Raw genomic sequence first — 57671 nt, 5'->3', positions numbered from 1 at the left:
AAACACGTCGAATATACAATGAGTTAGGACTTCAGCTCAGGAATAAACATCCGAAACGTCGTGTCAAGGCCAAGCTGCGTGAGGATCGTCAACAAGCGATCGGGCCGAATGATGTTTGGGCGATGGACTTTGTGCATGATCAGCTGGCAACAGGAAAGAAACTCCGGATTCTGACTATTGTCGATACGCATTCACGCTACTCGCCGGCAACCGATCCGCGCTTCAGTTATCGTGGTGAGGATGTCGTTCAGACACTTGAGAAAGTGTGTCGTCGTGCTGGTTATCCGAAGACAATAAGGGTTGATAATGGAAGTGAGTTTGTTTCGCGTGACCTCGATCTGTGGGCCTATGCCAACAAGGTCACACTGGACTTCTCCCGACCCGGAAAGCCGACGGATAACGGGTTCATCGAAGCCTTCAACAGTAAGCTTCGGGCCGAGTGCCTGAACGCACACTGGTTCTTAACGCTTGAAGATGCGCGCGAAAAGTTGGAGAATTGGCGTCGACACTATAATGAGGATCGTCCTCACTCGGCAATCGGATATAACGTGCCGATTGCCTTGCATAATCCCGATGGCGTCATCAGCCCGCCATTGGCATAAGAGCCGGAAAATTCTAATTCCCGGCGGTCCAATCTTGGGGCTCAGTGCAAGAGCCGGAAAATTCTAATTCCCGGCGGTCCAATCTTGGGGCTCAGTGCACCCGCACACATATGGCGCATGAATTGAGCAAGGCTTATGAATGCAACAATAATTTGAATACTCTACTCTGCTGATTGGCAAAATGACGTCGTCTTCTTAATCAGATGGGAGCGAACGGTTGCAGATTTCTAATGGGTGCGCCATCGATATGAATCACGAGATTACTTCATTGGAAACCGAAAACCTTAGACGTCGCGATCATCCACGTGCGCAAAGAAGCCCAATTAGCTCAATGACTCTGGTTGCCGACAGCGGCAAACTGCAGCGAACTTCCCAATAGTTCGTTTTCCACCCCAACACTGAAACGTGTAGTTTTGCCGCTATAAACATATCTGGAGCACCGCATGCGTGCTCTTTCGCTCTCGCCGATGAAACGTCCCCTATAGCAAAAATTCCTGCCCTTCTTTAACTCATGGTCCAGACTATCGAAGCGGCATCTATAACACTCGCCCGAACATCGCGTGGCAACAACGCGTCCCCGATGCACATCGATTCAATACCCTGGCAAAGGAGTTGATGCTGAAGCGAATTATCACTCACCATTCCGGTGATTGATACCACCGCATCAATGTCTTCTATCGGAGGTCTACATTCCCCGAATACACCGCTCAGTACGGCCTTCCGGTTCAGCAGTTTTCTCACATAAGCCCTGTCGATAATTTCGACACCTTTCTGCGCTAGAGTTCTTAACAGCGGATAAGCCGTCGTAAGCCCTTCACCTTCGCCTGGGTTCAGCGCGGATGTAACCAGAGTTACTTTATTCCAGGTTTCAGCAAGTCGCTCGGCTGTTAGCATCGCAGCCAGTTTTCCGATTTCATCTCGAACAAGCACATGCCCCCCAGAGAGCGGAACATCGTATACGCCAAACTGGTGAATGCTGGCATCGATGGTTTCAATCTTGGCCGCAACAGGCCTTGAACCCGTCGCAATTACGACCAAATCCGGCGACGATTTCCTAATCGCTTCAACTGTCGCTTCTCGCCCCACTTCGAGTGTAATACCGAGTCGGATAAGTTCACTATGCCACCATGCAATGATCTTTTGAAACTCGATACGTGACGGTGTTGCAGACCAGAGTAACAACTGCCCGCCAATATCCGCAGAACGCTCGATAATTTTTGTATTGAACCCGGCGAGTGTCAAACGCCGCGCCGCTTCCAAGCCAGCTGGACCTGCGCCAACAACGACCGCCCGTCCAAAGGTAGTTATCCTCTTATCAATCACATTTTTCGAAATCCCAATGTCAGGGTTGACCATACAGCGCAATGCCTTGTGATCAAGCAGAGCGTTGATGCAGACATTGGCGCCCACACATGGACGAACCCAATCTTGCCGTCCGCGCAAAGACTTCGGCAATATCTGTGGATCAGCCACGTTCGCACGAACCATGCCGACCAGATCGGCATCGCCAGAAGCGATAATCTCTTCGGCCAGTTCAATGGTCGTTACTCGACCGACAGTTGCTACCGGAATGTTTACCGCTTGCTTGATTGCCCTCGACAGATGGCGGAATGCTCCGAATGGCGCTGGTGTCGGAGGCCAATGGTCGGCGCGTGCTAGCTTTTTCGTGTTATTGCCAGCGGTAACGCTGATATAATCGATCAGTCCGGTTTCAGCCAAAATGACAGCAATGGGAACGGCATCGTCAATCCGCATCCCACCATCGACGAGCTCGTCCCCAGGCATGCGAATTCCAAGAATCCTGTCTTGTCCCAACGCCTCTCGGACCGCTTCCAAAACCATAATCGGAAAGCGCGTCTTTCCCTCAACGTCACCGCCAAATCGATCATCGCGTCGGTTCATCAAAGGCGACAAGAAGCTTGCCAGCAACATACCATGCGCCATACTGACTTCAACACCATCGAGACCGCCGTCACGGCAGCGTGCGGCTGAGGCTGCAAAAAGCTTTACGAGCCTTTCGATTTCTTCTTCCGTGATTTCCCTGGAGACCTGCTGCGTGAGCTCTGAATGTCCCCAGGATGCCGAAACAATGTGGTCTCCAGATGTTTCCATTGCTCCCACATGGGCAAGTTGTGCGAGCATCAGCCCACCTTCGCCTTGTACAGCCTGCGCCAAGCTTTTATATCCGGGGACAATGCGATCATCGACATTGATCAACGAAATTCCGTTGGCCCAGACCTCGGAATACAACACCGGTGTCGCGCCCGTGATTTGCATTCCCAAACCAGCTTCGGCTCGCTGGCGCTGGTATTCGATGTAACGATCTCCCGGCATACCACCATCTGCCAGCCCTGGCTGGTGGGCGGGTTGATATACGCGATTTCGCAGTATCTTTCCCCTGATGACAAGCGGTGTCGTTACATGAGGAAAAAGATCAGCTTGAATGTCACTCATGAGGATACCTGAGCATTGCACTTCTTCGAGTGTCTCCCCCTATGAAGGCGACCGCGAGAAAGTTAGACGGAACGGAGATAAAGGTTGAAAAGTCGTTCGGAGGCCGCACCGAAACCAGATGCCAATCCGTCATGGACAGCACTGGAAGCAATGCGGCCCTCGCTATTACTGCTCTTGAATATAGATCACATGCGTTTCGGTAAACTCGTAAAGTCCGTGCTTACCGTCTGCCCCTCCGATACCCGACTTTTTACGGCCAGCATGGAACCCCTGCATGGCTTCAAAATTCTCGCGATTGATGTAGGTTTCGCCGAACTTCAATTCACGCGACGCACGCAGCGCTGCGTTGATATTATTGGTGTAGATGGACGATGTAAGGCCATACTCGGTATCGTTCGCCAGGGCTATCGCGTCATCAAGATTCTTGACCGCCTGAACCGGCAAAACGGGACCGAATGTCTCTTTCCGCATAATATCCATTGCCGCCGTTGCACCTGTCAAAATTGTCGGTTCATAATGGTTGCCAGTTGGCAGCGAGGAAATTTTGCCGCCCGTAACGACCTGTACTCCATCAGAAACAGCCTTCTTGACGGCCGCGTCAACTTTCTCGAGCGCTGCGCGATTGATCAGCGGTCCCATATCAAGCTTGTCATCTTCCGACGGATCACCCCACCGCGTTGCTTCAAACAACGAGGCCAGTTTTGCGACGAATTCATCATGAACCGCCTCTTCAACATAAAGCCGCTCAGCGCAATTGCAGACCTGTCCCGTATTGATGACTCGTGACGCATGAATCGCTCTGGCAGCAAGGTCGAGATCGGCATCGGCGAGTACGATTGCCGGAGCCTTGCCACCCAGTTCAAGATTGACCCGCGTCAGATTTTCGGCCGCGATCTTCATGATGTTGCTACCGGTGGAGACACTCCCCGTGAAGGTAACGAGATCGACGTCGGGATGTTTAACCAATGCCGAACCACTCGTGGCGCCTTTCCCGCCGACGAGATTAAAGACACCAGCTGGGAGGGCAGTTTCAGCAACAAGTTCGGCAAAGATAAAGGCATTGATCGGCGTTTCTTCGCTGGGCTTGATGACAATCGTGTTGCCGGTCACAAGCGCAGGTGCCAGTTTGCGCGCAATCAGGAAGAACGGGAAATTCCAAGGCAGAATACCGGCAACGACACCAATTGGCTTACGCAGCAGCAACATCGTTTCCTTTGGCCGGTCGCTCGTCAGCACTTCCCCTTCGAGGCGCCGCGCCCATTCGGCCATGTAGTCGATGTAATCCGCGGTAAAATCAACTTCCACCTGGGCTAACCCGCGAACCTTGCCCTGCTCCCGGACGATAATATCGGCAAGCTCGATGCGATGTTGTCGGATTTTGGCCGAAATCGCTCTCAAATGGTTGGCCCGCTCAATAGCCGGGAGCTGTTCCCATGCCGGTTGCGCCGCTTTGGCGGCTTTCACCGCCGCATCTACCTCTGCAGCGCTGCTTTCAGGGATATGTCCCAGAACCTGGCCAGTCGCTGGATTGATCACCTCGATTTGGGAAGCGGACGCATCATCAAAACGCCCGTTGACAAAATTTCGATAGGCTTTTGGCTCCGTCGAAAACGTATTGGATACGAGCCGTTGAATTGTTTTAGACATGCTTTCCTCCTGAAGATGTACCAAATGGTTCAGCTTAATAGCGACCGGTTCCCGTAGAGACTGGTCTGACGAACACGGCAGTCCGCCTGTGCGCCTATTCTTTACCGGTGATCCTGTTGTAGAGCGCGAGCGTGGCAAACAGGTCCAGATGTGCTCCACCTATATTCTTGAAGACAGTGATCTGATCGTCAGACTGGCGACCGGAATGCTGCGCTCGCGCCAGTTCAAAGTGATCTGCCTGAATGTCTCCATACTGGATTATGCCCGCTTGTAAGGGTTGAATGATATCACCAGTACAATCGTATCCCTCACGCGTGTCCATGCAGATCACCGCCGCACGGCGCATAGTTTCATCGTCCGCTTCTCGCATCTCGGCCATATAGGAACCGACCAGGTCAACATGAGCCCCGGGCTTCAACCACGCGCCTTTGATCAAGGGCTCCGTGGCCATGGTGACCGAAGAGATAATATCTGCTTGTGGAATAGCATCATCGAGAGAAAGCGCCACATGCACCTTGATACCCTCATTCGCCAACTCCACAGCTACCCGTTCAGCCTTCTCCGGATTACGATTCCAAATCAGTATGTTATCAATTGTCGGTCGCACGGTCAGATGTGCCCTTATCATGTGCGGAGCAAGCCCACCAGCGCCCAGGACGAGGAGCGTCCGCGCATCTTTGCGCGCCAAATAATCTGCACCCAGCGCAGAATCGGCCGCCGTTTTGCGATTTGTGATTTCGGCACCATCACACGTCATCATTGGGCGTCCAGTAGAGCCATCGAGCAAAACCACAATCCCTTGTATGGACGGTTCGGGCTCTGGTCGATTGACATTGGCCGGGAACACACCGACGAGTTTGACGGCAATAGCACGGCCCGCGGCCCAAGCTGTCAGATTTACTAATCGGTCCACATTCGACGCAGTTATCCGCCGATCAAGCAGCGGCATATCGAAGTCAGCATGTGTCTGCCGCAATGAAGCGATCAGATAAGGATAATTCAATGTCTGACTGATACGATCTGCATCCACATGAAACAGAGTATTTGTGGTCATGCTACAGCCCCCTCATCAGTCGCGCTGCATCATACATAGCGGCGTGGATATTCCGGCTATAGACAGCATCGCCGATCCGATAGAGCTGATAGCTACCGGCCTGATTGTTGATGATTGTCTGCGGCTTGAGATCGATAAATGCCTGCTGGTCAGTTTCACCCATGTTGAGAGATTCCGGGCGAAGCTGGTGGTAAAGTTCGTCGGACGGCAAAACGCCATTTTCCGAAATAATCTGCGTGACTTCGCGCTCCTGATCTCTATCGCTATATGCCTCACGTAAAACAGCAATAAGCGCATTGCCTTCGACATAGACTGAACGAAGATAATATCCCGGCGTCATAATGACATCGCGCTCGTGGAGGCGTTTCATGAAGTTGATCCGCCCTGTACCGCCCATATGCGCGCCAATCATCTGATCAGGCGCAACAATCTCCACAAGCGAACCACGCTCCGAAAGATAGTCTGCGACTGTCAGTCCTTGGGTATCACCTGTCACATCGTAAATCAGGACGTTATCGCCCGGTTTTGTCGCCCCGGACAAAATATCCCAACCTGAAGTAATATATTCACGCCCGGAAATTTCTGGAATTGCTGGCGTTCCTCCGGTAGCGACGATCACCACATCCGGATTCTCACTTTGGATCAGTTCTGCTGTGGCGTAGGTCGACATGCGTATTTCCACGCCCAATTTGCGAACCTGTAATTCCAGCCAACGGCTGATACCGCTCATGTTTTCGCGCCAGCTCACAGCTTTTGCCAGCCGTAGCTGGCCGCCCAGCTGTGTTTCCTTCTCAAGTAAAACGACTTTATGACCGCGAAGTGCCGCCACACGTGCTGCCTCCAGACCGCCGGGTCCACCGCCGATGATAACAACTTTCTTTTGTGCGTTCGATAGGTTTACTTCGTGTGGAATTTGTCCTTCGCGGCCCGTCGAAACATTTTGAATACAGCTCGCCGGATGGCCGTCAGAAACGCGGTCGATGCAGTAGTTGGCACCCACGCACTGGCGAACATCGTCCTCGCGCCCTTCCATCATTTTCCGTACCAAATGCGGATCAGCAATATGCGCACGCGTCATGGCGATCATATCGACATGCCCCTCCGCAACGGCACGCGCAGCTGTAGCCAAGTCGCGGATGGCTGACGAGTGGAAAACCGGGATATCCACCTCCGACTTTACAGCCGAAGCTAGATAGAGAAAGGCCCCGGAATCATAAGACATATCCGGCAACATGCTTTGCAACCCACGAACCGTATCTCCATGTCCCTGATGCACGTTAATGTAATCGAGCATCCCGCTTGCGGCCAGCGCCTGTGTTATGCGCAGACACTCAATGGCATCCATACCGCCTTCCTGCAGTTCGTTGGCAACGAACTTCATTCCCAGAATGAAATCCTTCCCCACGACATTGCGGATTTCCTCGATGACTTCGATAACGAAGCGCAACCGGTTCTCACGCGATCCGCCATATTTGTCTGTGCGCTTGTTCACCACCGGCGAAAGAAACGCGTCCAGCAAGTGGTGTGCCGTGGCAATCAGTTCGCATCCGTCAAGACCGCCCCGTTGGACACGGCCCGCAGCTTCGGCAAAATGTCGCTTTACCCGACGGAAGTCAAAATCCTCCATCTCTTTGGCATAAGCGCCATGCATCTCTTCACGATTGGTACTCGGACCGATCAACGGAAGCCAATCCCGCGTATCCCACGCGCCGCGCCGCCCCAAATGCGTAATCTGGCACATGACGGCAGCGCCGTGTGCATGCACCCGCTCGGCAAACTGCTCAAAATATGGAATGACGCGGTCATCGCTCACATCGATCTGATTGAAGGGAAGTGGCGAATCCTTTGATACCGATGAAGATCCACCAAAGCTGGTGAGAGCAATACCGCCTTTCGCCTTTTCAGCATGGTAAAGCTGGTACTTGTCCTTCGGCATTCCATCTTCTGCATATCCGGGAGCATGCGATGTGGACATGATCCGGTTACGGAGTGTCAGATGTTTCAGCTTGAAAGGCTTGAGAAGAGCTAGAGTATCGGTCATGGTCTATCCGTCCAGCGATTTGGGTCACGCGGGTTGAAGTCTGAAATCGTTGTCTGAATAAACTCGGTCAAATTGGCACTGCGTTGAACTTCAGACCAGCCCAGCAAACGTGCAGCAATAAACGAAGCCTCTTCGACTTGCGCCAGACCGAGGTCCTCGCTCCAGCCCACCGCCAAACGGCGTCTCAGAATATCCTCGAGGGTTCGGGCCTGTTCATTTTCAATCGCCCACTTCACTGAAAGCTCGGAAACTTGATCCCCCTGAGGAATTAGTCTGGCGGAACTATCGAGTTTCTTTCTGGGACCAGACGGCTTTACTCGCTTCGAAACCGCTTTCGTGAGCCTGCGGCCTGCATCACGATGCGTCATCAACAAGCCACCGGTAAACACAAAGAAATTCCTGATGCCCTGATCGGTGAGGTCATGTTCCATAACCTCCATAGATCCCATCGCCTCGCCCTTTCGGGCGGTTCGCGGGCGCACGCCAGCCCAGCTATAGAGCACATCGTTCCGATCGAGAGGAATGCCTGGATAAACCTGGTTCATGATTTTAAGAATGGATTCAATCTCATGGTCTTTTGCGCGATAGCCAGCATGATCAGCTTCAGATGGCGTGTCCCACGGCCCGGCATAGTGGAGATCGCCCCAAGGTATGAGATAAAATGGCGCGCCTTCCGGCGTAATGGTCTCCATGCCTATACCGCGCATTCTGGCGGGCAATCTTACGACCACATTGGTGCCCTTGGCTCCAGCGTTCAACCGAGGAGCCGAGTTCGAACAAAGGCCTGTTATGTCGTCCACCCACGCGCCAGCAGCATTGACGATGGCCTTGGACTGAAATGTCTCGTTATCACCACTGGAACAACGAGCGGTCACGTTCCATTCGCCGTTCTTCAAACGATCAATCGAAACCACTTCCATATAATTACGGGCATCCAGTCCGATGTCGCGCCCTTTCATGACGGTATCGACCACGATGCGCTCGGGCCAGGCATATTGATATTCCGTGAAGGACAGCGCGCCGCGAACGTCTTCCAGATCGGCCATTCCCTCCAGGGCTGGATGGTTGCGCGCTTCTTGCGCCGTCATAACCTTCAGATCGAGCGGTACACCCCTGTCGAAGAGTGACATGACGCCAAATGCGAGCTTTGCCCTCGGGCCGGAAATAGCGCTACGCGCATTGAACGGCACCACAAAATCAAGTTTGCGGACACGTTCGGGAGACGTTTTGACAAACTCGCCGCGCTCGCGCATAGCGCGTTTGGCCAATTCTAGACACTCGGCAACATAGAATGGACGTCGAATAAAATTCCACAGCGAATGGTTCGCTGCCGAGAAATATGTCAGCCCGCAGTGCTGAAGGCGCGACGTACGGCTGCTGGTGGCGCCGCCATAATCGCCGCGTTCCAAAAGGAGCGTATTAAAGCCTTCAGCCGTCAGGTGTTGACCAGCACTGGCTCCAATAATCCCTCCACCAATAATGATGACATCATATTTCCGCGCATTCATTGCTTTTTACCTTCTATGACGCCGATTTCCTTCAGAAAGCTCACTATTTGCATCGCAGCCTCCTTTGGTGTCAGACCGACGAGCGCTTCGCTGCCGCCACGCGACTGGCCTGGCGTAATTTTTTTTGGCCGACGCCTTGCTGGCGACCGAGTCCATTGTGCTGATTCATCGTCTCTTTTTGCTTCAACGGGTATTTGTTCAAGTTTTCCAACCCTTGCTCGAGCAAATGCACGCATTCGGGGCAACGGAGCCAACTCGCTCACAGACAAAAGCACTGGGGTTTTTACCGCCAGCTTTCGTCGAGGGACGCCCTTATACCCTTGCACAACAATAATTTCGTCGCCTTCCAATGCTTCTATGGAGCAAACGCCAGCTATGTGTTTCATTTTAAGTTGCTGAGCGATCTGATAGGGAACCATACCGCTGGCTTCGCCTTTTTCAGTGCGGGAACCGGTGAGCACTATGTCAGGGGCAAGTTCCGACAATCTCTGGACCAGAGGAGGCACGATATCGTCGTGCGACTGTAAAGGGCCGAGTACCTCGATCTTGTCCACCCCAAGCCCAAGATAATCGCGTAGCGCGACATTCGAAATATCACCCGCATGAATGGCGGAATAAGTCAGTCCCAATCGCAAAGCCATTTCTGCCGCGCGTGCATCTTCCGGCGCCATGCGTGGTTTGCCGGACACTGGATGCATACCCGTAGACAGAAGGACCGCTATCTCCATATCAGCCATGACACTTTTCTCCGACCAGAAGTGCCAGCGCAGGCATCACGGCTTGCGCATCGGCGATTATGGCAAGATCAGCACGCTTGATCATCGCCGCATGTAAATCGGTGTTCACCGCAACCACATGACGGCAGCGCTGAACACCTTGCAGGTGCTGTGGGGCACCTGATATGCCGAAAGCCAGATAACAACGCGCCTCCACAATTGTGCCTGAAGCACCGACCTGGCGATGACGTGGGAGATGACCGGCATCACAGACCTGACGGCTGCCGGCTATCGTTCCACCAAGAGCAATCGCAACATCATGAAACCCGTGCCAATCCGTAACACCGTCACCAGCACTGACGAGGAATCTGGCCTCGCTTAGCGGAGCATCGAGCTGTGAAGTGGCGACCGATCCAAGATCGCGGATTGTTTCAACCTCCTCTTTCAGTTCCATTTCAATGACCCGAGCTTCTCGTAAGGGAACGTCTCCAACCGGATCAAACCGATCCGCCGAAAGCGTCAGGATTTTAGGCAGTGATCGCTTGACCTCAATTTGGTTACCCGCCTCCAGCATGATCGCGTCATCGCGCGTTAAAACCTGAAGCGCTGTCGCTGGGCGATCGCCCAGTAGAACGGCCAGACGCCGCGCAAGATCCGCATCATGGCCTGCCTCAGCGAAAACAATGTGAGCAGCGGCGAAAAGCGAAACAACGGATAGAAGTCGGCTGGCAACAACATCACAGTCGGCTGATATCGGTAGTTCAATGAGCCGATCAACACCTAGTGTCGCTGCATCTTGTGTCGTGTTATGCTCACCTATCCGGACGAGCAACACTCCGCCAGATAACTCGTCCGCCAGCCGACGCGCTGCGCCCAGAACCTGAAGCCCTGCATCCGCCCATGGCTCTTCTGAGAGGCTCACCGCGAGAACCCATGGTACGTCATTGGCCACCGAAATCGGACGGCGTTGAGGTAACGGCCCTTGCTCCCCTGAAACTAGCGTCCGAGACTGTCGCAACTCTCTACGTAACCGCTGACCCTTTTCTTTATGGGGATATCTTCGCAGTGAAGCGGCGGTAACACGCGCATCATCGGGAATATTATCGAATTCTCTGGGATCTATTCGACGTATAAGACCCGCAGGCAGCGCTGGCCGCTTCATTCTATGAATTCGGATCATGCCCGCACCTCCCCTGTCGACTGAAGCAACAGTTCGGCAATATCGATGATCTCAGCCCTTGGTTGCGAGACCCCCTCAAGCATTTGTGTGCAGTAGGGACATGCCGTGATGACTTTAGCCGCTTGAACTGCCTGGACATCCTCCATACGCATATCTGGGATGCGCCTATCACCAGCGATATCGGTCACTGGCGCCCCCCCACCGCCACCGCAGCACCGTGAACGCATTCCTGACCGCTCCATCTCAACAAAGTTGTTGGAAATAGCTGACAATAAAGACCGCGGCGCGTCTGTCTCACCGTTATAACGCGCCAGATAGCAAGGATCGTGATAGGTCACGCGACCCGTATCCATCTGAACAGGCGCTATTTTTCCGGCCGCCACCAACTCGTTCAACACCTGAGTATGGTGTTGAACCGGCAATGACAGCCCGAACCCGCAATACTCATTGCGTAGCGAATGAACAACGTGGGGATCGATCGTAACGATACGGTTGAAACTCAGCTTTTTGAGGATTTCTATATTTGCCAAAGCCAGTCTTTGGAAACCGGCCTCATCGCCAAGGCGGCGCGCAAGATCGCCGCAGTCAAGTTCCGTCTCAAGCACCGCGAAATCAACACCCGCCTGCCGCAACAATTTAACAAGCGCACGCAAAGTCCGCTGATTGCGGCGGTCAAAGGCAGTTTCCCCAAGCCAGAGGAGAACATCGACGGGCTTTTCCTCAACAACAACCGGCATTGAAAGGTCAACGGCCCAGTCCAACCTCTCGGACAGCGGCCTGCCGCTGACAGTGTCGGTCTTATCCAAGTTGTCCAGAATTTCGGCGCCTTTGCCAGGAACCGCTCCTTCTACAAGCGTCTGATGGCGCCGAATATCGATCACCGCATCAACATGCTCGATCATCATCGGACATTCTTGAACGCAAGCGCGGCAAGTCGTGCAAGCCCAGAGCGTATCCGGTGAGATTTCAGAGAAACCGACGCCGTTCTGGCCAATCAATGACGTCAAAGGACCGCCAGATAGAGATGGTAACTCAATATGTGGATGCGGACTGCCCGAGTAGGACAGAATACTTTGAGCCGGAGCCAGATTACTGGAGATATCCTGAATAAACCGCTTCGGATTGAGCGGCAAACCGGCAGCGAAGGCGGGGCATGCGGTTTCGCAACGACCACATTGTACGCAGGCGTCAAAACTCGCCAGGCTAGTCCACGTAAAGTCGCCGACTGTGCTTACACCAAGCCTGGATTCATCAAGATTGATCTTGCGTAGGCCTGCATCTGGACGGTTAGTACCAAACCGTGCCGGACGGGCATGAAACATCAAATGCACAACCCCGGCTACCGCGTGTCGCATCGGACCATCCGTGACTGTCCAGGCGAGCCAACCTGTACTAGCGATGCCTACGGCAGCGATCACGACGATAAAGGCGTCATATGAGGATGTAGCGATGCCCGATAGAACGCCAACCGCTAGCAAGAAAAACGAAAGAATGAGTCCCGCAAAAGTGAGGGTAAGCCGACCCCACTTACCACCCGAGAGATGAGAAGGGCGTTTCGACATCCGCCGCTTTGATTGCAGCCACACACCGTAGGTTGCAACTGCGCAGGACATCACCAAAAGCCAACCGGAAACAATACCTCCGATGGGGGTAATCAATACCAGGGCAAGCATCAACATCGAAAGCACGCCACCTGCAAGCGCGGCATGCATCCTCGCGTTTTCGGGGCGCCGTTCAACAACACTATGAACGTCTCGAAGATAACGGGCAGGAAGACTAAGGATACCCTCGACAATCCGAATCTCGGCTTGTCTGCCGACCCGCCACCGCCGAGCGAGCATGACAACCCTTATAAGGGCGATCAGTGTCCCTGACGCAAGTATGGAGATTATCGCGGTCTTCGGCTCGATCACTTTATTTCAAAGTCCTGCGGTTTTTGGGCACGCGCTTGTTAACGCGTGCCCGAGGCACGTTGCAGACAAGATAGTATTGCTAGGTCAGTCGAGACTATTCGATCAAACGGGCCGCGCCGGTATCTCCAGCAGATGCCTCAAGACCGTGCTTGACGAGGATTTCAGCAATCTTCCCGTTCTTGTGAAGCACCGCAATATTTTCATCGATAGCAGCACCTAGAGCCTTGTTCTTCTTGCTCATCGGGAATGCGCCCTGACCGGCTTCTTTGGAAGCTCTGATACGATCATCAGGCTCGATAACTTTCACCTGAATACCCGTCAAAGAACCAGACTTGAGAGCCGAGATGCCCGTGGAATATCCATCAAAGGCAGCATCCAGACGACCCGCCATCAGGTCCTGATGCATGGCAACGGCTGTGGGATAAAGCTTGAGATTCGATCCAAAAACCTTTTGCAGATCCGATACCCACAAGTTGCCTTGAACAGACCCCACCTGCTTGCCTTCCAGTTCAGGCAGCTTTGTTGTACCCGCCTTCGAGAACACAGCCATCTGGTCCAGATAGAGCGGGGCAGAGAGATCGACGACGCGGGTACGCTCCTTGGTACGATACCAAGCACCCGAGCTGACATCTGCACGCCCCGATACAATCGTCTGAATTCCAGCAGCGGCTTCAGTCGGGAGCGTCTTGAGCTTCAAGCACTCCATCTTGGCGATTTCAGTAAGAATATCGGCATCAATTCCCTGCACATTTCCATCCTTGTCTATGATAGAGAAAGGAGCAAAAGGAACAGCCCCCACTGTGATGAAGCCAGGCTCCACCGTGGTAACCTCATGTTTGGGCTTGCAATCCTCGGCGTGGGCCACGGCAATCGTCAGTGCCGAGGTTGCCAAAAAGATCGATGCAGTCAGTTTGTTCATTTTCATTGCTGTTTCTCCTCTGAAGATTATCGTTGCGAATAGACGCCTGCCCTTCGTTCCACCCACGAGACGAGGAAGGACGCTGGCATGCAGACAGCCACATAGAAAAGGCCCGCAACACCCAGAGCAGGAAAGTAAAAGAACTGCATGGAGCCTATATCGTAGGCTCGGCTGATCAACTCGGGCACCGCAATGGCAAAGCACAACGATGTGCCTTGAAAAACGATGATCGCAAATCCCATTAGCGCGGGTATTGCAACGCGAATACCCTGGGGCACAATGATGTAGCGCAGGCCATCGGCCGGGGTCATTCCCAACGCTATTACAGCCTCTTTCTGACCCGCTGGCACCGACTCCAGGCCCGCCCGGATAATCTCGCTGGTATATGCACCTGTATTCCAGCTCAACGCGATTGCTGCAGCCGCCATGGCTCCGACAGAGATGCCCGTGTTGGGCAGGCCGTAATAAACAAACTGTAGGAGGACAAGAGCCGGCGCGCCGCGACCGATTTCCACAAGCGCCAAACACAAATATCGGACGAGCTTGCTCTTTGCCTGAACTCCTAGTGCGAAAGCGAAGCCGAGCGGGATACCCAACCCCAGCGAAACTACGGTAATCTGAATGCTAATCAGAAAACCAGACCAGAAGGAGGGAAGCCAGCCAGCGACGTCTTCCCACGTCACTCCCATTAGCAATGCATCCATCAGCGTGAAACCTTTGCGCGAAGACGTCGCTCAGCTTCGCGAGACAATGCCGCGACCGGGAGACTAATGACGATGTACAGAAGACCGACGAAGGCGAAAATTGTCAGACCGCGATAAGTTTGCAGTGAAATCTGGTTTCCACGAAAAGCCAGATCCGCCACACCGATTGTAGAGGCGATGGCAGAATCTTTCATCAAACCGATCGCGTAAGTCGCAGCAGCGGGAATACAGACACGCACCATTTGGGGAATGATGACATCCGTATAAAGACGAAACCTGCTGAAGTTCAGGGCAGTCGCAGCTTCATACTGACCATGATGGATGGCAACTATTCCACCGCGATAGATTTCAGCCATATTGACCGCAGCTATCATGCTGAATGTTACAACTGCCGCCGCAAACGTGGTCAGCGTTAAAACGCCGGACCCAAGTCCGAAGAAAATCAAAAAGAGCCAGAGTATAGGCGGAACAGACCGCACCAAACTCACCAGTGCAACACTCATGTGGCGAAGTAGGAAGAACTTCGACTGGCTTGCCAGCATCAAGGGAAACCCGAAAATAGCTCCGAACAGCATGGCTAATCCTGTCAGAGCAATCGTCATCGGCAATCCGGCGAGAATATAGAGAGCGGATTCGAGCGTCATCTGTCGTTCACCGCACGGAGAAACCGCTTTGCACGTTCCGTCTGCGGCGCACGGATAACTTCGCGGCTTGGTCCGTATTCAACGATGTCACCATCGGCCATAATCATCACATGATCCGATACGTTTTCGGCAAAGCCCATTTCATGGGTGACCACGATCATTGTCATGCCGCTTTCAGCCAGCTGTCGCATAACGGCCAGCACCTCTAGCCCGAGTTCGGGATCAAGCGCCGAGGTTGGCTCATCAAAAAGCATCACTTTGGGATCAAGCGCCAGTGCGCGTGCGATCGCAATCCGTTGCTGTTGACCACCCGAACAGCGAATAGGGTACTGCTTCGCCTTATCAGCCAGACCGACGCGCTCAAGCAGTTGCATCGAAACCTCGTCCGCCTCCGCACGACTGCGCTTTAACACCCGCTCCTGTGGCAGACTAACGTTGCGCAGCACGCTAAGATGCGGAAACAGATTGAAAGATTGAAAAACCATTCCCAGATTACGTCGCAACTGGAAGAGCTGTTTATTGTCTGGCTCAATCCCACCGGTAAGTGTAAGCCCTCGTACCAACAAGGTACCGCTATCTGGCGCCTCAAGATAATTGATACATCTCAGCAACGTCGACTTTCCAGATCCGCTAGGACCGATTATTGCCAACACGTCGCCCGCAGGGACTTCCAGATTGATGTCTTTCAACACCGTGTGCTCGCCATAGCTCTTGCTTAGGCCGGTAATCTTAATCTCTGCAGATGTACTCATTCTGTCCTCCATGGAAATAATGGATGATCTTTTGGATCTACTACGCAGATTTTCTCCCGCGATGGTTGACACCCTCGAGATACATTTTATCGCCAAAGGTAAGACGAATGATTTCCATTGAATTAGGGCAGCCAAATTCTGACTGTTTGAGTGTGAACATTTTTCTTCCCCTGCGACGTTCTGCCGTCGCTTCTTTTTAATACTCAATATCTACCGATGAGTTTCGATTACCGTCAACGCTAATTCGAAACCGCTTGACATAACCTGTCGTTATGGGAGACTGGCCGCATAAGGGGAAAAAATGACAAAATTTCGCACCAGACTCCCTCCTTTTGCTGCGTTGGTGGCATTCGAGGCAGCAGCCAGGCTAAAAAGCTTTACCGATGCTGCTGACGAATTGGGCGTGAGCCAGCCAGCGGTAACACGACAAATTCGTGACTTTGAGAATGTGATTGGAGCGCCCCTTTTCGAGCGTCTCCATCGTTCCGTCGAACTGACGGAGCGAGGTAAGGATCTCGCGGAAACACTATCTAGAACATTGTCTGAGATTGCAGACTCTGTCGAAAGATTGCGGGTTAACCGCGCTCCTGTTGAGCTGAAAATTACATCCTACGTCTCGTTCTCCAGTCTTTGGCTCGTCCCAAGAATCACACGATTTGGAGCGCGATATCCCGAAGTTGGCATACAGGCCGTCAGTCAGCACCGTGGCGACGAATTGAAGATGGGATCCGCAGATATTGCCTTGCGGTATGGTATGGGAAACTGGAAAGATGGCGAAGTCCACTATCTTTTCCACGACCAGCTTTTTCCCGTTTGCAGCCCTGACTACCTTCAGGCCAACGGTGGTTCAATCCAACTGGAAGACCTATGGCAACACAAGATCATCGATTGTGACAACCATGGGGAATGGCCCGATTGGCCTGAATTCATGAATCATCATGGGATACACGGGAATCGATTGAAAGTCGCTCACCACTATACCTATTATACAGATGCTTTGATGGCTACCATTGCCGGCCAGGGAATACTCATGGGATGGCAGTCGCACATTTACGATTATCTGGCGAATGGTCAGCTCGTGCGTTTCTTACCTAACACGATGCAAAGCCCAAATGGGCACTACCTTGTCGTTAAAAACGAAAGGAAAGATATTGCTATTGTCTGCTCTTTGATCAGTTGGCTGAAAGAAGAAGCTGACAGAACTATGAAAAGTGGATCTTCTTCATGGCAAAAATTATAAGCAAAGATCAACTATAGGCTCACGTTTCAAGGGCTATAAAAGTTGTTACGTGCGGGATGTGGTTCTACGCGCTGAGGTCGTGCATTATCGGCGCGGATGCTGGGTGACACCGGACGGTAAAACAATCCTTGCGCCGCTACCTGCCGGAATTGTCGGTGGCTATGGCCCGAGCCTCAGACGGTTATGCCTGATGCTGCATGCACAAGGACAAGTCACGACGGAACGATTGTCGGCATTGCTCAATGACATTGGCATGGACATCTCCAAGCGCCAGGTCGTGCCCCTGATCTTCAAAGGGCTTGATGGGTTTGTCGCTGAGGATGCTGCCGTCCTGCATGCTGGCCTGGTGTCGGCTGCTTATGTAACGGTTGACGACACTGGTGCCCGTCATGCGCGTGATAATTCCTACACTACTCATATTGGCGGCCCGAACTTCACCGTTTTCCGCACCACGCCATCGAAGTCACGCCTCAACTTTCTGAGCCTGCTGCGCGGCAATTATCAGGACTACGTGCTGAACGACGCGGCCTTCGATTATCTGGATCAGCGATATGGCACCGACCCCACCATCGTGGCCGGGCTGCGAACTCGAACACCGCAGCACTTCTGCAATGAGGTCCCGTTCCTTCACTATTTGGCTAACAAGGGTATCGACATCTTCGACACGGAGAATATCCGCCCGCTCGCCGCAGCGGGCATCTGGGGTGCGATCCGCCATCATGGCCTGATCGGCAACGCGATCATCGTTTCCGACGATGCCGGCCAGTTCCGCGTCGGCACTCATGCGCTATGTTGGGTTCATTCCGAACGATTGCTGCAGAAATTGATGCCGACGACGCCTGGACAGAAAACAGGTCGAGACCATCCGGGACCTGATCTGGCGTTTCTATAAAGCGCTGAAGGCCTATCGGCAAAAGCCGGATGCGCGGCTCGCTGCCGGTCTCGAAGCGAGATTCGACCGCATTTTTGCGATCCGCACTGGCTATGACGATCTCGACAAGCTCCTGTTGCGGTTGTCGCGCCGCAAGGCCGAGCTGTTGCGGGTGCTGGACCGCCGGAAATCCCGCTCAACACCAACGCTTCGGAAAACGATCTGCGCAGCTTCGTCATCAAGCGGAAGATCTCTGGCGGCACAATGAGCCGTGACGGCCGCATTGCCCGCGATACGCTGCTTGGCCTGATGAAGACGTGCCAGAAGCTGGGTCTATCGTTCTGGCACTATCTGGGCGACCGGCTGGAGATCGGCAGTCCGGAGCCGATCCCGCCGCTCGCGACATTGATCGCGGCGCGGGCCTGAACACTTCCCTCCCCTTTCGAACCAGGAACGCTGACCGCTCGCAAGATCAGTACAGCAGCGCGCATCGGGTCTGCCGAGATTGCCTACGCGTTCGACACTGCCACGGAATTTGCCCCGCTTACCCCAAATTTCACGCTGAATATCACCCGCGCTTCATGGACTAACATATTCAATATACAGGATAAATAAGACAATACGAAACCGAAACTAGCTCTTGCTTTCGTTACCGTGACATGAACCATACGGGCTTATAACCTCCGATAAGTATCGCTTATCGAAGCTTATTGATTTAAAGCCGCAAATCAGCGAAAGTCAGGGCCAAAGCCGCGCCGCAGAAAGCCGCTTTCAGGCCAATCAAGGAGTTTGCCCGTGCCATCAGCGCCCGTTTCCGCCGTCGAACGGCGCGCCGAAACACTCGACACGATAGCTGCTGTCTTGCCGATGAACAGACGCGACATGCTGGCAGGCATTTTGACGGATGAGGATGTCGAGACGCTCCGCCATCTGGTCAATGAAGGCATGGGCGAAAACACCCTGCGCGCGCTAACCTCGGATCTGGCCTATCTTGAAGCCTGGTCAATGGCCGCAACCGGCAGCCCCCTCCCCTTTCCGGCGCCGGAAGCCCTGCTCCTGAAATTCGTCGCCCATCACTTATGGCGGCCGCAGCAACGTGAGATCGAACCTGATCACGGCATGCCAGCCGACGTGGAAGGGGAATTGCGCCGACAAGGCTTTCTGCGCGTGTCGGGACCGCATGCGCCAGCAACGGTGCGCCGGCGTCTCGCCAACTGGTCAACGCTGACCCGCTGGCGGGGGCTGGAAGGATCGTTTTCATCGCCTTCCGTCAAATCGGCTATCCGGCTTGCGGTGCGCGCTCTGAACAGGCCGCGCAGCCGCAAGAGTACCAATGCGATTACCGGCGATATTCTGGGCAAGCTGCTGGCAACCTGTTCCGGCGAGGATCTAACCGCTATCCGGGATCGGGCCATCCTGATGGTGGCCTTCGCCTCGGGCGGGCGCAGGCGCAGCGAAGTCGCCGGCTTGCGTGTAGAACAGCTCATCAAACACCCCCCGGTCACCGATGAGGACGGCTCTCCCCTCCCCTCGCTCGGCATTCATCTTGGTCGCACCAAAACCAGTGGTGCCGATCACGATGAAATCGTCTATCTGACCGGCCGACCCGTCGAAGCCCTCACCCGCTGGCTGGAAGCAGCCAGGATCGACAAGGGCAGCGTGTTTCGAAAAGTCGATCGCTGGGGCAATGTGTCCACGCGAGCGCTCGAACCCAGCGCCGTCAACCAGATTGTCAAACAGCGCGCGCAAATGGCAGGTCTCAATGCAAAAGAATTCTCAGCCCACGGCCTGCGCTCTGGCTATCTCACCGAAGCAGCCAATCGCGGCATTCCGCTCCCCGAAGCCATGGAACAATCGCGCCATCGCTCCGTGCAGCAGGCGTCCGACTATTACAACAATGCCAAACGGCGTAGCGGACGGGCGTCAAGGCTGCTATGATACTATTCACGGAGGGACCTCCAACTCTTCGACCGCACTAAGCATGAACTGGATCGCGCTTACTTATAAACTGCCACATGCAGCTTGTTAACAGCGGTCGTTCATCGTGATGACCGCTCGAGAACGTGCCTGATCAGCTACGCTGGCTTGAAAACAACAGCGTGGGGTTTAGTTCTTCAGTGCCGATATATGGATTGGCATGGATCGCAAGAATCCACAGGCTGATCGAAGCCGTTGCCGAATAAAGTAGCAAGGCATGCCTCCCAGCCCGCACCCGATCCGCATGGGTCGAGGCAATAGTGGCGATAGTCAGGAATGTCAGCGCCAGTACAAGATACCATTTATATTGGTCGATGGACGTATTAGCGATAGCGATGCGATCATTGCGCGCATTCTGAAGCTCGTTAAAATCATGAATGAGCTGGGATACGATCGGAGAGGGCGTGCCGTCGCTGGCCACCGTCTGGACAACGGAACGAATGGCAAGAAGCGACTTCTCCACCTTGGGCGAAGGCACGATATTGTCATCGGCTCCCCATTCATCTGACACCACCAGATTCCGATAGGTTTCCACTGCGTTCTTAAGTCTCTCATTGTTCAGGACCGTGGGATGAGCAGTCCCCAACATTCGAAATATCGCAGACCGTTCGTTGCTGGTCGCGAGATCCGCTCGAGAATTGAGTGTCCATGCATCTGCCGCGACGAAGCCGAGAGACAAAGCCCATGCGGTGGATATCGTGCCGACAAAGGCTCCAATGGGCACCGAAGTCGGATCTTTCAACGCCCGCAGGCCCCGCAGCTTCAGAAGGAGCCAGCCGCAGGCATATAAAAGCGCCCCGAAAAAGCAAAATGCCAAGAATGATACGTAAATCGACATCCCCAGTAATGTTGCCATGAACGCCCCCCCAAAAAATACGTTGGCGCAACTCATTATATAGAGGGCGTAAATAAACCGTGTTCTCTGGAAGGGAATTGGATATAGGTCCTCTGGTTTATCGCGGCGTTTATTCGAAGTTACACAGAGTGTGACGACCGATCTGAATGAAATAGATCAATGTTTTAAAATCTCTTTTCAGCACAAGTCTTCTCCGGAAACCGTTTTACCCTTTTCGGGGAGGCCTCTATGTAGAATTTTTGCAATTTCGGCTTTACTAATTGATTACGAAGAGCGGTGTATTGGACAATGGGGTATCATCGATTCTATTCTTTTGGGTTGGGGCAAAGAATTGAGACTGGAAGCAGAAGTCGACAGCGTTGAAACACAACGCTCAAGTGAAAAAAGTTCGCTCCTTTCCCTTGCCATCATAATTGCGACAGCGTCAATTTTCGGGCTCACTTACAGCCTGACGGCTCCGCTGGTGGCGCATATGCTTATCAAAAGCGGGCTGACGGAAACGCTTGTCGGTGCCAATGCCGCCATGCATGCGCTCGGCGTCCTGTGCATAGCCCCCTTCCTTTCGGGACTGGCTATCCGCTACAAGCCCAAATATCTCATCATGGCCGCGCTACTTTCATCAGCGTTGCTTCTGATCCTGTTTCCAATGGTGCCTAGTTTCTGGTTCTGGTTTCCGTTGCGTTTCCTGCTGGGAATTTCTGCCGAAATTCTGTTCGTATTGACGGAAACCTGGGCCAGCGAGCTGAGCGACAATAAAAATCGCGGACGCATCATGGCGACCTATACGGCGTCGCTCTCGCTGGGTTTTGCCGGCGGCCCGCTGATCCTGTCGTTTACGGGGTTTGAAGGGCTGGTGCCATTTGCAATCGGGGCGGTCGTCGCCCTCCTCGCCTTTGTCATCATAAGTCTGCCGGGACTTCGACAGATTGAAATGGCCCAGCAAAAACACTCAAATTTCTTGCGTATGATGCGACTGTCGCCCATTGCCATGGGAACAACGGCAATCAATTCGGCAGTTGAAACAGCCGGACTGTCTTTCCTTGCCATTTATGCCATGCGGCTCGGCTGGAACGAAACCGAAGGTGCACAACTGATCACGGTTCTCATGGTCGGTGCCATTGCGCTGCAGCTTCCCATCGGCTGGCTATCAGACAAGATGAACCGGGTTACACTGATGATCGCCCTAACGGCGGTTTCCGCAATAACGGCATTTCTCTGGCCCCTGCTTCTATCGGTGAGCTGGCTGGCCTACCCGGCATTGTTCATCTGGGGCGGAATTTTCGTTGGCATTTATACGACAATGCTCGCGATAATCGGCTCGCAGTTCCGTGGGGCGGACCTTATCAGCGTCTATGCGGCGATGGGGCTGTTCTGGGGCGGTGGCGCCTTGGTGGGACCGATGCTGGCAGGCGGTTTTCTGGACGTGATGCAGCACGGCCTACCGACCTTTGTGGGAATGGTCTGCGTCGTTTTCATGGTGTTCGCCCTGATCGTAAAGCGCACGCTTAAACCCAGTGGAGACCCCCAGGCATGATACGCATCGTTCTTATTCTCCTTGGTCGCGAAATTATCCAGCGGCACTGGAAAATATTGCTCATTACCGGCGGCGTCTGGCTTCTCCTCGGCACATTCATCGCTATAGATGCGCTGGACGGAAAGACGATCATTCCGTCGCGCTTTTTTGGCTATTTCCTGCTGCCGGAGGCGGCTGTCGGCCTCCTGGCTGCCGCGTTCAGTCAGGGAACGGCGAGACGAATGCGTGTCGTGCAGGGTATCGCGTTGTTCGCGGTCGCCTTGCTGATCCTCAGCGCCACCCCCGCCAGCCACTTCACGCTTGCGATGGTGCTGGGGTTCTGCTTCCTTGTGGATGGCAGTGTGCGCATTGGCAGTGCATGGGTTGTCCGCTATCCCCGCTGGCGGCTGGGGTTGATGGGCGGCATTGCGGAAGTTTGCATCGCCATTGCAACGCTTCAGCCATGGCCAACATGGTACGCCGGAACAGTTGCCTTCAATGTCGGCGCCGTCATGATCCTTACCAGCCTTGGCATATTGAACATTGCGACACGGGTGCGACGGCTGGAAGAAGGCGCATCGATCAGCAGTATCTTCAACAGAAATCCTTTATGGAACAAGCCGGATTCCAGCTCCCTCGCCCATTCTGCCAATCGCAGCGAGCTGATCGTCCATGTCTGGACTCCCACAGGTCAGGTCATGACCCCGCTTCATCAAAGGGCCATCAATCGATATATCGCAGCCGTCGATACAAACGGCGTCATTTCCACAGGCCATGCGGCTCTGGAAATGGCCCCACACGTCTATATCAGCCATTATCCGGCAGTCGAGATCGACCGATCGCCGGACGAATTCACCCGGACATTACGCGCCACCGCAGACAACAATGTGCCCGGACGTTTCCTGCCAAGCTATCAGGAAGAATCCGCCGAATGGTGCCAATCGACGGTGCAGGTGGTGATCAAGAATATCGACGCATCGCGATTGAATGCATTCTGGCAACATTACAGCGCAGACAACACCTATAATCTCACAAACCGCAATTGCTCAAGTGCAGTCGCTGATGCTCTGGATGCAGCGCTGGAAGGTGTTTATCGTGACCACAACTGGCCAATAATGACAGCGTTGCGCGCGATCATTTATCCTGAGCTATGGGCAGCGGGACTGATGCGCAAACGCGCAGAATCCATGGCGTGGACGCCCGGTCTGGTGCTGGATTATGCGCGCGCATTGTCGGCTCTGGTCGATCCGCCAAAATCGTTCTTGACGTTTCCCAAACTTCGCCTGCTAAAAAAATACGCAAACACGAAGCAGGACATAAACTAGGACACGTCTCGCATATATCCGGCCTAGCTAGAGCGGTTCCGGTTAATACGGAATCATCAGAACCGCTCTAACTATTTGTTTTACCGCATTGTCCTACGCAAAACCGCTTCGCACTTTTGCTGGAAATGCTCTAAGTACCGGCAGGCTGCCGGATGACCGTAGAAAACTGTTCGCGCTCCATTGAGCGAACCGGCGTCAGCAAGGCGCGCTGCTGGATTTCACTGAACGGCAGGTCGCTGTTCATGAGCAGCTCATTGTCATAGAGAAACTCCGGCAGATAGCCGGAGAGCAAAACCCTGTAATCAAATGGAAAACCTGGCTCCAGCAGGCGAACAAGGTCGAAAACGACCGTCGTGCAATTGGACGTAAGTGTATTGTAGAAGGCCGGGTTTCTGGCAAGATCGTTGGCCTTTTCGATATATTTGAGCAACATCGCCTGCATAAGCTCTTGATCAACATCGACCGGATATCGATAGACGCGCTCGTCGCGGGCATTGGTTCTCAAATAAACAATGTCCCGTTCTTCCGCCGCTATCATCGCCAATTCGAAACTTCTGAAAAAGCCACCCAGCGAAGAAAATTCCTGACCTTTTTTCTTGCGGATTTCGGCTGAGAACACCAGATGGCGACCATCTGCAAAGCCGAATGAAATCAATGTATGTGCAATGGCCGGATGCGTCCAGTAAGACAAGATGACATCCACCGAATTGAGTTCGCTCAACCTGTACGTCCCGGATTTCCACCTCGGCACAAATATCCGGCTGTCATTCCATGTGAAGTCACGAATGTTGTGAAATGTCACCTCGTCGCCCTGAACATCCGCTGTCACCGTGTGCTGGACATCTGCCGCCCAATCCCGCGTGAGCGAGGGCTTCATCGAAAACCAGGAGACCAGAAAGAGGGAACCGAGGCAGATGAATGCGACGTTACTGAAGCTTATCAACTGGCTGCTCGAACGCGGTGAAAACAGGACCGAGATATAAGCTGCAAGAACAAGCGCGGTCAGGGCCATGACACAGATTTTGATCGTCTGCCCCACCTGCAAATGAAACCAGAGCGCCATTGCCGCCCATAACACAATCATCGAGCATAGCGATGCCCAGGCAAACATAAAAAGCAGTTTGATCATGGTATATTCTGTGGCCTCGGATCGGCAGTCATAAATGGTAATATTGAGAGAACCGGGTTGGTGCTGGCGCTACAATGGCCCCGACGCCAGTGTTTCAGACGATGATAGATTTTGTTGGAGCATATTCGGGCTAACCGTTTTTTTGACGCCTGCATCGGACTGGACTTCGCGAATGGCGTTCTGGAGGACGGCGTTTCTTTTAAACGCCACGCGACCAGCGGCAATCACCTGATCCACCTGTTCTGTCGGAAGCACGAAGCGGGTTGGCACTTCATTGAAACTTGCAGCCATGCCAGCGGGAAGATCTTGTATCGACAGGCGTTGTACATGAAACCGGACATCGCGGCAGTTCCATCCTTTCAACGAGCCGCGATAGCGCGCTACCGTGGCTGCAGACAGGCCGCACCGATATGCAATGAGTTCGTCGCGCCATTGCGTTGTCGCCAGCTTCAGCGCATCGAACCCTTCCCTGACCGACGAGGAAATGGCAGTATCCGTAACCGCACCGAGGATTTCAGAAATCCCTGGCCCTTGCAGCTCCTTTACCCATGGATATTCCATCTCACGGCCAGCATCCACGACAATGTAAAGAAAAGTCTTCAGCTTCACTGCATCGGCAAGCGACAATGGCCCATAGGGCGTTTGCGCCGAGGCTCTGGCCATCGCAAATGGCGTAAGCCCCAGATTATCCGTCAGCGCGCCATCGAGCAATTTTATGAAATTCACATTGTTCGACCGGTAAGTGTGCAGTGCGCGCCCATAGGCCTTCAACCTATACGACGCCTCGGGATCGGCCATGACTCGGCTTAGCCAATCGGGCTGGCGATAGGTGCAGGCACCATGGTTGGATGCAACCGAAATGGGCTTGAAAACGACCGGAACCGCCGCGGACGCCGCGACTGCGTCAGCAATCCGCACATCCTTCAGATTGCTGCACAGTGCTGCAAAGGTTTCTACGCTGAAGTGAAATGGAACCCGGTTGTAGATATCCGATGCAGAGATCCAGATCGATGGCGCATTGGACCAGTCAAACTTTGAATAGGTCGCACCATGGAAAATATTGTCGTCGAGCCAACGGGCAAGCGAGGATCGGTCATTTGCGCCGCCATTCAGGACGCCAATGGCGACTGCTGGCGACAATGCATTGGTGCGCACGCGTTCTTCAGCGTTCCTGACCAGAAACGTTTCACGGAAATCCCGATAATCATCGCGCCCTTTCATGCCGAAATAGGCTGCAAGAACCGCGCCTCCAGACACGCCAGATATGATCCTGATATTATCGACCAGGCTTCGCTCATAGGGATATTCGTCCACGATCGTATCATCGAGCGCCCGCATGACTCCATAACCAAAAGCTGCCGCCCGCGTGCCGCCGCCAGAAAATGCCAGGCCAATGATCATTGCGCCATCATCCCCGTGATCCGGAACGAAATGATTGTTAAACGCGAATAATTGAGACGTTGAACGATTGATCGGCCCGACATCGGATACCGCGCAGCCCGTAACAAGAACGCTGACAACAAACCCTGTTATCAAGAAAAGAAACGATCGATTCTGTATCATGCCCCCACCCCAATTGAACGACAATTAACACTGCCATTGAAGCAAAAGCAAATGGCAGATCAAGGAACGTATCTCCCGCCACAATCTAAGGATTTAAAGTATCGTCGAGTTGACATTTTCTCCAATCGGTCGCACCCATTTTAGGAAAACAGTTCTTTTGAAGCCCTTCTCACGGCACTGTTCTCCGCAAGGGACGCCAAGTGTTCTTACCTTTCATTTTTTCGCCAAGGACGAGCTATCATACTACGGATTGCTCGGTGTCTACCGAGGCTCTCGGCTTATCTCTTTTCGCCGCCTACCGTGATCATTCCAGCTTATCCATCCCTCTCCCTGTTTATAGATTTGGACCTTTTAACTTAGGTAGGCCGCTGGCGCGCAACGGTTGTTTTGATGACGGTTTCCTCGTCTACCCATTAAGATCGCTTCTGATGGCGGTTTAATTGCATAGTAAAACTCGCTTGCAACTAACCATTTTCTCATGCATGCCTTATTTGAACAAAGCCGCTTCAAGCGCGGGAGAAACAGCCATGTCAAAACGTCAGGCCACCAGTGCGTTGCCCCGTCCCGCTCGCCTCATCGGTTACGCACGCGTCTCGACCGACGATCCGGTCCATGATGCACAGATGGACGAGTTGCGGGCAGCTGGCTGTGATCGCATCTTTCAGGAGCAGGGTTCCGGGACTTCACGCGCCCGCCCGGTCCTGACCCGGCTGCTTTCGGAACTCGTTGCCGGTGACGTTCTCGTCGTGGTCCGGCTGGACCGCCTCGCCCGCTCGGTCAGTCACCTTCTGCAGGTTATCGAAGATCTCGAACAACGCGGCATCCACTTTCGATCTATCCGTGATCCCATCGACACATCCACGCCGCAAGGCATGTTTTCTCTGCAGGTGCTGGACGCCGTTGCACAGCTCGAACGCGCGCTGATTGCAGAACGGACCAAAGCGGGGATCAAAGCTGCAAAGGCGCGCGGCAAGCTTCCGGGAAATCCCGGCTTGAGAGAGCGCAAGCCGGAAGCGATCCGGGCGGTATCTCAAGCGCGCAACAAACGCTATCTCGATGAACTGATCACCTCGGCACAGACCTGGTTGCCTCTGGTGCAACAAATGCGCCCGGTCCACAGCTGGGAGAATATCGTACAGGTGCTCAATAGGCGCGGACATGACTGGACGGTCGAGCGTCTGCGCCGCGCCGTGCATCGTCTCGTCCGCGAAAAAATCGCCGACAAGAAGCTTGTTGCCCGATCCCCTCGCCGCATCCCTTCTGATCACCTGATGAAACTGGTCGCCGCAATTGCGATTGCCGATCCCGGATTGTCGCTTCGCGATATCGCGGCCCAGCTCGATCAGATGGGAGAGCGGCCGACGCGCGGTGGGAGGAAATGGCAGCCTTCCTCCGTTCGTCACCTTTTAGATGAAGCCCACCGTTTTGGTCTCATTCGTCGCTAAGCGCCTGACCGGTCATTCGGCCGAGAGGCCGTCTTTCAATCAATGTGACAGACAATCCTCCGTCATTGGAACTTTCGATAATGCAACACAATATGCGTTACATGTGCCGCCCAACATCCATACGCCCGTGCAAAATACGCACAACAAGCAGCGTGTTCTCGTGCTCCCGGAAATAGATCACATGGGATCCGACGGCATATTTGAGATAACCTGGTCGGATGTCCGTCAACCGACCACGCTTGCTCCCTTCCGTTAACCCTTCAAAAGCATCCATGACGTCAGTGATATAGCTGTTTGCTTGCTCCAATGACCATTCGCGTAAGGTGTAAACCCAGATATCTTCGAGATCGGCCTCGGCAAGCGGTGTAAGCTGATACCCATCAAAGCGCATGCTTCGTCTTCATTCTCTGCAGGAAGCCCTCACGATCCAAGGGCTTCGACTGACCAGACTCTTCGCCCGCAATCAGCGCCTCCTGCAAGGACCTAACGCGCGTTTCATGTTCTTCTAAAAGGCGCAATCCTGCACGCACAACATCACTGGCAGAGCCATAGCGCCCTCCCCTCACCTGTGAATCGACGAAATTGGCGAAGTGATCACCGAGGGTAACTGATGTGTTTCGTGACATATATTCACTCCTTTACGCGATTGTACCAATAATTGGTACCAACGCAAGAGCGATTGCCCAGTTCGTATACGGCGCCAAACAAAACGGGTTCAACGCCAAGCTCAGTGAGCTTCTAGCTTCCGCTGAGCTACACTGAGGTACTGCAATTGGCAGTTATGAGGCCCAAAGCGAACGCTCGACCGACGACACCTAGTTGCTGTAGGGTCGAAAAGAAACACCCGGTGGAGGCAATGAATGCCCTATGGAGTCAGCTTGAAAAGCTGCAACGCTACCGCAGTTGAAATCCTGAAGCTTTGGGATGAGGCGAGCGTATTTGAACCGAAAGGCTCGATGCTGGAATTAGGATATCCGCCCCATCTGACACTTGCGGTGTTCGAGCAATGGCCAGGCGACGTTAGCGCAATCATGGCAGAGGTCTTTTCAGCACAGGGAAAACTTTTAATTACCTTCTACACAGTAAAATATTTTGACAATGAGACTATGATCCTCTGGACAGAGCCGCGTTCGAACCACGCTCTATCTGGCCTACACAGCAGATTACACGGCCACTTCGATCCCCTGAGCTGTCACGAACATTACCGCGTTGGTCGCTGGGTTCCTCACTGCTCCTTGGCAACTAACGTACCGCAGTCAGCCAGAGCGGCAGCTATCGGCTGGGCAGAAACCAGAAGACTCGCGTTCGCCGTCGAATTCGACTCGGCAGATTTCGTTCAATTCCCGCCGGTCGTGATACATGAAGAACTGCGATTACGCTGAATGACCGGTTTGGGCGCAGCGGTCTATTCTTCAGTTCGTTACCGCACCAACGATAGGAACGATTATTATGGCCACTTTCATTCTGATAGCCGGAGGCTGGCAGGGCGGTTGGGTCTACCAGAAAGTAGCGGATATCCTCGCAGGGCACGGGCACATAGTTGTGCCAATCACACTTTCGGGGCTCGGTGATACACCTGCCCCATCGGCCAATCTTGAAACTCATGTAAGCGAGGTCGTTGATGTCGTGAAGTCGCATAGTGACGACTTGATCCTTGTCGGGCAATCCTACGGAGGAATGATCGTGAGCGGCGTAGCGGACGCCGTTCCGTCGCGCATCCGTTCACTGGTCTATGTTGACGCTTATGTCCCAGAAACCGGCGACTCGGTCTGGTCGCTGACAACACCGCGCTTTCGAGACATGTTCATCGCAGGTGCAAAAGGTGACGGGCTGAATTGTGCCCCGCCTTCCAATCTGGACCCACGATGCCGCCCACAACCGATCGCGACATTTCTCCAGTCAATCACTTTAACCGGACGCTGGCGTGAAATACCTCGTAAGGTCTTCGTTGGCGCACATGGATGGGATGGAAGTCCATTCCTCGACCTTTACCAACGCTTGAGCGAGGAAACGGATTGGTCAACCTTTTCTCTCGATTGTGGCCACAACGTAGCTCGACTGGAACCAGAGGCATTGGCCCGAATAATGCTGACCCAGGCCCGACCAACCAGAGAAGCCTTCCCGTAGATGCATAATTATTGCTGCCGTCACTAGCGCCTACGTTCCACAACCGGCGTAAATGGGCATCTTCTCACAGACTACCCAATTTCAAACAAGGACTTCAACGTCAGCTCACCATTCATTTTAACACGACAACTGAATGGTTGTTCCATTTGCGCTGTCGGTAGAAATCGCGCTCGTGGTATTTCAGACCTCACGGATAACCGGTGCTGTCGTTCTCCTGGCAGCCACCATCTGGTATCTCGCATGCTTGACACGGTGGTCCACCAACGATGGCGTTTCCAGCACACCGAAGGCGTTCGCAAGGGCACTCGGCACCCTCGTCTTTGGGGCGCTAGGCTTTATGACGATAGTCGTTGTGGTCCCACTGGCGATCGTCCAACGTTGCGTACAGTACAGCTCGCCTAAAGCGCCGTTCGATCGCACAAGAAGTCGTTTTCCTTGTGAAGCACTTGGCCCGTTCACCGAATTCAATGACCTCGATCTACTTCACCAACTGGTTGCCTAACTCATTCCCACAGCGCAAGCGCGGGGATCGTCCGTGCTTTCACAGAACTTCTTCGCTGCGAAGCACCACGGGCCGAACTCCATTTGCTTCACGAGACTGGTGACGCTACGGTCCATATCCATTTACGCGACTGGGTCGCAAAATGTTGCCAAGTTTATCATGGTCATCTCTTTGCACGATATTCCCATTGGATCGCTATTGCGGGGATCAGGAAAAGGACGACGTTCAGACTCTTCCAGAACCCGATGATATTGGCCATGTACATGTGGGTTTGATCGACGCTAAAGCCAAAAAAGACGGACATCATACTCGTTGTAATGCCGCTGAGCGACATCAACCACGCAAAGATGATAAATAGCAGATTGATCAGGAAAGCTTTTAGCAGAACGTTTCTAACTCTAAGCGGCGTTTCCATCGAAATGCTCCCTTGTTAGTAATGCGCCTAGTCTACTTTGCTCAGCACAAACCTTCTCATTGTAACCCATCCGGCGCGATTTTCCGCGGTCTTTTCCGACAATTCCACAAACGCGACAATCACCCTTGTCAGTTATCGTCCTGATCACAATCTCTGATTATGAGGTTGAGCACGCACCTGAAAGCCACTTTCGCCTGTTGTTAAAGCTTATGGATCATCACCATCATCGTAGTCCTACCGATGTGATCACTTATCTTGTTCACTCTAGGAGAGCTTGACGTTGATCTCGGGCGGAGGCATCCACAAGACAGTCTCGGCAAATGAGTGCCACTCGCGACCCCGTCTCGGCGACGACTAGCCGTTCTTGACTATTCGACGAGAGCACAGGGTTGAAACAACAGGCCAAGGCAACTTCGGACCAGATTTTACCAGCATGTGAACAAGGCGACATACCAGCGATTACATTGATGTTGGCCATGGCCAACTTTTCTACGTTCGCTCGAAAGTCAGAGTTGGCCATGGCCAACTCTGGGTCTTTTTCTTCGTAAGCGATTGAAAATCATACGATTTGCCATGGTTTACGAATCGTGTAATTTTAGATACGGATTTTTCACATTTTCTGCTTATAAAGCGCATCGACAGGAGTTATTCGATGCTACAAGACAAAAGCGCTTTTGCGCAACTTTCGTCAGATGCGCGTATTCAGCGGCATGCCAAACAGCTTTCTAAGCAGCTACAATTGCTGCGGGAAAGATTGTTCCCGCCGACAGCAGAAAAGCTACTCAGGACTTTCACATCCGGAGAAGCAGCGCAGCTTGTCGGCGTATCAGATGGCTTTCTTCGCACATTATCAAATGAAGGACGAGGGCCAGCTCCTAACCAATCTGCTTCTGGACGCAGATCATACACGCTCGCGCAGGTAAATGAATTACGTGAGTATATGGCGAATGCCAAACCGAAGGACGCTTTGAATTATCTTCCTCGGCGACGACCGGGCGAGAAATTGCAAACGATAGCGGTTTCAAACTTCAAAGGCGGCAGCGCCAAGACCACAACTACCATTTACCTAGCACAGTATTTGGCTTTGCAGGGGTATCGCGTCTTGGCAGTCGATCTTGATCCTCAGGCTTCCCTCTCGACTATGCTCGGCATTCAGCCAGAATTTGATCTTGGGGAGGGTGATACACTTTATGGAGCGATCCGCTATGATGATCAAAAGCGTGCCATGAAGGATATCGTACGGAGAACGTATTTTACTGGCCTTGATCTAGTTCCAGGCAATCTTGAGCTTATGGAGTTTGAACACGAAACGCCGACTGCACTCCTTGAGCGAAAGACATCAAATGCAGATATCTTCTTCAAGCGCGTGGGTAACGCACTCAGCGAAGTGGAGGCAGATTACGACATCGTCGTTATCGATTGCCCCCCGCAACTTGGGTACCTAACCCTCGGAGCCGTTTGTGCCGCGACCAGCATCCTGATCACGGTGCATCCTCAAATGGTGGACGTGGCTTCCATGTCGCAGTTTCTATTAATGACTTCTGATCTGTTGTCGGTTGTACATAAGGCAGGTGGAGAACTGCAGCATGACATGATCAAATACGTTATTACGCGCCATGAACCGCATGATGGTCCCCAAGCACAAATCGTAGGTTTGTTAAGAAGCCTGTTTGGCGAAGAAGTCCTCGCAGCAACCGTTCTAAAATCGACGGCCATTTCAGACGCAGGTCTCAGCAAGCAGACGCTATACGAGATCGAGAAGGGCCAAGTTCGACGACAAACATATGACCGCGCTATCGAATCTTTGGACGCGGTGAATGGGGAAATTCTAGCCGGAATCAACAAAGCATGGGGGAGACCATGAGCCGCAAGAATATGCTCGCTGATATGATTGCCGCCACAGCACAAGAGGCATCTCAGGATGAAAGCGGAGACGAGTTGGCCATGGCCAACTCAGGCAACGCCCCCCAAACTGAAAAGCGCGTACTAGCAGGATCGGTTAGAACGATGGGGCTCGCCTTAGATCGTATAGAGAATGAGAGTAAGGCACTCCATGAAGCCTTGGCGTCCGGTGAAATCGTTATAGAGCTCGATCCTAATTTCATTGAAGGTTCGTTTATTCGAGATCGCTTAGACAACGAACTTAATGAGAATGACGAACTAGTGCAATCCATCCTGGCAAACGGGCAGGAAGTTCCTATTCTGGTTCGCCAACATCCTAATAAGCCTGACCGCTTCCAAGTTGCCTATGGCCATCGACGACTGGCCGCTCTTCGACTACTCAATAAGAAGGTGCGGGCGGTTGTTCGACCACTAAGTGATGAGCAGTTAGTAGTAGCACAAGGTGTCGAGAACACAGCGCGCAAAGATTTGAGTTACATCGAGAAGGCACTATTCGCATACGGCTTAGAGAACAAAGGATTTACGCGCGATATCATTGGCCAATCAGTTTCGTTGGATAAGGGAGAGCTTTCAAAGCTAATTTCGGTCGCCAAACGCGTCCCTGACGATTTGATTAGAACGATAGGGGCCGCTCCTGCCGCTGGCCGACGTCGTTGGCAAGACCTAGCCGACCTACTCGAAGATGCTCAAAAACTCAAAACGGCTTACGATGTGAGCTCCAATCAGCAGTTTCATCACCTTAACACAGATGACCGGTTCACCACTCTCCTCAGAGCATTAACGGCCCACCCTGAAAAGGAACCCATCCCTTCAAGATCGTGGAACTCTCAGGATAGAAAGGCGACATTCAACGTCACCCATAAGGCGAAGAAGGTTTCCATAGAGCTATCAAACCCGAGCGGAGTTGTGTTCGGAGAATGGTTGTCGGATCGTTTGGATTCTCTTTATGAGGAGTTCCAACACTCTAAAAGACTGAACAACGGAGATTAATACCAAAAGAAAAAGGCCCCCAAAACGTTGCCGTCGTGGAAGCCCCTCTCAGATTAGACACCTAGAGAATCGCATTTCCATGAATCAGTGTCAAGAGTCGTGAGCGTCTTTTTGGCGGGCGGATTTCTTTTGCCTTTTGAAAGGTGAGAGGGAATGCAAATTCTGAAGACCGACACGTCCGCATTGCGTGGGCGAATGAAGGCGTTTGCCCAAAATACAGACCGGCAAGAGAAGCCGAAGCAGGGGAGGGGTGTAAACAGATGGGCGCTCTACAAACAACTCTGCGTCGCTAAGGCAGAATTCGATCTAAACGATCGTTGCCTTGCCGTGCTGAGCTCGCTTCTGTCATTTCTGCCTGATGACGAATTGGCTGCGAAAAGCGGTCTTGTCGTTTTCCCATCCAACCGACAGCTTTCGCTGCGCGCCCATGGCATGCCGGAGTCTACGCTGCGCCGACATCTGGCCTCCCTGATTGAAGCCGGGATCATTGCGCGCAAAGATAGTCCAACGCGTAAGCGCTATGCTCATAAGGACAGGGAAGGCGGCGTCGAGCTTGCTTTCGGCTTTTCCTTTGCACCCTTGCTCGATCGCGCCTCTGAAATTGCTGCTATCGCGGATAAGATTCTCGCCGATCAGAAAGCGCTGAAGCGTCTTCGCGACGAAGTTTCCGTCATGCGCCGAGATATGGCGGCAGCTTTTGCGGATAGGGCCGAAGAAACAGGTGAGCTCAGTGAGTGTCTCGAAGCACTGTTCGTTCGCTTCCGCGCCATTGTCGACGCTATTCCTCGTCGTGCATCTCTTGATGAACTGTCCGCGATCAGCTTCAATTTAGAAACCATTCGTGGTGAATTGGCTATCGCTCTGAAAACAATAGAGATTGTTCCGGGAATGAGCGGCAGCGACGCCCAGTATGAGCGGCAGCATAATGAATCCCTGCCAGAATCCCTTTTTGAATCTCAAAATGGCAAAAAGATTGTTTTGAACGCATCTTCTGCGGAAACACCAGTTTCTGTGAAGCCTGAAGAAGGAACTTCTGGCGAGTTAACGCCATCCATTTCTCTCGACCAGGTGCTTCGATCCTGTCCAGATATTCGCGAATATGGTGCGAACGGAATTGGCACATGGCGTCAGCTTCTCGATGCTTCGCGTATCGTCTCAGGCTTTCTCGGCATCAGCCAATCAGCCTATCAGGAAGCGATCCGTTTCATGGGGCCAGAAACCGCTTCGACGGCCATTGCATGGATTCTGCAGAAACTATCGGCCATTAATTCGCCTGGCGGATATCTACGATCTCTGACACAGAAAGCGAGGGGAGGGACCTTTTCAATCCGCCAGCTTCTGTTTTCAGGAATGAAGGCAAGTGGGCATCTCGTCTCAATATGAGACTGCGTTGACCCGTTTGTTAAGGCACAGCCATGAGTTGGAAACGTCTATCGCGAATAAGCCAAATTCTGGGCTCCGGCCTGATCGCGGGATTGCTTTGTTGGCTGGTCTGGGCTGGTGCACGGGGCCTCGTTGACATCATACAAAACGGTAGGATCGTCAATCGACGAGGGCCGGACGTTTATGTGAGCGATAACCCCATCATATTTTGGGCTTTAACTGGATTTTTCGCGCTCGGTGTCATTCTCATGGCTGGTCTGGCGTTGATCTGCTTATCGCACTGGTTTTCCCTTTTTCGACGTTCGAACCGTTAGGCGAGCGGTTTTTGTATGGGTAAACGGTTCGCCGACGGCAACCAAAAAAGATGGGCGTCTCGGGTCCGGTTACCAGCAATGCGCGCATCGAATACCGCTGATTAAGGGAGATCGGAAATATAAGCGTAGGCCGCTCGTACGAAGACCATCGCCGCCAGATTGCAGCGATGGACCTGGCGACAAGTCTGCAGAATGCCGATTCAGATCGGTAGAACGTTTTCCGCTTTGGCTTTTCCTGTCTTTCGATCCTGACCGATTTCGTAGCTGACTTTCTGGCCCTCTCGGAGTGATCCGCCTGCTTGTAACAAGCCGGAGACATGCACAAAAACATCAACACCGCCATCTTCCGGCGTGATGAAGCCAAAACCTTTGTCAGAATTGAAAAATTTTACCGTGCCCGTTGCCATATGGATCCTCTTAAATGGAACGACGTTTGCTTTGCCGATGAGACTATTGAATGCGCAGTGGACGCGCAACCGCCGCGTATCGCGGCCACCCGATCGATTGATCATTGAACCAAGTTCCCGCTGGCCATATGACCAGTAGGAATTCTTGTGAGGAGGCGCAGACTTGAGTGTACTATTCCTGAACGGGTCAGGCAGTTTGATTTGTGACGGCGTTGATGCCGGCCAGATCGAATTTAGTATTGCGGATCCTTCGAACAGTCCGGATACGACCAGGCGTGGAAAACTCTGGGGGAATAAGCAGGCTATTGCTGCCGCGATGGATGCCCAGAAAGTGCAACTGAAACCTTCTGATGTTTATAATCTCTTATCCCTGGATGTCGAGGAGATTGACCGGCAGGGTGGCGTATCGTTCAGTGTCCTGTAGCAGGCCAAGCGAAGTGGCCTTTTTGGATCAGTCAAGCATTCCATTCGACGACACGTCTTCCGAAAGGAAGGCACGGTCAGTTGTACTTGATGCGAGGAGGATGTACGCGAGCGTCGTTACCACGACGAAAGCTATCAACATGACAATCACCGCCACCAGCAACCGGGCGTGTTGTCGGCGTTTGAAAGTTGATTGGCCAGTCCAATCGATCATTGAGGAAGGATAATTGTCGTTCATAAGTCGATATTGCGCATAAAAATGTAAACAAGACTCTGATTGAAAGCTGTGCTTACAAAATTTAACCGTGCTGTAGCGGCTGAAAACGCATGAACGCTCTCTACACTGCCATGGGCGATGATCTTTCGAAGAGGGTTGACGCTCTTTGGTGGCGTCAGCGGGCTTTAAGCGCTCAATCGCTTTTTAGCGCCAAACGCGGAGTTGGCCGAAGGAATTAAACCCCGGTGCTCTTCCCAAAGACACCGGGGCCGTTCAACGCAATCTGGTCACGTCTCCATCCGCTTTGAACGCCGAAAATCTAATCGCCTTGAATCCAGATTCCAACCCGCCGCTTATCTGAAAACATCGAAGACCCTTCAGTAGAATGCTGATCTCGGGTTAATCCGTTTTGGATCTTCAAACAATTTTAGTGTGCCATTTGCGGTGAGAGCGTAGCGAACGCCGCCGGCCGGAGGCACCCGCGCTCTCATATCGCGCTGTAGGGTTGCCGGAGGCCCATTAAGAGAGGCGAGATGGCTTTGGTTAATAGAACGGGTGAGTTTAATCCATGTTACTGAAAAGGTAATATTTGATTACCGGCTGGATGACTTATAAGGGAAATTATGGTCCTCAACTCCAAAGAAAATGGCATATACGGCGGACTTTTCAGGCAGAACGTCTGTTTATGGGTTGTCGGAATGAACCAAATCGGTAACATTCGTTGCCGTCGAATACCAAACTTTGAGGAGAATGTGACCGGGTAAAAAAGAAAAACCGCTCCCGAAAAAATCCGGAAGCGGGGTGCAAATTTCAAATATTCCGTAAAAATAAAGTCGCACTCCCAACTTCCAAAGTCAATACAAAACGCTTTTCGGCGAACGGGAAAGCTTTGCCTGGTCCCTAAGAGGAGACGAGGAGTATGGTGGAAGCCCTACAGCCTGTGCGGCGGGTCGGCCGCAAACAGACATCACAACGAACCGAGTTTCGGCGGCTGGCTCAGACTGCGGAAATTGGAACGGTGACACGCGGCCAACTGATCGGACTTGCGCAGTCACTCCCTTGCCTTGGCCTCATCAATGGCACAGAGGCGCACTTGCTTGTTGTACTGATCAATACGGCTCCAGCAGAGAGCTATGACAAAGGTGGCCGACCGATCGTGTTCAAATCCAACGCTGCGCTTGCGTTCGAAATCGGGCGATCCGAGGGACGTGTCAGCCGTGTGTTGTCCCGGCTGTTTGATGCCGGTGTTATTACCATGCAGGATAGCGGCAACTATAAACGCTATCCGGTGCGTGATGGGGACGACAGTATTGCCGACGCTTGCGGTATCGATCTGCGCATTCTCATTGCCCGCTTCGTGGAACTCAGTGGAATGGTACGGCAGGCAAAGGCCGAAAAGAAAGCACTCAATGCGAACCTGCGCCGCTATCGCGGTGCTGTTCGCAATCTGCGTTATGCGCTCGTCTCTTTGGAGGAACTGCCCGCGCGGCTGCGCGCCATGATCGAGCAGCGTTTCGCGCGTGTTCTTGATGCCGTAGGCATCGCGACCAAGGCATCCAGCAGCGTTCTCAGCCGCGCAACAGGCTTAATTGAATGGATCATCGAGAGGGTAATGCAGCTGCCTCACGGTGAGCAGCCTTCCGCGAGAAACGAAGATTCGACACGCCCATATGTCGAAAACGACATGCACAAACAGATTACAAACCCCTATTCCCTTGAATATTGTAAAGATGAAATGCGTTCGGCATACGCTGAACAACTCAGTTTCTCTAAAACCGGCTTCGCCGGTAGGAAAGCTCTCGAGAAAAGCCTGGGGCGCGATACGAGCCAAGTCAAACAACCGCACCACCCGCCACAAACGTTAGTTGCCCTGCAGGATCTTTTACGGGCACTACCGGCACTGACGACTTACGGAGTATCGCGCCCCCGCACCTGGGCTGAATTGGCCCGGCTCGCTCCGCAAATTTGCCGCATGGCGGGCATTTCCGAAGATGCACGCCGCCGCGCTGTCGATCAGATGGGAGAACAGGCCGCCGCTATTGCCATCGCGATCACGCTGCAGAAGTTCGACGAGAGGCAAGTGAAATCGCCGGGCGGCTATTTGCGCGCTATGACAGCGCGCGCGGCCGCCGGCGAACTGCATCTTGCGCGATCGGTTTTTGGGCTTGCTGCCCGTCATAGAATGGAAGGAATGCAATGATCTTTCGCTACGCTTTCGCCGCAGCGGTTGCCTTATGGCCGCAATCGACGCTTGCGAAAGGGAGGAGAGCGGCTTTTTGAGCGGAAAGACGTGGTCATGCAGCCTGGTTGCGCGCTGATCAGGCTGAAGCGATGTTGCGCTACTTGCCGGGAAACCACGGCATCAACATTGCCGAATACGGGTATGCCGAGAATGTGGCACGCGCGCGGTTGTTTCTAATCTGGGCGGAGGACGTAGAGAGCCCGCATCTCTATCGACGGGCCCATGCCTCCAGCTAAGTCCGCCCGTGCATAGCCATATTGGCATTGTATGATGATCAGCGTAGAGAACCGATACGGTTATCAAAAATTGCCAAGAATACATGAATCCTGTTGAAATTGTGCTGTATCCGGCTATCATGCGTGGCAATTTCGGTACTGTGTCAACGGTCCGTGCCGACGAGACGAATTGCCATATTGGCGCATAGAGCACGCCTCTAATTCGGTTGCTTTTGACGCTCGTTCGCACGTCGACGCGGTTGCCGCAAAGCGGGAAGCCTGAAAAATTTCCCCGCCTGCGGCTCCTCGCGCGACAAATTTTTCGGCCCTCGGCTTCCTCCGCTGCGCTCCGGCTCAAGGATGCAACACCGCTTACCGCCGTGCCCGTGAACGATCATCGCAACCACATAGAGGAGTGAATACCATGACCAACGAAATCACCAACTTCATCCAGTTCGATAGCGAAGACCTCGACACCGCTCCCGGCAAAGGCCGCATCTCGACCCTGACCGACGACATCGACATTGAGGTCGTGCCTTTCAATTCGGAAAACCCGGACGCTCCTACGCACCGCGTTTTCGCGAAATCCCCACGTGGCTTCAATATCGAGGTTGGCGGGATCTGGAAAAAAGAAAAGGCCGATGGCGAAGGCTTCAAACGCAATCTCTCGATCCGCCGCCTGAATTACAATGCCAACCTCGGGCGCTTCGGCGGACAGGACGACCCAAGCCTTCAGGCCGTTCTCGAATGGGAACCGCGCAATTGATAGCCCAACAGCGCCCGGCCAAGTGCCGGGCGCAACGCATTGAAAGTCGCGAAAATCCCTTTGTTTTCTGGATTTTGGTCGCCTTTTGTGCTAGTGTTAACTGCAACAGGAGTTTTGAAGATGAACGTTCATGCCCCCCGTCCGGATCGATCTCCAGAAGCTGTTGCCAGGCGCAAAAAAGCTACGGATCAGGCGCGCGCCGCAAATATGCGACAGGGCTATATCCACGATCCACTGTTGGAAGAGGCAACAGCGGCCTATGTCGCCGGCGATATCACGCGCGACGAATACAGAGATCGCGTCGTCCGCAAACCGCAGTAGTTCAACCTCAATATTTTTAGTTTGACGCCGCCTGCCTTGAGCAGGCGGCTTTTCATTGGTTTTCGCCATGGCTGAAACGGAATCCAACGGTTCCTATACATATCCGAACATATCGGGCGATCCGGACCGCAGGGATGTGCTGCGCAACAAACTTGGGATCCAGTCGCATAAGGAACTACGCGTCGAAGAATATCGCGCGGCAGCTTTCCGGATGACTGAAATTGCCGAAGGAGACGGCCCGAAAGGGATTTTCGACGCGCAACATCTGAAGGCCATTCATGGTCATATTTTCCAAGACATTTATGAATGGGCCGGTCATACCCGCGATGAAAGCCCGGTCGTTGACGGCCAGAGAGTGGAGCTGATTGGTAATCTGTCGAAAGGGGGAACCTCGTTCCTGCACGGTTCACGTATCGAGATGGGCTTGGACGAAGCCTTTAGACCCATCAGGAATCCCGAGATATTGCGTGGATCGTCGGGCGAACAGTTCGCCGAAATCGCTGGAAAAGTCTTGGCAGAGTTGAACTATGTGCACCCGTTTCGAGAAGGAAACGGACGGGCCCAGGAGGCACTGCTAGCATCCATCGGTCGCGAATATGGTCATGAGGTTGACTTCACGGTCATCACCAAACCGCGCATGATCGAAGCATCGATCGCGACGACCAACGAGCCCTCCAGTCCGGCGATGAAACATATCTTTGAAGACGCGATCGATCCTAACCGGCAGGAAGCCATAAAAGCTGCATTCGTCGATTTGGAAATGCGCGGTGAGAATGCTTTCGAGCACAACGTGCGCACCGCCAGGCCGGGCGAACAGATTTCAGGTCAGGTTCTCGGGCACGATATCCGTGTTGCCAGCCTTGTTACCGACCACGGGATTATCGCCGTCGATCGCGCCGACCTTCCAGAGCGGTTGCCCGATGACGATACCGAAATCACATTTACGGCTCGTTCTGACTTCTCCCGCTTGTCCCACCCGGATCAGGTCAGAAATGCAGATAATCCCGCCGTCGAGCGAGTGTCACCAGAGCAGAAAATAGCCGCGGACCCGTCCCGGCTTGCGGAGCTGTCGGCGCAAAAGCAGCCCGAGCGGAATTCCGACGACCGCGAACGATAAGAGGTACAATCCTCCGCGCCGAGAGCCGGTCCGTTCGCTTCGGTGAGTGACATTTAGGCCGCCACACTCGTTGGCTGATTGGCGGACAAGCTGCGATAGCCACTCGCCCATGCAACCGCTTCGCGGTCCTCCACACCTGTTGCGGCCCAAAGGGTGCATGGTCTCGTCTCGGCTATCCCCGTTTCTTGCCGTCAACCAACGAATGGAGACGGCCATGAACAACGTCAGCGACACCTATCAACGCATCACAGACCTCATCATCGAGCAACTGGAAGCCGGCACCAAGCCCTGGCTGCGGCCTTGGCGCGGAAATACCCGCCCGACCTCCGTCATCCCGCGCCGATCCAGCGGCGAAGCTTATCGCGGCATCAATGTTCTCATGCTCTGGATCGCATCGCAGATGAACGGCTACGAGGAGACCACCTGGATGACCTATCGACAGGCGAAGGATCTCGGCGGTCAAGTCCGGAAGGGCGAACGTGGATCGCTCGTCGTCAAATACGGCACATTTACGCCCAAGGATCAGGACGCCGATGACGACTGTTCGATCCCTTATCTCAAGAGCTACACGGTATTCAACGTCGAGCAGATCGAGAACCTGCCTATCGAATATTACAGCCCGGCCGAACCAATGCCGACGACGCCCGTGCCGCACAATGAAACCGTCGATAACTTTGTCCGCCAGACGGGTGCTGTCATTCACTACGGCAGCACGAAGGCTTGCTATCGTCCTGGACCTGACGACATTCTCATGCCCGATCGCGAGCGTTTTTTAAGCGACGTCCACCTTTACTCGTCGCTTCTGCACGAAATAGGTCATTGGTCAGGCGCAAAACATCGCCTTGATCGCGACCTGTCTGGCCGCTTCGGTACCGACGCTTACGCGGTCGAAGAGCTCGTCGCAGAACTGTCTGCAGCATTTCTCTGCGCTGACTTAGGCGTGTCCCATGATCCTCACGAAAACACAGCCGCCTACATCGAAAATTGGCTGGCCGTCCTGAAGGCTGATAAACGCGTCATTATCACCGCTGCAGCCAAAGCTCAGGCGGTTGCCGATTATCTGCATGGGCTCACATCGATACACAGACCGGAGGTCGCGTAAGCGACCTCGATGTCAAACAGGTCTTTTCTGCCGCATCGGATCTGACAGAAATGACAAGATTATGAGATACTACTGTGTTCTGGAGCGAGCGGTATTATAAACGTCGCCACGCTCACGTTTTCCAACGGCCACAACCAACACCGTCACAGTGTCGTCGTTGACGGAATAAACCAGCCGATAGCCCATTTGGCGAAGCTTGATCTTATAATGATCGGGCATACCATGAAGTGAAGCACTCACGACGCGGGGCGTTTCCAATCGTTCGCGTAGTTTCCTCTTCAATTGCTGCTGGATCGTCGCGCCGAGTTTATTCCATTCTTTGAGAGCCGATGGCAAGAATTCAAGCTTATAAGGCATCGATATCGACCGAAATTCCTTTTTCGTCGGCTCGTTTCCGGATAATCTCAGTGAGGCGAATATCGTCCAGCTGTTCGAGCATGGCTTCATAGACGCTAGCGGGAACCATATAAGCCATAATTCGATTATGATTAAGAACGGCCACAGCCTCGCCGTTAGCCTCGTCCATTACTGCGGACGGACTTTTTTTTAGGTCAGAAACGCTGACCGCTATATTTGCTTCCACACGTTGCATAACAAGTCCATATCAAATTAGGTATGATATTTAGTACCATATTAAGTAGGGAGGCACAATAGCCAACCCGATCCTCCACTCGGTGATTGGTTCTTAGATCGCGCATTTCGAGCAATTGTCGGCCATTCGCAATAGCCATTGCTGGCTACGACTATATAATTCACTCCGCGCTTTGCGGTTTGGCGTCGACTTGGCTTTGTAGGTCAGCCATTTTTTTAACCAACGATAGCAAGTCACGCGTAGTGCTGTGCGGGAGATCAGCCACCAATTTCGCAAGTTCGACGCGATCCTTGGCTTCCTCCTCACTTTTGCCCCACAAATGAGGTGCTGCCTCGTAAAGCATTTCGATGGGCATAATGTTCAGAACTTCACAAATATGCACCATGCGAGTGACATGCAGCTTTGAAAACGCGCGTTCATAGCGACCATAAACTGGCGTTGACAGTCCCATCAGTGGCGCGAAATCGGCTTGTTTCAAGCCAGCCTTATCGCGTGCTTCACGCAGGTATTTCGCAAGCCGTTGATCGATTTCTTCAAAGGTACTTATTCCGTCGAAGCCCGGACGCCTAAAGACTGGCTTATCGATCTCCGGATCATTGGTTTTTTCCAAAGAATGTTCATTAGCGAAATCCAATGCCTCACGATTCACGCGGAAACCCCTTTTGCCTGCCGTGCCACAACAGCGATCATTATCACATTTTCTGAAAATAGCAGCACTCCAGAGGTGGTGTTCGCTTGTTTCAACGCGCGTTTATATCAAAATGAAGCAGGAGAGCGATTTCGGCGTCTTGTGTTTGGGACTTCCAATGCCGACGTTGTCAGCATCGGTTATCTGGATTTCACCGCCACAAGGCGCCAATCATTGGCCGCCCTCTCGAAGACTGCTTCGATAAGTTTGGTCTCGTTCAGCCAGCTTAGCGATGTTGACAATTCGCATGCAGCGGTCTGCTCTTTGATTAGAATACAACGTCGCACTGACACTTTGGAAGAATGGCCGTATCCGGCGTAATTCCAGTTCGATAATCGAAATAGCTCTGTCTTGGCTGTTTCGTCATCAGGCCAGATGGTATCGTAGCTTTGCTTTGCCACGCTGGCGATTGTCGGTTCGTCATTGTGAAGATCTGGCTTGGTGTGTAGGGATGGAGCAATATAGATCCCAATGGCAATTCCGAGCGCTATCCCGACGAGAAAGCTTCGGCCATGCATGATCAGTATCCGTTATCTTTGAGATATTGATCAATTGCGTCGCGGAGTATGACGGTCATTTTGAGACCGTTGTCGTGTGCTGCTTTCTCAAGACGACGTTTCGTTTCATAATCAAGCGATACGTTGACGAAATGTTTGCTTTCACGTTCACGGGCTTTGCGAAGCTCGCGCAGTCGGTTACGGGAGTCTTCCCGACGGTTCGCATTTTCAATTGCACTTGCGCGGTGTTGTTCCGGCGTTGTCTCGAGGGGTTTATCCTGCTTTTTCTGACTTGCTGTCGCGGACGCCGATTCATTTCCAACTCTTGTCGCACCTTCGTCGTGCGCACGATAAATCGGCGGGGAAGAAGCAGTGGCCTTATCCAGATCGTCAGACCGTTTTCGACGTTCCGCGACAGGGAAATCAGAAAGAGAGATTTTTGCCTTAGCCATTGATACTCCCCGCTTCATTCGTCTTTTTAAGTTGCTCCAACTCCTCGACGAATGCATTCACCTCCGCTCTGGCCTTGAGAACCGGTTCACTCGGTTCCAGCATTTGTAGTGTGCCAAGACCGCTGCGGATTTCTCGATAGCAATTTCGTTCGATCAATTCCGTCTCGAGAAGTACGGAATTGTATCCGTGTTCGTTCAAATTTTGGACGAAAGGGCGAATGATCCGGTATTCTTCGAGGTGCCGATTGACGATGGTGATGCGCGTTCGCAGAACTGCTTGAGGGATACTACGGTCAAGAACGTCCGTTCGCGTCGCAATTGCCTCCGCCGCTTCACCAACTGCTTTAATCTCGTCTTGGGCGGGCTGAATGGGCGTGATGACGATATCTGAATGGTCGATTATCGTATCCATCACAACACTATCGACGCCAGGCGCGTCGATCAAAATGGCGTCATAGTTGTCCTCCTGTGACGCCATTAACTTCTCTATATTGTTTTGACGAAGTGCCGTCGCCAGTGAAATCGACGCCGGTACATTGTTCTTTGCCTCGCACCGCTTCCACCACTCGGCTAAGTTCTGTCGTGGATCGGCATCAATTAGCAATACTCGTCGATTTTTGAGTGCGAGTTCACCTGCAGTCAAAATGACTGCGGTCGTCTTCCCCGCTCCACCTTTACCGCTTACCGAAGATATTCGAAGTGTCACGCTGGCCCTCCAGTACCTAGATAATGCTGGTTATCCTTGTGTCGATTTATTGCCCGAAGCGTCGGCAAATGCTGCCCATACGGCGCAAGAATAGATGTCAAGATAAGGTAATTTCACACGATGTGACAAGACTCATTGAAGCATGTGACACACCATGTGTTCACATCAAATAATCACATCACTCAATGACTAGAGTTTGGGAACATGTTTCTCCCAATCGAGTGTGAACCCCGGAGCCGCGCAAGAGCCGTCTGTGCCGCTCGCACGCAGTCCGGCAAGGGCGAAGAGCGTAGCGTCCCTTGCTGGCGAGTACGAGGGGTACATAAAGGCGATTAAGGCGGTCTGGAGGTGAACCCTGGTGAGCGTAGTTCCTTTGAAACGCCGGGGCGTAGCCTCGGCGTAAGGGGCGAGCGGAGCGAGGCCATGTTAGACGAATATTAAACGGTTCTGCTCGTAATTGGATAGGCAGGATACGGAAAAATGTGCTACACTTTTCCTAATCAGTCGCGAAACACGTCCGCGATCATCGATTGCTGCGCTGAATTGGAGCTAACAACGCCTATGAATGAAGCAACTTCAGAGGCTATGAAGGTCGCAAAACCCAAGCCGCAAACCATTCATAGCCGTGTTTCGGCGGACGAATATGACGCGATCGACGACGCCGCGAAGGCAATTGACATGACGACGAGCGCATTTTTCAAGGCCGTTTTGCTGCAAGGGGCGGGGAAAAAGCCGATCTTCAACGACGACGACAGGGCCCTTTTGTCTCTCATGCTTGAGGATATGCGCATGATTGGCATCAATCTCAATCAGGTCGCTCGAGCGCTGAATGGCGGCAAGTCTGTTTCAGATAGCGAGGTCCGCATGGTGGTGGGTGACGTGCAAAAGATGCAGGTTGCGGTTCTCAGTGAACTGAGACGCGTCACCAAGCGGTCAGGTTACAGGTACCGCAGCAAGGACTAGCGACCATGGAATTCTTTCTCGGGGCCTTTGAGAGCGAATGGGAGCAGCGCCGTGCGGCGTTGCTGCATGAACTTTCACTTGGTTCGAGGGCAGCAAGTAGCGCCGAGGAAGAAATGCGCCGGAGGTTGCGCGAATTACAGATCGCAGGTGGTGCCGCTGCAGCAAGTGGCGGCTCAGTGCCAAAAATGCGCAGGCGATCCTCGAGAGCGCTGACAAGCGCAGGTAGTGCGTCAAACAAACAGGTTGCTATCGCCAGGCCGATGGAAACACGTTTGGCCGCAGTGGCAGCAGGTAGTCAACCGGCTGTAGTCAAGATGGCGTCGTATGGTGGCGGTGCGCGGTTCGGCGCGATGGTCAATTACGTTTCGCGCAGCGGGGAAATACGCGTCGAAAAGGAAAACGGTGAGCGCCTTCAAAGCCGCGGGGAACTGGCCCGGTTACGCGGAGAATGGGAGCCATTGTTTCAAAATCGGGCCGAGAGCAGGGATATTGGAACTTTCCGGGTGACGATCGAAGCTACCGGTTTCGCAACAGAAGAAGCGTTGCACCAGCTCGTACGCGATAGCCTGGCGAGCGCATTCGGTAATCGCAGCTTCGCTTATGCTGTTTCGCAGCCATCACATGGCGTCTTAGACGTTGATGGTGTGGTGGTGTTGCGCAACATGGAAGGGGAGCGGTTGACCGGCGACCCGAAGGCGGCGGACATTATTCAGAGGCGTTACAACGAAAGCACAGCGTCCGAGCAGGCGAGGGCGCGGTTCCGTTTTACCGGGTACGGAAATGGCGTTGAATATGGCGCCGCCAAGCTGAGAAATCTGGTCGAGGATTATAAGGGCGACGCTCGCGATGATAAGGGGCGTGTCGTCTCTGATGCGCGTTCCGCCGGCGACCTGGTGCAAAAGCAGTGGCGTCGGGAGTTGCATAGCCGTAAGGGCAGGGATGTGATGCATGTCATCATGTCTGCCAAAGCTGGAACCAATGTTCAGGCTTTCGAAGGCGCTGTTCGGGATTTTCTGGCCGCGCAGTTTGAAGGACACCGCTACATATTTGCGATGCATGATCCATTCAGCGACCCGAAGGAGATGGGGCAGGGCGGAAAGCGACCGCATATCCATGCCCATGCCATTATCGCTATGCGTTCGGATGCCGGTGATCGGGTAGAAACCTCGCCACAGGTTTTTCGCCAGTGGCGCGAGCTTATGGCTGAAAAGGCGCGTGAGCACGGTATCGCCATGGAAATGACGGACAGGCGCGAGTTTGCAAATGCTCCAGCCTACACGCGCAATCAGGTGCGGCCGGTTAATCGCGAGGGACGAACGGAACATGAGGGGACGAGTGCGGCAGCTCAATCGCGCTATGATGCCAAGCGATCGGGTCGGCGTAGCGTGGCGCGAAGTGAGCGCAGCTGTCAATATACTGTAAAGGTAACGCAGAGTTGGGAGAAAATCGCAATGGCAAGCGGCGATCGTCAGATTGCCTCATACGCCATGCAGCAAAGAGACATTGTTGTATCAACCAGTTCGCTTCAATCGGAAGATAAAACTTCTAACATCGTTCATGCAGATTTCGGGTCACATTATCGCACCAATTTGGTAAAGTTGAAGAACATCATTTTGGAGGGTGAAAAAGTGCGCGAAATGTCGAGAAGCGATTTTGAGGCTTATGAGAAAGAAGTTGAAACAGCCTTGTTCCGGCTTGGCCGCAATCTCGGACCTGAAGATAAAGCCGATCTGGATCAGGTAGCGCAGTATACGCGTGAGCACGTCAATCTAATGCGCGAGCATATGGAATTGACGGAACAGCGTGGAATGACCGCTGAAGCGCCGTCTCGTGAAAGCGAGCAGGATAGCCCGTCGATGCAGATAGCTCGCGAACCCGATTCAGAAATTGCAAAGCCAGCGCATGTTGTCGTGGAAGCCGAGCAGGTTTGGTCATCGGCTGATAATGTGAACGATCCTCATTCCAGTATTGATGACGAGGAGAAAGCGGCGGCAGAATCCTACCGGGCCGAAATGGATCGTACATTCCCGGATGGAATCACGAGCCGATACTACATACGGGAGGATCACGGCGGGACGCAGCGTGTATTTGCCGATTCAAAGGGTGAGCGCGAAGTTTTCCAGGACAATGGAGAGAAGCTACGCGCTAAATCGTTCGATGCTCAGGGCGTCCGGTTGATGATCGAAACAGCAGCGCATCGCGGCTGGACGAGCATCGAGATAACGGGGAGCAAGGAGTTCCGCCGTGAAACTTGGCTGGAGGGCCAGGCGCACGGAATTTCGGTCAAGGGCTATCAGCCGACCGAACTGGATTGGCAAGATCTGGCTCGCCGCGAGCAGTCCTATTTGCGTAATGAAATTGTTCCGATCGAGGGCAGGGCGCTGGATGCGGCTCACCGGGATCAGGAGCAATCTGCAGGTTCGGATCGGTCGAGCAAGGTCGATAGAGAGCCACAGAATGCAGATAATTCCGGAACGCCGCACACCAAAACCGTCGACTATAAGGAGGGCGTTCAGGGTATCCTCATCGAGACAGGCGAGAAGCCCTATCAGGATAATGAAAAGAACGAGCCATCGCCGTTCGTTGTCATTGAAACTGCCAATGGCAATCGCACGGTATGGGGTGTCGGATTATCGGATGCGTTGCATCGCGCGGGCGCTGATATTGGCGATGATATTCATTTGCGGTCCACTGGTACGGAGCGCGTCCTGAAAACCGTCATACAAGAGATCGACGGCCAGAAGCATCGCGTCGAACAAATGGTCGATCGCCGGGCATGGGAGGCGAACGTGCTTGAAGAGCGGGATCGGACAGATGAAAAAGTTGAAGGTTCCAAACAACTCGATAATCGGGTTAATATGGAAACAAAGGCGGTCGTGCGGGATGGAGAGACAGCCCGTACAGATCCTCCGCAACAACAGGTTCCGCGATTGCAGGAACTCGAGCAACAGCAGCAACAAAAGAAGGAACGCGACGAACACGAGCGTTAGAGGACGATGCGACACGATTATATCTATAATTCACCTCCCGATCCGAAGGTCGACGACGCTTTGGCAAAATTCTTTGCAATTTTGTTCTGGCTCGTCCTTGGTTTGGTTGCGATCGTGTACGTTGCTACTGTCGTGAGAGCCTGGTTCAACGCAGCAGTCGCGTGGGCAACGCATATAACCGCTTACGTTGCGAGCTTTTTGCCGTTTTGAAAGCAATACAAATTACATATCAGCTGGGCTCTTTTGCTACCCGGCTTTTTTGTGGTTAAAATTAGGTTTGTGCGGGGTTGCACAATTGTAGTTTTTAAACTACATAAATCCAATGATTGAGTTGAAGCAGACGGCCACCTTCGTTAAATGGGAAACCCGTTTGCGCGACAAACGAGCCAGGACCATTATCGCGGCGCGGTTGATGCGGCTCGCTGAGGGGTTGCCTGGAGACGTTGAGCCAGTGGGCGATGGCATCAGTGAACTGCGTATTCATTATGGCCCCGGCTATCGGATCTATTTTCAAAAGCGCGGGAATCTTCTGATTGTATTGCTATGCGGCGGTGACAAGGGCTCACAGAGCCGTGATATTGCTGCTGCCAAGAAGCTCGCTATTGAATGGAGTGAACAAGATGACTGAAAAACTGACCTCCTATGATCCAGCGGCTGCTCTGGTCGATGATGAGGAAATCGCAGCTTTTATGGCGGATGCTTTTGAAACGGGAGATGCGGCCTATGTAGCCAAGGCGCTTGGTGTTGTCGCCCGCGCCAAAGGCATGACTGAGATTTCACGCCAAACCGGACTATCCCGGGAACAGCTTTACCGCTCGTTCAGCGGACGCGGGAATCCAACTCTGAAGACAACATTGGCGGTTATGCGTGCGCTCGGCGTTGACATGACAGCGAAGGCTCATACTTCACAGTAAGGGCAATCGTTACTGAATAGTCTCCCTTGTGAGCGGCAGCCCGTTAAGGCTGTGATCAGTCTCTGAATTCGTGGATGACAACGAACTCCCCTCCTGTTGGACTGGCGTCCCCCAATTTGCCGTTCACGCTGTATGCCACGGACGGCCGACTCGGGGTCGATGGCCGACTGTCCACTGCTAGGACATCCAACACCGAAAGCGGACGTCACAGTTTTTGCCGCCAAGGTCTGGGATCGGCCCGAAGCGGACATGACAACATTGGTGTTATGTTCTCCCCCAATACCACTATCAACGAGCGGACTTCACAAAACACCTTATAGTTGAATAAACTCAAATCATAAGCTAATGGTCTCCTCCACCCGGGGGAAAGAAATGCGAATATCATCGATTGAAATCAGCAATTTTAAAGCAATTGCGACCGCTAAATTGGAGCTATCTGACTTCAACGTCATAGTGGGCGCGAACGGCTCCGGTAAGAGTTCCGTACTTCAGTCAATGCATTGGATGTTCCAGTCTGGACGTCATCCCATTGTATATGCCCGGTCTAAGTCCACCGACGGAGTGACGCTATCTGAGAAGAACGCAAACTATATGCCGTCCCCTGATTATAAAAATGCTGGAAATGCGGCTGAGTACGGAAATAAGACTGGCTCTCCCCAGCTAGACATGGTCGTCGCGGCGAAAATGGACGATGATAGCGATGTAAGGGCAGAGCTATGGATAAAGTCGGCGCGTAACGAGGGCTTGCTGGTACATATACCAAGCAACAACAGTTTTGTTGCCCGATTGCGCGACCAAAGCAGAGAGTTTAGCGCTTACATCCCTGGGCTCGCAGGAATTCCGCTCAGCGAGGAAAAGCGGAGCCAAGCGATTGTGCATCGCCTCGCCGCAGGCGGTGATGCCAACACAGTCCTTAGGAACGTCCTCCTGCTTCTCAAGAGCCGTGAGATTAATGGTAAAAATGGCCTCAACCTTTTAGAAGACTACGTTGAGAAGGTAATCGGAAAAATTTCACTGGATGTGTCTTTTCACGACGAATATGACTCGACGATTACGGCACGCTTCCAAACTGCTGACATGCTAGCGGGTGAGAAGCGCTGGAAAGCTCTTGAACTTGCTGGGATAGGTTATCTGCAGGTCATTCAGATATTTGCCTACCTTATCTATTTTCGGCCAGCGATGCTGTTTGTAGATGAGCCGGACGCTCACCTCCATCCGACGACGCAGGAGCGCCTCGTCCCAGTGCTCGTGGCCGCATCGAAGGATACAGACACTCAAGTTGTCTTGACCACTCATAGCCCATCAGTTGTTCGAGCTTTACCCGGTAATGCGAACGTAATCTGGATGAAGGACGGCAAAGTCCAGAAAAACGGAAACTCCGAAGGCCGCCAGATGATGGGTTGGGGTTTGCTCGATAGAAAAATCCTAATGTTGACGGAAGACAAGGATTCCGGAATGATCCGGTCTCTTCTTGCGCAATGGCCTCATCTGGACCGAGCTGTCGCAGTTTGGCCGTTACGAGGATCAGGAAAGTTACCGGAACCTGAGGTTATTAGAGACTTTATTGACCTAACTGCGGGCAGCATGAAGGTCGTGATACATAGGGACCGCGATTTTCTTATGCCGCAGGAAGTATCGCTTCTTTCAGAGCCTTACGAAAAGTTGGGACACGTATTTTGGGTTACTAAACATTCGGACATGGAAGCTTATTGGGCGAATCCAAAGGCTATAGCGGGCCATTTCGGGATTTCTGAAGAGAATGGGGCGCAGGTTCTGGCAGAAGCGCTTGCCTCCGCATCCGCAGAAAACGCGGCGCTTATGACGCGACGTCGCAAGCGGAATGACGCCGCAAATAAGTTCAATAAGAAGGGAAACTTGCCAAATTTCAGCGATGCAGAGGTCGAGAGGGAAGCCGCCATCCATGGCGAACAGTATGCAGTTTTGGGAAAAGACCTTCGAGGTGCAATTAGAGCTGCCGCGCAGCGGCACAAATTGGCGGGCAGTGCAAGTTTCTCGGATATAGTGCCGCAGGAACTCGCGGGACAAATGGCCGATGAACTTCGCAACCTCCTTGATGATCTGCTCAGGGCGTAAAGTATAACTTTAATAGGTTCCAGTAAATCTATGACGTCCGCTTCTGGCGCAATCCGGTCGCCCAGCCGTGCTTCTGGCGACGTCTGCTTTCGCGCAGCGGCCAAGCTGGTCTGTACGGCCGACATTACGCGCAAAGCTGCCGAAATTCGAGGGCAAATTCAGTGGCAGCTTTTTCATCTCGAGCGGTCAGAAGCGTCGAGGCGAGTGCCCCAGTTTTGCCCCTGAGCTCGGCGCGATTGCTGAGTTTCACTCAACTTCTCGCCTACACGCTGCGGTTACTTTCACAACGTGACATTGGTCATCAGTTCGAGATCTTCGGGATCTGGCACTGTAGCGTTGAATATGTCGAGATAACTTTTCCGCTTTCGAGGCGATGCACCAGAGGCTTCGACTTTCTCGTTAACGGCCTTCAATAATCGCTCTGCACTCGGTTTTAGATGCGCTTCGACCTCCTCAATCCGGTCATTGATCTCGTCTGGTGAAATTGCAGTCTTCGTGTCTTTGCCTGTTGATGGCAATTTGACGCTCAGATTGACCGTTCTGTTATTTGCTTGCTGCGTGACACCAGCTGCAGGAATCGATGGGGAGTTAGTTTCAACTGCTTGATGCGGAGCTTCCTCATGCTTTTGAGATCGAGAGGGCAGGGGCGTAATTGTCTGCTCAATGGCCGCCTGTTGCCCGTCACTCGCGTATTCGCTTGTCAGTGCTGGAACTGGCCTATGAGGTAGATATTCAATCGTCGGCACATCAGGAACGTGCGATTGCGAATAAGCTTCAGCGGATTTAAAGGGTTGGGTGTTGAAAAATCGCAGCTTGTCGCCATAGATCGGTCGTTGTCCTTCAACGAGCAAGATCATCTTGCTTTCTGGCATTTGCCGCACTTCTTGCGGCATCATCAAATCGCGTTCTCGGATTTGCTCAACTTTTGTGCGCCGAGGTAAACCAAGAATCTCGATGGTGCGGGATTCCGACTTGTAGCGGATGGTTCTTTTTCCGAGTGCACGGGATGCATATTCCGCCGTGGCCTGATCGTTGGCACCTAGCACCAGCTGATAACCACAGTTGCCGAGAAGGGAGTGACGGGAAGTCTCGCCATAAATCTCGTCGAGATTCTTGAGATCCTGAATAATGATAGCTAGCTTGATATTATAACCAGCCACATACGGAAGCTTCGTCATAATCTCATCCATCTTTTTAAGCTGTCGAAATTCATCCAGCAAAAAATAGACGGGAAGGGAATTGGGATCGTGTTCCAGAGTCAGAATGTTCATGACCTGCTGCACGAACAATGTGAGAAGTGGGCGCAGGATCGTAATATCGGTGATATTGGGTGCGAGATAAATCGAGATAGGCCGTCGTTTCATGGCGGCGATATCCATGTCGGTTACTTCTGTCGCGGCTACAATACGTTCATTTCGGAATGGTCTAAGCGCGTTCTGGATATCGAGGAGTGCGGATGCTGCCGCCCGCTCTGACAATGCAAGAAATGCGTTAAAGCTTTCGACCGTATATTTTGAAAGGTTCGGCTCTTTTTCCTTGATGAACTTGATCTGCGCCTGAAGATCAACACCACTGTTCACGAAAGAAACGACTTCGCCCAGGTTACGCCGTCCGTGATAATAGGGGCTCTCCAGAACATAGCTGATAATTCCGGCTACGACTTGTTGTGCCAAGCCCTGCCAAACTGAGTTTTCAGAGCCTAGATTCTCAGGGACGAGAATGCTGGCGATGTTCTGAATATCCGTAGTGCGATTGCCGCGCTCGGGGCGCACAAAATCGAGAGGATTATATCGATTTGTCCTCTCAGAGCCGGGGGCGAAGAGGAAGACCTGGCTACCGTTCTTCTTGCGATACCCTGCTGTCGCTTTGAAAATTTCGCCCTTCAAGTCGGATACGATCATTGACCCTTCATGCATGAGAGCGTTTGGAATGACATAACCCGCTCCCTTTCCCGATCGTGTAGGGCCGATTATCAGATGATGGCGACTGTCGGCTGCTCGCAGCACATTTCGGCCGAACCGACCGAATATGTGCCCTTTCTTGCGGAACCACTTGCCGCGACGAAGGCCCATGACGTCCTGGAAAGCTGCATCGCCCAAGGGGTTTTCGTAGCTTCTGAGACCAAGATAGCCCGCAAAGACCGCGGCTGCGATGGCAGGCAATAGGGCCCCGATGGCAACGCGCTGCAGAGTTGAGTTGGACGCATAGGCCCAGACTTGCTGAAGCGGAGCAAAAGGATTCTCGGTGATGGTAATATTCAAAATTCGGCTGTCTTTATAAATGACTCCGAGTACGACTCCATAAGCCAAGGTCCAGACCAAAAATGCGATGCCAGCACAGAATATTAGATAAACCGCTTTGTATCCCTTGCTCATGGCTCCTCGTTTCGTGCAAAAAATATCTCCGATACGCCTCGTTTTCCGCCGTCTCGGCGTAACTGGATGACAATGGGGATGACCATTCGAATATATGACATGAGGTCATGCTTCGAATATCCGCCCGATAGCCCGGCTTGTTGCATCATCATGGCGAGCTGTTCATAGGCCCCTTGCGGAGTATCTGCATGAACAGTCGACATAGAACCTGGATGACCGGTGTTAATGGCACGAAGAAATGAAAACGCTTCGGCGCCGCGGATCTCACCAACGAACAGACGGTCAGGACGCATACGAAGGGACGATTCAAGCAAGTGCTGAATTGTAACGTCAGCCGTGCCCTGTCCGCCTTTCGAGGCTAACAGATGAACGCGGTTCTCCTGGGGCGGTAACAGTTCGCGGGTGTCTTCCAGCGTGATTATCCGTTCCTTTGGATGGACAGAATTCAGGCAGGCATTCAGAAAGGTTGTCTTTCCCGATGATGTACCGCCGCTAATCAGGATCGAAACACGTTGCGTGATTGCTGTGTTGAGAAAATCGAAAATTCTGTTTTGCTTCAGATGCTCGATCAGCAGTCGGTCAATATCACTAAGCCCACCAACAGCCACGGAAACCTTGTCCAGCGAACCGCTATCCCTGTATTCTTCCAAGCTGAAATTGCTAACGACCTGCTTGCGGATCGATATCGAGCCGCCATCCGGTGCAGCAGGTGGAAGAACCACCTGAATGCGCTCGCCAGTCGGAAGCGCTGCGCTCAGGATTGGCGCGGATTTACTGATAAACTGATCAGTCGCACCCGCAACGCGCTCACCGATATTCTGAATCTCCGCCGATGAAAGCGCATGAACCTCGTGGAACTCCATGTGATCGGCACCAAGTCGCTCGATATAGACGTGACCTGGTTTGTTGACGGCTATTTCCACGACCTTTGGATCGTTGAGAAATGGCCGCAGTGGCTCAAGTGCTCGATCTAAAAAGTAATATCTGCTTTGTGTGGCTGCTGCCGCACTATTTGCCCCTGCGTTCACGTTGAATTTCCTTCATCGCTTCTGTTACGGGATCGTCGTACATGGCCGAAAAATCGAGGTCCTGACGCACGAATATGAAGATACGTTCGCCTTGATGGACGCTGATTGTTGGTTTGATACGCAAGTTCTCGCTCAGAGCGGTATTAGCCATTTGAGAGAATGTTTCGGCGATTGTTTCGCGGGCTAGTTCTTCACCCCGTTTCGCATCATCGTTGTTACGACCGAAGGCTTCACCGCTGCCAAAACCTGTCAGATAGCTTGCGCCGGCACCGACCACGGATAACATGATGGAAGCCCCGAACCGTTCACGCCATTTTTTATCGACGATACCGGTCAAACCGGAACGGCCGAGGCTGTCAGTTCCTACGGAATTCAGGCGCACGCTTACACCATCATCTCGGAGCAATCGTGTCCAGACTACGAAAACGCGGGTCTGGCCTGTCATGACGTCACTTTGATATTCACCAATGAGGCGGGTGCCGGTCGGAATCAGAATGCGACGACCATCAAAACTGTAGACGTCTTCTGACGTGATGGCGCGAACCTGGCCTGGCAGATCGCTTACAATCGAGGTTTCGAGAATACCGGGTATCATCGTTCCTTCCGGCACAACCGCGTCGATGCGCTTGATTTTCGTAGCCTTGGCATTACGGTCGGCCATTGCCGAGGCCGTCGCCAGAAACTTGCTGTTTCTGTTTTCGCCAGCAACAATCGGTGTTCCTTCGCCACTATCGCCACCAAGACCGCCATTTGCTCCGCCTGATCGCGCTTTATCCATCTGAATCAGCTTCGATTTGAACCTGTCTGGAAACTCTTCAACGATCTCCGGCGTGGGTGCCTGATCGGGTTCCTTCACCGCTACTGTCGGCGGAGGCGGGGGAGGGACGTTAAATGTCGTGGTGTCGACTTTCTCCGGCTCCGGTGGCGGTGGAGGCGGCGGGATATTGATGATGTTGGGCTCGATTGCTGTAGGAGGCTGATCCTGGTCGCGCACGAAAGACGGCGGTCTGAACGATGTGGTGCTGAACTCCTCGTCACCGCGCACGAGATCGCGCGGTTTCTCCGAAGGTTGTTTGAGGACAAAATAAGCCATAGCTACACCTGCAAGCAGAAATACCGCCATCGCAGCCGTCTGATTCCGCTTTGCATTCTTGTTGCTGACTCCGGTGTCATCGGCAGACGCCAGTGCTTCCAGTTCGGGAGACTGATTCATCAGTTGCCGCTCCTTCTCCGCTTGGTTGCCACTTGATCAGGCGCAGGACCCATGATGTCGGGATCGGGTGCGCCAAAATCCGGCTTTCTAAGGTTGAAGATGCAGATCCACTGATCACCGTCGCGCAGCGTGTATTGAGTTGCCGTTCCATCCACGACCAGATATTCGCCTTCCTTGCGGAAGTTACGTAATGTTTCGGAAAAATCGCTGTTTACTGCAAAGATTGCTGGCGTCCGACCAGTGAATTTGAAGAAGGTTTTCTTGCCATCATCGAAAACCATTGACGGCTTCAGTTTTGTATCTCCCGTAAACGAATAGTCGATATTGACGTTAGCCTTGTCGATTTTAGAGATATTCGGGTTGGCAGCGCGATATTCAGCCTCTTTGCGCATCGCTGCATTCAAATCCTTCTCGGGGTAAATGAAACGGACGCCAAAGACTTGTCTGCCCGCATCGGGCGCATAATCGTGCAGTTCCAAGAAATAGATACGCTTGGTCGTGACAACGTTCATGTTTGTAACGACGTTCTTAGCCGTCGGCTTCACAAACAGAATGTTGCCTTTTTCGGTTGGAGCAACCTGCCAGCTCTCTGTATCGCCGAGTGAAATCGTCTCAAACTTTTCATCTTCATCGAAGATGATCATTGTCGATATGCCATACGTC

51 protein-coding genes and 1 pseudogene (2 of these 52 cut by a window edge) are annotated in these 57671 nt (G+C 53.0%); 23 read left to right on the top strand and 29 right to left on the bottom strand.

Annotated features, from left to right (window positions below; all coding sequences use genetic code 11):
* Positions 1 to 602, top strand: a protein-coding gene (locus tag ABWW11_RS21485) for an IS3 family transposase (RefSeq protein ID WP_109988023.1); it begins 504 nt to the left of the window's first position. Within the gene, positions 1 to 602 belong to an annotated coding region that runs on past the window's edge; the region does not span the whole gene.
* A 504-nt stretch (positions 603 to 1106) separates the two neighbouring features.
* On the opposite strand, the gene ABWW11_RS21480 is transcribed toward ABWW11_RS21485, so the two are convergent.
* The 12 genes from ABWW11_RS21480 to ABWW11_RS21425 all read right to left on the bottom strand — a co-directional run bounded on the left by ABWW11_RS21480 (position 1107) and on the right by ABWW11_RS21425 (position 16146).
* Complete coding sequence (locus ABWW11_RS21480; protein WP_319081008.1) at positions 1107 to 3056, bottom strand: FAD-dependent oxidoreductase; 1950 nt, start codon at positions 3054 to 3056, stop codon at positions 1107 to 1109.
* A 165-nt stretch (positions 3057 to 3221) separates the two neighbouring features.
* Entirely contained in the window at positions 3222 to 4727 is a 1506-nt protein-coding gene (gene aldA / locus ABWW11_RS21475) for an aldehyde dehydrogenase (protein WP_319081007.1), read from the bottom strand.
* Positions 4728 to 4797: 70 nt separating this feature from the next.
* Entirely contained in the window at positions 4798 to 5757 is a 960-nt protein-coding gene (locus ABWW11_RS21470; protein WP_319081005.1) for an ornithine cyclodeaminase, read from the bottom strand.
* A gap of 1 nt (position 5758) precedes the next feature.
* Positions 5759 to 7798, bottom strand: coding sequence for an NADH:flavin oxidoreductase (locus tag ABWW11_RS21465; protein WP_151654259.1), 2040 nt, complete (start codon positions 7796 to 7798; stop codon positions 5759 to 5761).
* Positions 7795 to 9306, bottom strand: a complete 1512-nt coding sequence (locus ABWW11_RS21460; protein WP_319081004.1) for an FAD-dependent oxidoreductase — start codon at positions 9304 to 9306, stop codon at positions 7795 to 7797. Before ABWW11_RS21460 ends, ABWW11_RS21465 begins: the two co-directional genes overlap by 4 nt.
* Positions 9303 to 10043, bottom strand: coding sequence for an adenine nucleotide alpha hydrolase family protein (locus ABWW11_RS21455; RefSeq protein WP_319081003.1), 741 nt, complete (start codon positions 10041 to 10043; stop codon positions 9303 to 9305). The genes ABWW11_RS21460 and ABWW11_RS21455 overlap by 4 nt, the downstream gene beginning before the upstream one ends.
* Positions 10036 to 10944, bottom strand: a complete 909-nt coding sequence (locus tag ABWW11_RS21450; protein WP_192800943.1) for an electron transfer flavoprotein subunit alpha/FixB family protein — start codon at positions 10942 to 10944, stop codon at positions 10036 to 10038. The genes ABWW11_RS21455 and ABWW11_RS21450 overlap by 8 nt, the downstream gene beginning before the upstream one ends.
* Before the next feature lie 254 nt (positions 10945 to 11198).
* Positions 11199 to 13115, bottom strand: a complete 1917-nt coding sequence (locus ABWW11_RS21445; protein ID WP_268878417.1) for a DUF3483 domain-containing protein — start codon at positions 13113 to 13115, stop codon at positions 11199 to 11201.
* 94 nt (positions 13116 to 13209) lie between these two features.
* Positions 13210 to 14040 (bottom strand): substrate-binding periplasmic protein, encoded by an 831-nt coding sequence (locus tag ABWW11_RS21440; protein ID WP_319080999.1) that lies wholly within the window; start codon positions 14038 to 14040, stop codon positions 13210 to 13212.
* Between the two features lie 20 nt (positions 14041 to 14060).
* Positions 14061 to 14738 carry an amino acid ABC transporter permease gene (locus tag ABWW11_RS21435; RefSeq protein ID WP_319080997.1) on the bottom strand — a complete coding sequence of 226 codons (678 nt, stop codon included), beginning with the start codon at positions 14736 to 14738 and terminating at the stop codon, positions 14061 to 14063.
* Entirely contained in the window at positions 14738 to 15382 is a 645-nt protein-coding gene (locus ABWW11_RS21430) for an amino acid ABC transporter permease (protein WP_151654247.1), read from the bottom strand. Before ABWW11_RS21430 ends, ABWW11_RS21435 begins: the two co-directional genes overlap by 1 nt.
* A complete protein-coding gene (locus ABWW11_RS21425) occupies positions 15379 to 16146 on the bottom strand; it encodes an amino acid ABC transporter ATP-binding protein (RefSeq protein ID WP_151654245.1) in 768 nt (255 codons plus the stop codon). Before ABWW11_RS21425 ends, ABWW11_RS21430 begins: the two co-directional genes overlap by 4 nt.
* A 289-nt stretch (positions 16147 to 16435) precedes the next feature.
* Between ABWW11_RS21425 and ABWW11_RS21420 the strand changes: the two genes are divergently transcribed.
* The 3 genes and pseudogenes from ABWW11_RS21420 to ABWW11_RS21405 all read left to right on the top strand — a co-directional run bounded on the left by ABWW11_RS21420 (position 16436) and on the right by ABWW11_RS21405 (position 20183).
* Complete coding sequence (locus tag ABWW11_RS21420; RefSeq protein WP_151654243.1) at positions 16436 to 17374, top strand: LysR substrate-binding domain-containing protein; 939 nt, start codon at positions 16436 to 16438, stop codon at positions 17372 to 17374.
* Between the two features lie 16 nt (positions 17375 to 17390).
* Positions 17391 to 18671: pseudogene (locus ABWW11_RS25290) on the top strand (IS66 family transposase); the annotation flags it as partial.
* A 441-nt stretch (positions 18672 to 19112) separates the two neighbouring features.
* Positions 19113 to 20183: a site-specific integrase gene (locus tag ABWW11_RS21405; protein WP_502904885.1), complete on the top strand. Its 1071-nt coding sequence runs from the start codon at positions 19113 to 19115 to the stop codon at positions 20181 to 20183.
* Positions 20184 to 20316: 133 nt separating this feature from the next.
* On the opposite strand, the gene ABWW11_RS21400 is transcribed toward ABWW11_RS21405, so the two are convergent.
* Complete coding sequence (locus ABWW11_RS21400) at positions 20317 to 21078, bottom strand: bestrophin-like domain (protein ID WP_109366593.1); 762 nt, start codon at positions 21076 to 21078, stop codon at positions 20317 to 20319.
* 130 nt (positions 21079 to 21208) lie between these two features.
* Here ABWW11_RS21400 and ABWW11_RS21395 point away from each other — a divergent pair, with 130 nt between their 5' ends.
* Positions 21209 to 22612: an MFS transporter gene (locus ABWW11_RS21395; RefSeq protein ID WP_319081281.1), complete on the top strand. Its 1404-nt coding sequence runs from the start codon at positions 21209 to 21211 to the stop codon at positions 22610 to 22612.
* Entirely contained in the window at positions 22609 to 23916 is a 1308-nt protein-coding gene (locus ABWW11_RS21390; protein WP_191192606.1) for an HdeD family acid-resistance protein, read from the top strand. The genes ABWW11_RS21395 and ABWW11_RS21390 overlap by 4 nt, the downstream gene beginning before the upstream one ends.
* 130 nt (positions 23917 to 24046) lie before the next feature.
* Here ABWW11_RS21390 and ABWW11_RS21385 read toward each other — a convergent pair whose 3' ends face one another.
* Together ABWW11_RS21385 and ABWW11_RS21380 are read right to left on the bottom strand one after the other, a co-directional pair.
* Positions 24047 to 25045, bottom strand: coding sequence for an Lnb N-terminal periplasmic domain-containing protein (locus ABWW11_RS21385; protein ID WP_191192605.1), 999 nt, complete (start codon positions 25043 to 25045; stop codon positions 24047 to 24049).
* 69 nt (positions 25046 to 25114) lie between these two features.
* Entirely contained in the window at positions 25115 to 26608 is a 1494-nt protein-coding gene (locus ABWW11_RS21380; RefSeq protein WP_319080623.1) for a patatin-like phospholipase family protein, read from the bottom strand.
* A 527-nt stretch (positions 26609 to 27135) separates the two neighbouring features.
* On the opposite strand from ABWW11_RS21380, the gene ABWW11_RS21375 reads away from it, so the two are divergent.
* Positions 27136 to 28053, top strand: a complete 918-nt coding sequence (locus ABWW11_RS21375) for a recombinase family protein (protein WP_109989470.1) — start codon at positions 27136 to 27138, stop codon at positions 28051 to 28053.
* Between the two features lie 97 nt (positions 28054 to 28150).
* On the opposite strand, the gene ABWW11_RS21370 is transcribed toward ABWW11_RS21375, so the two are convergent.
* Both ABWW11_RS21370 and ABWW11_RS21365 read right to left on the bottom strand, forming a co-directional pair.
* On the bottom strand, positions 28151 to 28444 hold the full coding sequence (locus ABWW11_RS21370) for a type II toxin-antitoxin system RelE/ParE family toxin (RefSeq protein ID WP_138787158.1): 294 nt from the start codon (positions 28442 to 28444) through the stop codon (positions 28151 to 28153).
* Complete coding sequence (locus ABWW11_RS21365) at positions 28434 to 28679, bottom strand: type II toxin-antitoxin system ParD family antitoxin (RefSeq protein ID WP_109366597.1); 246 nt, start codon at positions 28677 to 28679, stop codon at positions 28434 to 28436. The genes ABWW11_RS21370 and ABWW11_RS21365 overlap by 11 nt, the downstream gene beginning before the upstream one ends.
* Before the next feature lie 234 nt (positions 28680 to 28913).
* Between ABWW11_RS21365 and ABWW11_RS21360 the strand changes: the two genes are divergently transcribed.
* Together ABWW11_RS21360 and ABWW11_RS21355 are read left to right on the top strand one after the other, a co-directional pair.
* Positions 28914 to 29435: a 2'-5' RNA ligase family protein gene (locus ABWW11_RS21360; protein ID WP_319080622.1), complete on the top strand. Its 522-nt coding sequence runs from the start codon at positions 28914 to 28916 to the stop codon at positions 29433 to 29435.
* Between the two features lie 67 nt (positions 29436 to 29502).
* Entirely contained in the window at positions 29503 to 30180 is a 678-nt protein-coding gene (locus ABWW11_RS21355) for an alpha/beta fold hydrolase (RefSeq protein ID WP_240579133.1), read from the top strand.
* A 665-nt stretch (positions 30181 to 30845) separates the two neighbouring features.
* Here the strand turns inward: ABWW11_RS21355 and ABWW11_RS21350 are convergent.
* Positions 30846 to 31097, bottom strand: a complete 252-nt coding sequence (locus ABWW11_RS21350; protein WP_240579132.1) for a hypothetical protein — start codon at positions 31095 to 31097, stop codon at positions 30846 to 30848.
* A 652-nt stretch (positions 31098 to 31749) separates the two neighbouring features.
* Between ABWW11_RS21350 and repA the strand changes: the two genes are divergently transcribed.
* From repA to repC (ABWW11_RS21335), 3 genes are all read left to right on the top strand, one after another.
* Entirely contained in the window at positions 31750 to 32961 is a 1212-nt protein-coding gene (gene repA / locus ABWW11_RS21345) for a plasmid partitioning protein RepA (protein ID WP_319080620.1), read from the top strand.
* Positions 32958 to 33989, top strand: a complete 1032-nt coding sequence (repB, locus tag ABWW11_RS21340) for a plasmid partitioning protein RepB (RefSeq protein WP_319080619.1) — start codon at positions 32958 to 32960, stop codon at positions 33987 to 33989. The genes repA and repB overlap by 4 nt, the downstream gene beginning before the upstream one ends.
* Positions 33990 to 34142: 153 nt before the next feature.
* Entirely contained in the window at positions 34143 to 35372 is a 1230-nt protein-coding gene (repC, locus tag ABWW11_RS21335) for a plasmid replication protein RepC (protein WP_319080618.1), read from the top strand.
* 514 nt (positions 35373 to 35886) lie between these two features.
* Here repC (ABWW11_RS21335) and ABWW11_RS21330 read toward each other — a convergent pair.
* Positions 35887 to 36093 carry a cold-shock protein gene (locus ABWW11_RS21330; protein WP_247997960.1) on the bottom strand — a complete coding sequence of 69 codons (207 nt, stop codon included), beginning with the start codon at positions 36091 to 36093 and terminating at the stop codon, positions 35887 to 35889.
* 163 nt (positions 36094 to 36256) lie between these two features.
* On the opposite strand from ABWW11_RS21330, the gene ABWW11_RS21325 reads away from it, so the two are divergent.
* From ABWW11_RS21325 to ABWW11_RS21300, 6 genes are all read left to right on the top strand, one after another.
* A complete protein-coding gene (locus tag ABWW11_RS21325; protein ID WP_247997959.1) occupies positions 36257 to 36517 on the top strand; it encodes a hypothetical protein in 261 nt (86 codons plus the stop codon).
* A gap of 1135 nt (positions 36518 to 37652) precedes the next feature.
* Entirely contained in the window at positions 37653 to 38933 is a 1281-nt protein-coding gene (gene repC / locus ABWW11_RS21320; RefSeq protein WP_247997958.1) for a plasmid replication protein RepC, read from the top strand.
* A 681-nt stretch (positions 38934 to 39614) separates the two neighbouring features.
* Entirely contained in the window at positions 39615 to 39956 is a 342-nt protein-coding gene (locus tag ABWW11_RS21315; RefSeq protein ID WP_247997957.1) for a DUF736 family protein, read from the top strand.
* Positions 39957 to 40076: 120 nt separating this feature from the next.
* Positions 40077 to 40277 (top strand): antitoxin VbhA family protein, encoded by a 201-nt coding sequence (locus tag ABWW11_RS21310; protein ID WP_128095055.1) that lies wholly within the window; start codon positions 40077 to 40079, stop codon positions 40275 to 40277.
* Positions 40278 to 40344: 67 nt separating this feature from the next.
* Positions 40345 to 41394 (top strand): Fic/DOC family protein, encoded by a 1050-nt coding sequence (locus ABWW11_RS21305; protein WP_247997956.1) that lies wholly within the window; start codon positions 40345 to 40347, stop codon positions 41392 to 41394.
* A gap of 214 nt (positions 41395 to 41608) precedes the next feature.
* Positions 41609 to 42496 carry an ArdC family protein gene (locus ABWW11_RS21300; protein ID WP_319080617.1) on the top strand — a complete coding sequence of 296 codons (888 nt, stop codon included), beginning with the start codon at positions 41609 to 41611 and terminating at the stop codon, positions 42494 to 42496.
* Between the two features lie 69 nt (positions 42497 to 42565).
* Here the strand turns inward: ABWW11_RS21300 and ABWW11_RS21295 are convergent, their stop codons facing one another.
* The 6 genes from ABWW11_RS21295 to ABWW11_RS21270 all read right to left on the bottom strand — a co-directional run bounded on the left by ABWW11_RS21295 (position 42566) and on the right by ABWW11_RS21270 (position 45431).
* Positions 42566 to 42853 (bottom strand): type II toxin-antitoxin system RelE family toxin, encoded by a 288-nt coding sequence (locus ABWW11_RS21295; RefSeq protein ID WP_353411521.1) that lies wholly within the window; start codon positions 42851 to 42853, stop codon positions 42566 to 42568.
* Complete coding sequence (locus ABWW11_RS21290) at positions 42843 to 43088, bottom strand: type II toxin-antitoxin system Phd/YefM family antitoxin (RefSeq protein ID WP_128095071.1); 246 nt, start codon at positions 43086 to 43088, stop codon at positions 42843 to 42845. The genes ABWW11_RS21295 and ABWW11_RS21290 overlap by 11 nt, the downstream gene beginning before the upstream one ends.
* A gap of 160 nt (positions 43089 to 43248) precedes the next feature.
* On the bottom strand, positions 43249 to 43737 hold the full coding sequence (locus ABWW11_RS21285) for a helix-turn-helix domain-containing protein (RefSeq protein ID WP_319080616.1): 489 nt from the start codon (positions 43735 to 43737) through the stop codon (positions 43249 to 43251).
* Between the two features lie 179 nt (positions 43738 to 43916).
* Positions 43917 to 44294: a hypothetical protein gene (locus tag ABWW11_RS21280; protein ID WP_319080615.1), complete on the bottom strand. Its 378-nt coding sequence runs from the start codon at positions 44292 to 44294 to the stop codon at positions 43917 to 43919.
* A 2-nt stretch (positions 44295 to 44296) separates the two neighbouring features.
* Positions 44297 to 44725: a ribbon-helix-helix protein, CopG family gene (locus ABWW11_RS21275; protein ID WP_319080614.1), complete on the bottom strand. Its 429-nt coding sequence runs from the start codon at positions 44723 to 44725 to the stop codon at positions 44297 to 44299.
* Positions 44718 to 45431 carry a ParA family protein gene (locus ABWW11_RS21270; RefSeq protein WP_319080613.1) on the bottom strand — a complete coding sequence of 238 codons (714 nt, stop codon included), beginning with the start codon at positions 45429 to 45431 and terminating at the stop codon, positions 44718 to 44720. Before ABWW11_RS21270 ends, ABWW11_RS21275 begins: the two co-directional genes overlap by 8 nt.
* Positions 45432 to 45992: 561 nt before the next feature.
* Between ABWW11_RS21270 and ABWW11_RS21265 the strand changes: the two genes are divergently transcribed.
* From ABWW11_RS21265 to ABWW11_RS21245, 5 genes are all read left to right on the top strand, one after another.
* Positions 45993 to 46394, top strand: a complete 402-nt coding sequence (locus tag ABWW11_RS21265) for a plasmid mobilization protein (protein WP_319080612.1) — start codon at positions 45993 to 45995, stop codon at positions 46392 to 46394.
* Between the two features lie 5 nt (positions 46395 to 46399).
* Positions 46400 to 49384 (top strand): LPD7 domain-containing protein, encoded by a 2985-nt coding sequence (locus ABWW11_RS21260; RefSeq protein WP_319080611.1) that lies wholly within the window; start codon positions 46400 to 46402, stop codon positions 49382 to 49384.
* A 322-nt stretch (positions 49385 to 49706) separates the two neighbouring features.
* Positions 49707 to 50012 carry a type II toxin-antitoxin system RelE/ParE family toxin gene (locus ABWW11_RS21255; RefSeq protein ID WP_138787539.1) on the top strand — a complete coding sequence of 102 codons (306 nt, stop codon included), beginning with the start codon at positions 49707 to 49709 and terminating at the stop codon, positions 50010 to 50012.
* Positions 50005 to 50298 (top strand): addiction module antidote protein, encoded by a 294-nt coding sequence (locus ABWW11_RS21250; RefSeq protein WP_138787540.1) that lies wholly within the window; start codon positions 50005 to 50007, stop codon positions 50296 to 50298. Before ABWW11_RS21255 ends, ABWW11_RS21250 begins: the two co-directional genes overlap by 8 nt.
* Before the next feature lie 372 nt (positions 50299 to 50670).
* Complete coding sequence (locus ABWW11_RS21245) at positions 50671 to 52392, top strand: AAA family ATPase (protein ID WP_319080610.1); 1722 nt, start codon at positions 50671 to 50673, stop codon at positions 52390 to 52392.
* A gap of 281 nt (positions 52393 to 52673) precedes the next feature.
* Here ABWW11_RS21245 and ABWW11_RS21240 read toward each other — a convergent pair whose 3' ends face one another.
* The 4 genes in view from ABWW11_RS21240 to ABWW11_RS21225 are tightly spaced (each overlapping or abutting the next) and all read right to left on the bottom strand, a layout consistent with a single transcriptional unit that may run on beyond the window.
* Positions 52674 to 54767, bottom strand: a complete 2094-nt coding sequence (locus ABWW11_RS21240; protein ID WP_319080609.1) for a type IV secretory system conjugative DNA transfer family protein — start codon at positions 54765 to 54767, stop codon at positions 52674 to 52676.
* On the bottom strand, positions 54764 to 55795 hold the full coding sequence (gene virB11, locus ABWW11_RS21235; RefSeq protein ID WP_319080608.1) for a P-type DNA transfer ATPase VirB11: 1032 nt from the start codon (positions 55793 to 55795) through the stop codon (positions 54764 to 54766). Before virB11 ends, ABWW11_RS21240 begins: the two co-directional genes overlap by 4 nt.
* A complete protein-coding gene (virB10, locus tag ABWW11_RS21230) occupies positions 55776 to 57008 on the bottom strand; it encodes a type IV secretion system protein VirB10 (protein ID WP_319080607.1) in 1233 nt (410 codons plus the stop codon). The genes virB11 and virB10 overlap by 20 nt, the downstream gene beginning before the upstream one ends.
* Positions 57008 to 57671 carry the 3' portion of a TrbG/VirB9 family P-type conjugative transfer protein gene (locus tag ABWW11_RS21225; protein ID WP_319080606.1) on the bottom strand. 146 nt of this gene lie beyond the right edge of the window, so 664 of the gene's 810 nt are visible here — the last part of the coding sequence; the start codon falls outside the window, past its right edge — the gene reads right to left on this strand; the stop codon is at positions 57008 to 57010. Before ABWW11_RS21225 ends, virB10 begins: the two co-directional genes overlap by 1 nt.

This window comes from Brucella sp. NBRC 113783 (assembly GCF_040372265.1).
Lineage (GTDB): Bacteria > Pseudomonadota > Alphaproteobacteria > Rhizobiales > Rhizobiaceae > Brucella > Brucella teleogrylli.
This window is presented reverse-complemented; position numbering and strand designations above follow the sequence as displayed.

Excerpts from the sequence above, each read along its gene's own strand:
- ABWW11_RS21480 (WP_319081008.1), bottom strand. The coding sequence starts at position 3,056 with ATGAGTGACATTCAAGCTGATCTTTTTCCTCATGTAACGACACCGCTT.
- ABWW11_RS21470 (WP_319081005.1), bottom strand. The coding sequence starts at position 5,757 with ATGACCACAAATACTCTGTTTCATGTGGATGCAGATCGTATCAGTCAG.
- ABWW11_RS21465 (WP_151654259.1), bottom strand. The coding sequence starts at position 7,798 with ATGACCGATACTCTAGCTCTTCTCAAGCCTTTCAAGCTGAAACATCTG.
- ABWW11_RS21460 (WP_319081004.1), bottom strand. The coding sequence starts at position 9,306 with ATGAATGCGCGGAAATATGATGTCATCATTATTGGTGGAGGGATTATT.
- ABWW11_RS21455 (WP_319081003.1), bottom strand. The coding sequence starts at position 10,043 with ATGGCTGATATGGAGATAGCGGTCCTTCTGTCTACGGGTATGCATCCA.
- ABWW11_RS21440 (WP_319080999.1), bottom strand. The coding sequence starts at position 14,040 with ATGAAAATGAACAAACTGACTGCATCGATCTTTTTGGCAACCTCGGCA.
- ABWW11_RS21435 (WP_319080997.1), bottom strand. The coding sequence starts at position 14,738 with ATGGATGCATTGCTAATGGGAGTGACGTGGGAAGACGTCGCTGGCTGG.
- ABWW11_RS21430 (WP_151654247.1), bottom strand. The coding sequence starts at position 15,382 with ATGACGCTCGAATCCGCTCTCTATATTCTCGCCGGATTGCCGATGACG.
- ABWW11_RS21425 (WP_151654245.1), bottom strand. The coding sequence starts at position 16,146 with ATGGAGGACAGAATGAGTACATCTGCAGAGATTAAGATTACCGGCCTA.
- ABWW11_RS21420 (WP_151654243.1), top strand. The coding sequence starts at position 16,436 with ATGACAAAATTTCGCACCAGACTCCCTCCTTTTGCTGCGTTGGTGGCA.
- ABWW11_RS21405 (WP_502904885.1), top strand. The coding sequence starts at position 19,113 with ATGAACAGACGCGACATGCTGGCAGGCATTTTGACGGATGAGGATGTC.
- ABWW11_RS21400 (WP_109366593.1), bottom strand. The coding sequence starts at position 21,078 with ATGGCAACATTACTGGGGATGTCGATTTACGTATCATTCTTGGCATTT.
- ABWW11_RS21390 (WP_191192606.1), top strand. The coding sequence starts at position 22,609 with ATGATACGCATCGTTCTTATTCTCCTTGGTCGCGAAATTATCCAGCGG.
- ABWW11_RS21385 (WP_191192605.1), bottom strand. The coding sequence starts at position 25,045 with ATGATCAAACTGCTTTTTATGTTTGCCTGGGCATCGCTATGCTCGATG.
- ABWW11_RS21380 (WP_319080623.1), bottom strand. The coding sequence starts at position 26,608 with ATGATACAGAATCGATCGTTTCTTTTCTTGATAACAGGGTTTGTTGTC.
- ABWW11_RS21375 (WP_109989470.1), top strand. The coding sequence starts at position 27,136 with ATGTCAAAACGTCAGGCCACCAGTGCGTTGCCCCGTCCCGCTCGCCTC.
- ABWW11_RS21370 (WP_138787158.1), bottom strand. The coding sequence starts at position 28,444 with ATGCGCTTTGATGGGTATCAGCTTACACCGCTTGCCGAGGCCGATCTC.
- ABWW11_RS21365 (WP_109366597.1), bottom strand. The coding sequence starts at position 28,679 with ATGTCACGAAACACATCAGTTACCCTCGGTGATCACTTCGCCAATTTC.
- ABWW11_RS21360 (WP_319080622.1), top strand. The coding sequence starts at position 28,914 with ATGCCCTATGGAGTCAGCTTGAAAAGCTGCAACGCTACCGCAGTTGAA.
- ABWW11_RS21355 (WP_240579133.1), top strand. The coding sequence starts at position 29,503 with ATGGCCACTTTCATTCTGATAGCCGGAGGCTGGCAGGGCGGTTGGGTC.
- ABWW11_RS21350 (WP_240579132.1), bottom strand. The coding sequence starts at position 31,097 with ATGGAAACGCCGCTTAGAGTTAGAAACGTTCTGCTAAAAGCTTTCCTG.
- repA (WP_319080620.1), top strand. The coding sequence starts at position 31,750 with ATGCTACAAGACAAAAGCGCTTTTGCGCAACTTTCGTCAGATGCGCGT.
- repB (WP_319080619.1), top strand. The coding sequence starts at position 32,958 with ATGAGCCGCAAGAATATGCTCGCTGATATGATTGCCGCCACAGCACAA.
- repC (WP_319080618.1), top strand. The coding sequence starts at position 34,143 with ATGCAAATTCTGAAGACCGACACGTCCGCATTGCGTGGGCGAATGAAG.
- ABWW11_RS21330 (WP_247997960.1), bottom strand. The coding sequence starts at position 36,093 with ATGGCAACGGGCACGGTAAAATTTTTCAATTCTGACAAAGGTTTTGGC.
- repC (WP_247997958.1), top strand. The coding sequence starts at position 37,653 with ATGGTGGAAGCCCTACAGCCTGTGCGGCGGGTCGGCCGCAAACAGACA.
- ABWW11_RS21315 (WP_247997957.1), top strand. The coding sequence starts at position 39,615 with ATGACCAACGAAATCACCAACTTCATCCAGTTCGATAGCGAAGACCTC.
- ABWW11_RS21310 (WP_128095055.1), top strand. The coding sequence starts at position 40,077 with ATGAACGTTCATGCCCCCCGTCCGGATCGATCTCCAGAAGCTGTTGCC.
- ABWW11_RS21305 (WP_247997956.1), top strand. The coding sequence starts at position 40,345 with ATGGCTGAAACGGAATCCAACGGTTCCTATACATATCCGAACATATCG.
- ABWW11_RS21300 (WP_319080617.1), top strand. The coding sequence starts at position 41,609 with ATGAACAACGTCAGCGACACCTATCAACGCATCACAGACCTCATCATC.
- ABWW11_RS21295 (WP_353411521.1), bottom strand. The coding sequence starts at position 42,853 with ATGCCTTATAAGCTTGAATTCTTGCCATCGGCTCTCAAAGAATGGAAT.
- ABWW11_RS21290 (WP_128095071.1), bottom strand. The coding sequence starts at position 43,088 with ATGCAACGTGTGGAAGCAAATATAGCGGTCAGCGTTTCTGACCTAAAA.
- ABWW11_RS21280 (WP_319080615.1), bottom strand. The coding sequence starts at position 44,294 with ATGCATGGCCGAAGCTTTCTCGTCGGGATAGCGCTCGGAATTGCCATT.
- ABWW11_RS21275 (WP_319080614.1), bottom strand. The coding sequence starts at position 44,725 with ATGGCTAAGGCAAAAATCTCTCTTTCTGATTTCCCTGTCGCGGAACGT.
- ABWW11_RS21265 (WP_319080612.1), top strand. The coding sequence starts at position 45,993 with ATGAATGAAGCAACTTCAGAGGCTATGAAGGTCGCAAAACCCAAGCCG.
- ABWW11_RS21260 (WP_319080611.1), top strand. The coding sequence starts at position 46,400 with ATGGAATTCTTTCTCGGGGCCTTTGAGAGCGAATGGGAGCAGCGCCGT.
- ABWW11_RS21255 (WP_138787539.1), top strand. The coding sequence starts at position 49,707 with ATGATTGAGTTGAAGCAGACGGCCACCTTCGTTAAATGGGAAACCCGT.
- ABWW11_RS21250 (WP_138787540.1), top strand. The coding sequence starts at position 50,005 with ATGACTGAAAAACTGACCTCCTATGATCCAGCGGCTGCTCTGGTCGAT.
- ABWW11_RS21245 (WP_319080610.1), top strand. The coding sequence starts at position 50,671 with ATGCGAATATCATCGATTGAAATCAGCAATTTTAAAGCAATTGCGACC.
- ABWW11_RS21240 (WP_319080609.1), bottom strand. The coding sequence starts at position 54,767 with ATGAGCAAGGGATACAAAGCGGTTTATCTAATATTCTGTGCTGGCATC.
- virB10 (WP_319080607.1), bottom strand. The coding sequence starts at position 57,008 with ATGAATCAGTCTCCCGAACTGGAAGCACTGGCGTCTGCCGATGACACC.